This window comes from Streptomyces sp. NPDC006476, assembly GCF_040612015.1.
Classification (GTDB): Bacteria; Actinomycetota; Actinomycetes; order Streptomycetales; family Streptomycetaceae; genus Streptomyces; species Streptomyces griseorubiginosus_B.
The window spans coordinates 1-57,671 of sequence record NZ_JBEXPK010000046.1 but is presented as its reverse complement, the minus strand read 5'-3'; the positions used below and the strand labels follow the sequence as shown (position 1 = coordinate 57,671).

Annotated in this window: 49 protein-coding genes and 2 pseudogenes (1 of these 51 running past the window's edge); 34 read left to right on the top strand and 17 right to left on the bottom strand. The window is 71.5% G+C overall.

The features are described 5' to 3' along the window. The 6 genes and pseudogenes from ABZZ74_RS37170 to ABZZ74_RS37145 form a co-directional block, all read left to right on the top strand. On the top strand, nt 1-5,101 hold the 3' portion of the coding sequence (locus tag ABZZ74_RS37170; RefSeq protein WP_356772655.1) for a ricin-type beta-trefoil lectin domain protein. 2,693 nt of this gene lie to the left of the window's left edge; only the last 5,101 of its 7,794 coding nucleotides appear in the window; the start codon falls outside the window, past its left edge; it ends in the stop codon at nt 5,099-5,101. 10 nt (nt 5,102-5,111) lie between these two features. Further along, on the top strand, nt 5,112-5,483 hold the full coding sequence (locus ABZZ74_RS37165) for a hypothetical protein (RefSeq protein ID WP_356772653.1): 372 nt from the start codon (nt 5,112-5,114) through the stop codon (nt 5,481-5,483). Nucleotides 5,484-5,494: 11 nt separating this feature from the next. Then, entirely contained in the window at nt 5,495-5,914 is a 420-nt protein-coding gene (locus ABZZ74_RS37160) for a hypothetical protein (RefSeq protein ID WP_356772651.1), read from the top strand. A gap of 501 nt (nt 5,915-6,415) precedes the next feature. Continuing rightward, nucleotides 6,416-6,553 (top strand): annotated as a pseudogene (locus ABZZ74_RS37155) (IS5/IS1182 family transposase); the annotation flags it as partial. A gap of 43 nt (nt 6,554-6,596) precedes the next feature. Beyond that, entirely contained in the window at nt 6,597-7,082 is a 486-nt protein-coding gene (locus tag ABZZ74_RS37150; protein ID WP_356772649.1) for a hypothetical protein, read from the top strand. Between the two features lie 1,197 nt (nt 7,083-8,279). Beyond that, nucleotides 8,280-9,020 (top strand): hypothetical protein, encoded by a 741-nt coding sequence (locus ABZZ74_RS37145; RefSeq protein ID WP_356772647.1) that lies wholly within the window; start codon nt 8,280-8,282, stop codon nt 9,018-9,020. A 202-nt stretch (nt 9,021-9,222) separates the two neighbouring features. Here the strand turns inward: ABZZ74_RS37145 and ABZZ74_RS37140 are convergent, their stop codons facing one another. The 9 genes from ABZZ74_RS37140 to ABZZ74_RS37100 all read right to left on the bottom strand — a co-directional run bounded on the left by ABZZ74_RS37140 (nt 9,223) and on the right by ABZZ74_RS37100 (nt 25,825). Beyond that, nucleotides 9,223-9,948: a DUF4142 domain-containing protein gene (locus tag ABZZ74_RS37140; RefSeq protein ID WP_356772645.1), complete on the bottom strand. Its 726-nt coding sequence runs from the start codon at nt 9,946-9,948 to the stop codon at nt 9,223-9,225. 421 nt (nt 9,949-10,369) lie between these two features. Then, nucleotides 10,370-11,761: a TIGR02679 family protein gene (locus ABZZ74_RS37135; RefSeq protein ID WP_356772643.1), complete on the bottom strand. Its 1,392-nt coding sequence runs from the start codon at nt 11,759-11,761 to the stop codon at nt 10,370-10,372. Continuing rightward, complete coding sequence (locus ABZZ74_RS37130) at nt 11,758-15,963, bottom strand: TIGR02680 family protein (RefSeq protein WP_356772641.1); 4,206 nt, start codon at nt 15,961-15,963, stop codon at nt 11,758-11,760. The genes ABZZ74_RS37135 and ABZZ74_RS37130 overlap by 4 nt, the downstream gene beginning before the upstream one ends. Before the next feature lie 5 nt (nt 15,964-15,968). Beyond that, nucleotides 15,969-17,198 carry a TIGR02678 family protein gene (locus ABZZ74_RS37125; RefSeq protein ID WP_356772639.1) on the bottom strand — a complete coding sequence of 410 codons (1,230 nt, stop codon included), beginning with the start codon at nt 17,196-17,198 and terminating at the stop codon, nt 15,969-15,971. Beyond that, complete coding sequence (locus ABZZ74_RS37120) at nt 17,195-18,790, bottom strand: TIGR02677 family protein (RefSeq protein ID WP_356772637.1); 1,596 nt, start codon at nt 18,788-18,790, stop codon at nt 17,195-17,197. Before ABZZ74_RS37120 ends, ABZZ74_RS37125 begins: the two co-directional genes overlap by 4 nt. Before the next feature lie 175 nt (nt 18,791-18,965). Beyond that, on the bottom strand, nt 18,966-20,537 hold the full coding sequence (gene dacB, locus ABZZ74_RS37115) for a D-alanyl-D-alanine carboxypeptidase/D-alanyl-D-alanine-endopeptidase (protein WP_356772635.1): 1,572 nt from the start codon (nt 20,535-20,537) through the stop codon (nt 18,966-18,968). 299 nt (nt 20,538-20,836) lie between these two features. After that, nucleotides 20,837-22,462 (bottom strand): AMP-binding protein, encoded by a 1,626-nt coding sequence (locus tag ABZZ74_RS37110; RefSeq protein ID WP_356772633.1) that lies wholly within the window; start codon nt 22,460-22,462, stop codon nt 20,837-20,839. A gap of 139 nt (nt 22,463-22,601) precedes the next feature. After that, nucleotides 22,602-24,191, bottom strand: coding sequence for an acyl-CoA carboxylase subunit beta (locus ABZZ74_RS37105; RefSeq protein ID WP_356772631.1), 1,590 nt, complete (start codon nt 24,189-24,191; stop codon nt 22,602-22,604). Between the two features lie 839 nt (nt 24,192-25,030). After that, complete coding sequence (locus tag ABZZ74_RS37100; RefSeq protein ID WP_208780749.1) at nt 25,031-25,825, bottom strand: AfsR/SARP family transcriptional regulator; 795 nt, start codon at nt 25,823-25,825, stop codon at nt 25,031-25,033. Nucleotides 25,826-26,122: 297 nt separating this feature from the next. On the opposite strand from ABZZ74_RS37100, the gene ABZZ74_RS37095 reads away from it, so the two are divergent. The 4 genes from ABZZ74_RS37095 to ABZZ74_RS37080 all read left to right on the top strand — a co-directional run bounded on the left by ABZZ74_RS37095 (nt 26,123) and on the right by ABZZ74_RS37080 (nt 30,808). Further along, on the top strand, nt 26,123-26,413 hold the full coding sequence (locus ABZZ74_RS37095) for a hypothetical protein (protein ID WP_356772628.1): 291 nt from the start codon (nt 26,123-26,125) through the stop codon (nt 26,411-26,413). Nucleotides 26,414-26,445: 32 nt separating this feature from the next. Continuing rightward, complete coding sequence (locus tag ABZZ74_RS37090; RefSeq protein WP_356772626.1) at nt 26,446-28,692, top strand: TOMM precursor leader peptide-binding protein; 2,247 nt, start codon at nt 26,446-26,448, stop codon at nt 28,690-28,692. 182 nt (nt 28,693-28,874) lie between these two features. Continuing rightward, nucleotides 28,875-30,080: a histidine kinase gene (locus tag ABZZ74_RS37085; protein WP_356772624.1), complete on the top strand. Its 1,206-nt coding sequence runs from the start codon at nt 28,875-28,877 to the stop codon at nt 30,078-30,080. A gap of 113 nt (nt 30,081-30,193) precedes the next feature. Further along, nucleotides 30,194-30,808 carry a response regulator transcription factor gene (locus tag ABZZ74_RS37080; RefSeq protein ID WP_133048866.1) on the top strand — a complete coding sequence of 205 codons (615 nt, stop codon included), beginning with the start codon at nt 30,194-30,196 and terminating at the stop codon, nt 30,806-30,808. A gap of 43 nt (nt 30,809-30,851) precedes the next feature. On the opposite strand, the gene ABZZ74_RS37075 is transcribed toward ABZZ74_RS37080, so the two are convergent. The 4 genes from ABZZ74_RS37075 to ABZZ74_RS37060 form a co-directional block, all read right to left on the bottom strand. Next, the gene (locus ABZZ74_RS37075) at nt 30,852-32,102 is read right to left on the bottom strand and encodes an acyltransferase domain-containing protein (protein WP_356772622.1); all 1,251 of its coding nucleotides are present in this window, start codon (nt 32,100-32,102) and stop codon (nt 30,852-30,854) included. A 22-nt stretch (nt 32,103-32,124) separates the two neighbouring features. After that, nucleotides 32,125-33,885: a fatty acyl-AMP ligase gene (locus ABZZ74_RS37070; protein ID WP_356772620.1), complete on the bottom strand. Its 1,761-nt coding sequence runs from the start codon at nt 33,883-33,885 to the stop codon at nt 32,125-32,127. Between the two features lie 131 nt (nt 33,886-34,016). After that, entirely contained in the window at nt 34,017-34,235 is a 219-nt protein-coding gene (locus ABZZ74_RS37065; RefSeq protein WP_356772618.1) for an acyl-CoA carboxylase subunit epsilon, read from the bottom strand. Between the two features lie 483 nt (nt 34,236-34,718). Then, complete coding sequence (locus ABZZ74_RS37060; protein WP_356772616.1) at nt 34,719-35,336, bottom strand: hypothetical protein; 618 nt, start codon at nt 35,334-35,336, stop codon at nt 34,719-34,721. A gap of 248 nt (nt 35,337-35,584) precedes the next feature. On the opposite strand from ABZZ74_RS37060, the gene ABZZ74_RS37055 reads away from it, so the two are divergent. The 10 genes from ABZZ74_RS37055 (at nt 35,585) to ABZZ74_RS37010 (ending at nt 42,388) form a co-directional block, all read left to right on the top strand. After that, on the top strand, nt 35,585-35,809 hold the full coding sequence (locus ABZZ74_RS37055) for a hypothetical protein (protein ID WP_356772614.1): 225 nt from the start codon (nt 35,585-35,587) through the stop codon (nt 35,807-35,809). A 55-nt stretch (nt 35,810-35,864) separates the two neighbouring features. Continuing rightward, nucleotides 35,865-37,604 carry an acyl-CoA dehydrogenase gene (locus tag ABZZ74_RS37050; RefSeq protein ID WP_356772612.1) on the top strand — a complete coding sequence of 580 codons (1,740 nt, stop codon included), beginning with the start codon at nt 35,865-35,867 and terminating at the stop codon, nt 37,602-37,604. 13 nt (nt 37,605-37,617) lie between these two features. Further along, a complete protein-coding gene (locus ABZZ74_RS37045; RefSeq protein ID WP_356772610.1) occupies nt 37,618-37,929 on the top strand; it encodes an acyl carrier protein in 312 nt (103 codons plus the stop codon). After that, nucleotides 37,929-38,723 (top strand): 4'-phosphopantetheinyl transferase superfamily protein, encoded by a 795-nt coding sequence (locus ABZZ74_RS37040; RefSeq protein ID WP_356772608.1) that lies wholly within the window; start codon nt 37,929-37,931, stop codon nt 38,721-38,723. The genes ABZZ74_RS37045 and ABZZ74_RS37040 overlap by 1 nt, the downstream gene beginning before the upstream one ends. 85 nt (nt 38,724-38,808) lie before the next feature. After that, nucleotides 38,809-39,567, top strand: coding sequence for an alpha/beta fold hydrolase (locus ABZZ74_RS37035; RefSeq protein WP_356772606.1), 759 nt, complete (start codon nt 38,809-38,811; stop codon nt 39,565-39,567). A 29-nt stretch (nt 39,568-39,596) separates the two neighbouring features. Continuing rightward, the gene (locus ABZZ74_RS37030) at nt 39,597-40,424 is read left to right on the top strand and encodes an AfsR/SARP family transcriptional regulator (protein WP_208781004.1); all 828 of its coding nucleotides are present in this window, start codon (nt 39,597-39,599) and stop codon (nt 40,422-40,424) included. A gap of 86 nt (nt 40,425-40,510) precedes the next feature. Next, complete coding sequence (locus ABZZ74_RS37025) at nt 40,511-40,780, top strand: acyl carrier protein (protein WP_133048856.1); 270 nt, start codon at nt 40,511-40,513, stop codon at nt 40,778-40,780. Next, nucleotides 40,777-41,535 carry an SDR family oxidoreductase gene (locus ABZZ74_RS37020; protein WP_356772603.1) on the top strand — a complete coding sequence of 253 codons (759 nt, stop codon included), beginning with the start codon at nt 40,777-40,779 and terminating at the stop codon, nt 41,533-41,535. Before ABZZ74_RS37025 ends, ABZZ74_RS37020 begins: the two co-directional genes overlap by 4 nt. Next, nucleotides 41,535-41,930: a SchA/CurD-like domain-containing protein gene (locus tag ABZZ74_RS37015; protein WP_356772601.1), complete on the top strand. Its 396-nt coding sequence runs from the start codon at nt 41,535-41,537 to the stop codon at nt 41,928-41,930. The genes ABZZ74_RS37020 and ABZZ74_RS37015 overlap by 1 nt, the downstream gene beginning before the upstream one ends. Next, the gene (locus tag ABZZ74_RS37010) at nt 41,927-42,388 is read left to right on the top strand and encodes a DUF1772 domain-containing protein (RefSeq protein ID WP_356772599.1); all 462 of its coding nucleotides are present in this window, start codon (nt 41,927-41,929) and stop codon (nt 42,386-42,388) included. The genes ABZZ74_RS37015 and ABZZ74_RS37010 overlap by 4 nt, the downstream gene beginning before the upstream one ends. A gap of 60 nt (nt 42,389-42,448) precedes the next feature. Here the strand turns inward: ABZZ74_RS37010 and ABZZ74_RS37005 are convergent, their stop codons facing one another. Continuing rightward, nucleotides 42,449-42,829, bottom strand: coding sequence for a SchA/CurD-like domain-containing protein (locus tag ABZZ74_RS37005; RefSeq protein ID WP_356772597.1), 381 nt, complete (start codon nt 42,827-42,829; stop codon nt 42,449-42,451). Between the two features lie 743 nt (nt 42,830-43,572). Between ABZZ74_RS37005 and ABZZ74_RS37000 the strand changes: the two genes are divergently transcribed. The 14 genes and pseudogenes from ABZZ74_RS37000 to ABZZ74_RS36935 all read left to right on the top strand — a co-directional run bounded on the left by ABZZ74_RS37000 (nt 43,573) and on the right by ABZZ74_RS36935 (nt 53,877). After that, complete coding sequence (locus ABZZ74_RS37000; RefSeq protein ID WP_133048852.1) at nt 43,573-43,908, top strand: TcmI family type II polyketide cyclase; 336 nt, start codon at nt 43,573-43,575, stop codon at nt 43,906-43,908. Continuing rightward, nucleotides 43,905-44,339, top strand: coding sequence for a cupin domain-containing protein (locus ABZZ74_RS36995; protein ID WP_133048851.1), 435 nt, complete (start codon nt 43,905-43,907; stop codon nt 44,337-44,339). Before ABZZ74_RS37000 ends, ABZZ74_RS36995 begins: the two co-directional genes overlap by 4 nt. Beyond that, nucleotides 44,336-45,622, top strand: a complete 1,287-nt coding sequence (locus tag ABZZ74_RS36990) for a beta-ketoacyl-[acyl-carrier-protein] synthase family protein (RefSeq protein ID WP_133048850.1) — start codon at nt 44,336-44,338, stop codon at nt 45,620-45,622. The genes ABZZ74_RS36995 and ABZZ74_RS36990 overlap by 4 nt, the downstream gene beginning before the upstream one ends. Nucleotides 45,623-45,625: 3 nt before the next feature. Further along, a complete protein-coding gene (locus ABZZ74_RS36985) occupies nt 45,626-46,879 on the top strand; it encodes a ketosynthase chain-length factor (RefSeq protein WP_356772594.1) in 1,254 nt (417 codons plus the stop codon). Nucleotides 46,880-46,952: 73 nt separating this feature from the next. After that, nucleotides 46,953-47,417 (top strand): SRPBCC family protein, encoded by a 465-nt coding sequence (locus tag ABZZ74_RS36980; protein ID WP_208781012.1) that lies wholly within the window; start codon nt 46,953-46,955, stop codon nt 47,415-47,417. Nucleotides 47,418-47,431: 14 nt separating this feature from the next. Further along, the gene (locus tag ABZZ74_RS36975) at nt 47,432-47,887 is read left to right on the top strand and encodes an anthrone oxygenase family protein (protein WP_356772592.1); all 456 of its coding nucleotides are present in this window, start codon (nt 47,432-47,434) and stop codon (nt 47,885-47,887) included. A gap of 25 nt (nt 47,888-47,912) precedes the next feature. Further along, nucleotides 47,913-48,668 carry an SDR family NAD(P)-dependent oxidoreductase gene (locus tag ABZZ74_RS36970; RefSeq protein WP_133048847.1) on the top strand — a complete coding sequence of 252 codons (756 nt, stop codon included), beginning with the start codon at nt 47,913-47,915 and terminating at the stop codon, nt 48,666-48,668. Beyond that, nucleotides 48,668-48,982: an antibiotic biosynthesis monooxygenase family protein gene (locus ABZZ74_RS36965; protein ID WP_133048846.1), complete on the top strand. Its 315-nt coding sequence runs from the start codon at nt 48,668-48,670 to the stop codon at nt 48,980-48,982. The genes ABZZ74_RS36970 and ABZZ74_RS36965 overlap by 1 nt, the downstream gene beginning before the upstream one ends. Continuing rightward, nucleotides 48,972-49,283 carry an antibiotic biosynthesis monooxygenase family protein gene (locus tag ABZZ74_RS36960; protein ID WP_356772589.1) on the top strand — a complete coding sequence of 104 codons (312 nt, stop codon included), beginning with the start codon at nt 48,972-48,974 and terminating at the stop codon, nt 49,281-49,283. The genes ABZZ74_RS36965 and ABZZ74_RS36960 overlap by 11 nt, the downstream gene beginning before the upstream one ends. Before the next feature lie 54 nt (nt 49,284-49,337). Beyond that, nucleotides 49,338-49,829 (top strand): annotated as a pseudogene (locus ABZZ74_RS36955) (NAD(P)-binding domain-containing protein); the annotation flags it as partial. After that, nucleotides 49,803-50,231, top strand: coding sequence for an NAD-binding protein (locus tag ABZZ74_RS36950; protein ID WP_356772675.1), 429 nt, complete (start codon nt 49,803-49,805; stop codon nt 50,229-50,231). The pseudogene ABZZ74_RS36955 and the gene ABZZ74_RS36950, both read left to right, overlap by 27 nt. A gap of 24 nt (nt 50,232-50,255) precedes the next feature. Then, nucleotides 50,256-51,926 (top strand): FAD-dependent monooxygenase, encoded by a 1,671-nt coding sequence (locus ABZZ74_RS36945; RefSeq protein ID WP_356772587.1) that lies wholly within the window; start codon nt 50,256-50,258, stop codon nt 51,924-51,926. Continuing rightward, a complete protein-coding gene (locus ABZZ74_RS36940) occupies nt 51,923-52,261 on the top strand; it encodes an antibiotic biosynthesis monooxygenase family protein (protein WP_356772585.1) in 339 nt (112 codons plus the stop codon). Before ABZZ74_RS36945 ends, ABZZ74_RS36940 begins: the two co-directional genes overlap by 4 nt. A gap of 41 nt (nt 52,262-52,302) precedes the next feature. Continuing rightward, nucleotides 52,303-53,877, top strand: a complete 1,575-nt coding sequence (locus tag ABZZ74_RS36935) for a multicopper oxidase domain-containing protein (RefSeq protein ID WP_356772583.1) — start codon at nt 52,303-52,305, stop codon at nt 53,875-53,877. Between the two features lie 106 nt (nt 53,878-53,983). Here the strand turns inward: ABZZ74_RS36935 and asnB are convergent, their stop codons facing one another. The 3 genes from asnB to ABZZ74_RS36920 all read right to left on the bottom strand — a co-directional run. Beyond that, complete coding sequence (gene asnB, locus ABZZ74_RS36930) at nt 53,984-55,840, bottom strand: asparagine synthase (glutamine-hydrolyzing) (RefSeq protein ID WP_356772581.1); 1,857 nt, start codon at nt 55,838-55,840, stop codon at nt 53,984-53,986. Nucleotides 55,841-55,880: 40 nt separating this feature from the next. Further along, nucleotides 55,881-57,500: an FAD-dependent monooxygenase gene (locus ABZZ74_RS36925; protein ID WP_356772579.1), complete on the bottom strand. Its 1,620-nt coding sequence runs from the start codon at nt 57,498-57,500 to the stop codon at nt 55,881-55,883. Nucleotides 57,501-57,589: 89 nt separating this feature from the next. Further along, on the bottom strand, nt 57,590-57,671 hold an 82-nt coding region (locus ABZZ74_RS36920), incomplete at its 5' end, for an adenosylhomocysteinase (RefSeq protein WP_356772673.1).

Here is a 57,671-nt window from a genome sequence, read left to right as displayed (position 1 = left end):
ATCCGGCGGCACGGTGAACGCGTCCACTGTCAACGGACCGTTCACCTTCACCACGACCGCACACGCGGACCGCACCTCATGGACGGCCTGGACCCAGGAGGACCATCCCGGCGAGACCAAGCCGGACAAGGCGACCCTGCCCGACCTCACCGCCCACCGCATCAAGTCCACCCAGACGCACGGCTACGCCCGCCTCAGCGACGGCACCTGGCGACACACGCGCACCGACTCGGTCTACGACGACCAAGGTCGCGTGCAATCGGTGGACGCGCACGGCGACGTCTCCGTGGCCGCACAGGAGAAGTGCACGACGACGGGCTATGCGGCACCCGCGCTGCTGGGCGCCAACACCATGCTGCTCGCCTACCCGGACCGCATCACCACGGTCTCCGGTCCCTGCGGCACCGCCCCGGGCAAGGACACCCTGCTGTCCGACAAGAAGGTCTACTACGACGGCAACGGTTCCGTCACCGACCTCGGCACATACGGCACCATCAGCCACCCGCAGGTCACCGGCACCCAGATAGCGACCGGCTTCGCCGACGACGGCACCGAGAACTGGCGTACCACCAGCGGCATCTCCTACGACGGCGCGGGCCGTGTCACCGACGCCCTCGACGCCACGGGCACCGGCACCCACACCGACTACCTGCCCAAGTGGAACAGCGCGGGCGGCAACACCAACCCCACCCAGATCGTCTCCACCAACCAGCAGAAGTGGAAGGTCACGTCGACCCTGGACGCCCTGCGCGGCGTGCCCCTGGAGAACGTCGACGCCAACAACCGCGTCACCGACATCACTTACGACGCCCTCGGGCGCCGTACTGCCGTGTGGCTGCCCGGACGCGACAAGGGGACGCAGAGCGCGGACATGACGTTCGCCTACTCGGTGAACCCCGGTGCCGTCCCGGCCCCCGGTGGAACGATCACCCAGCCCGGCGATCCGTCATCCGTCACCACCCGCACCCTGCGTGAGGACGGCACCTACTCGACGTCGATCAGCATCTACGACGGCATGCTCCAGCCCCGGCAGACCCAGACGACCGCCGACGGCGACTCGGACTCCGGCCGGATCATCTCCGACACGTTCTACGACTCCCACGGCTGGCCGAGCGCGTCGTACGCCCCGTACTCGGAGCCGGACCACGGCCCGTCGGCCAACCTGTACGCCGCCAACGAGAACGAGATCCCGGCCGAGACGACCACCACGTACGACGGCCAGGGCCGCGCCACCGCCAGCACGCTGTGGCACCAGGCCATCAAGCAGTGGAGCACGTCCACTGCCTACCCCGGCGCCGACGAGACCGACTCCACGCCACCGGCAGGCGGATCGCCAACCGCCGTCTACACCAACGCACTTGGCCAGACGGTCAAGTCCGTGGTGAAGAACACCGCCGCCACGGTCACCCTCAAGGGCGGCAGCATCATCCCGTCCGGCACCTCGTTGACCTCCAACAGCGTGCGCCTGACCATGCAGGCCGACGGCAACCTGGTCCTCTCCGCACTCACGACCGGCAAGACCGTCTGGTCCAGTGCCACGAGCGGAAACCCGGGCGCCTACGCGCAGTTCGGCACCGACGGCAACCTCGCCGTCTACACCGCCTCCGGCACCTCCAAGTGGAGCACCGGTCTCACCGCGACCACCGGCGCCACCCTGCAGATCCGCAACGACTCCACACTCGCGGTAGTCGCCGGCGACGGAAGCACGGCCCTGTGGAAGCAGGGCACGGCAGGCGCGGCCCCGGCAGCCGACGCCACCACCCGCTACACCTACACGCCTGCCGGCCAGGTCGACTCGGTCAGCGACAGCGCGGGCAACACCTGGTCCTACCACTACGACCTGCTCGGCCAGAAGACCTCCCAGACCGACCCCGACACCGGCACGACGACCTTCGACAAGTACGACGCGCTCGGAAACCTGCTCCAGAGCACGGACCCGCGAGGCCAGGTCCTCTCCTACAGCTACGACTGGGACAACCGAGTCACGGCTGAGTACGCGGCCCCCTGGTCCGCCACGCCCGACCCGTCCAAGCGACAGATCTCGCGGGTGTACGACACCCTCGCCAAGGGCTACCCGACCTCCTCCACCCGCTATGTCGGCGGTGCGAGCGGCAGCGCGTACACCGAGGCCGTCACCGGCTACAACACGGCCTACCAGCCTCTGGGTTCGACGCTGACCGTCCCCGCCGCGGACGGTTTCCCGGGCACGGCCGGCAAGGACAGCGGCACGGTCACCTACACCTTGACGTCGACGTACACGCCGAACGTCGGCCTGCTGGCGACGACCCAGTACAAGGCCGACGGCGGCCTGCCGGCCGAGCGGATCGGCTATGGCTACACGCTGCAGGGCGAGTTGGACGGATTCGGCGGTGACATCAGCCCCGCCAACACGCCCTCCTACCTGGACGGAACGGTCCACGACCCCTTCGGCCGGGTCCTGCAGGCCAACTACGGACCGGTCGGCAAGGAACTGGCGACCTTCGCCCAGTACGACGCGACGACCGGCCGCACGACGCAGACCAGCAGCATGGCGCAGACATCGACGACAGCCCTGGACGTCGTCAACTACCGCTACAACCAGGCCGGTGAGCTCACCGCCACCGACGACCTGCAGAACAACACCACCCACGACACGCAGTGCTTCACGTACGACTCCTTCCAACGGCTGACCGCCGCCTGGACGGACACCGCCGGGATCACCGACTCCGGCACCGCGCCGGTGGGGGCGGTCGGCGGCTGCACCTCGGCCTCCGTGCAGACCAGCGCGGCGCCGGTGAAGACGAAGACGGTGGGCGGCCCGGCGCCGTACTGGCAGACGTACGCCTACGACCTGCTCGGCGACCGCACGAGCATGGTCGATCACGATCCGACCGGCAACGCGGCGGCCGACACCACCCAGTCGACGTCGTACCCGGGCGTCGACGCCACGACCGCCGTCGCGCACCCGAACGAGGCGGGCGCCACAACGACCAGCAACCCCGACACGGGTACGGCGACACAGACACCGTCGTACACGGACATAGCCGGCAAGAACGCCGGCAACACGGTCAGCCGCGCGACGAAGACGACGGGACCGATCGCCACCGGCTTCGCTCTCTCCGGCGGTGGCAAGCTGTGCGTCGAGGAGACGGGCTCGGGTGCCAAGGTCGATGTCACCACGTGCAGTTCGTCGGCTACGGCCCAGAAGTGGACGATCGGCACCGACGGCACGGTGAAGGCGGGCGGCTTCTGCCTGGACACCGCCAGCAACGCGACCACCTCCGGAACCGGCGTGGTGGCCGACACCTGCTCCTCCGACGCCACGCAGAAGTGGCGCGTGACGTCGACCGGAACGCTCGTCAACGCGGCCAAGAGCACCCTGTGTCTGACCGACCCGAGCGCCAGCGCCACCAAGGGCACACAACTGACGGCCACGACCTGCGGCGGCAAGGGTCAGACCTGGTCGACGATCACGGCCGGAGCGCTGCCGGCCGGCCAGACGCAGACCTTCACCTACGACGCCGAGGGCCGGACGGCGACGGTCTCGACGCCGACCGGCACGACGGCCCGCACCAGCAAGTACCTGTACGACGCCGACGGCAACCTGCTGGAGCAGACGGCGGCGGTCGGCGGCACGGACAAGACCCGCGTCCTGTATCTCTTCGGTGGCGCCGAGCAGTTGACGCTGGACGTGGCCGCGAAGACGTGCACGGGCCTGCGGTACTACGCGGGCCCGGACGGCACGCGGGTCACCCGTTCCAGCTCCGGTTCCGTCACCTATCAGGTCGCCACGTCCCAGGGCACCGCGACGACGGCCGTCGACGCCTCCACCCTGGCGGCCACCCGGCGCTACTACGACCCGTACGGCAACCCGCGGGGCACGGAGCCGTCGTCGTGGGTGTCGGCGGACGAGAACCACGGCTTCCTCGGCAAACCGGCCGACTCGGTGACCGGGCTGGACCTGCTGGGAGCACGGAACTACGACCCGATGCAGGGTCGCTTCCTCACCCCCGACCCGGTCTTCGAGGCGGGCGATCCCAACCAGATGGGCGGCTACTCCTACGCCGCCGACAACCCGGCGTCGAGCTCCGACCCGTCCGGCCGATGCCCCAAGGACATCTGTCCCGACGGCGGGCAGAACACCGGGAAGACGCCGTACAACCCGCCCGGCGGTGGTGGCCGAAGTGGCAGCACCGACACCTCCAACGGTTCGACGAGCGCCTCGCCGACGCCGACCACCACACCCACACCCCCGATGGGCCCGACGCCCACTTCAACGCAGACCCCGACTCCGACCCTGGGTGAAGTCCCTTGCCAGCCAGCTGACTTCGGCACCAACAGGTGCGAGAGCTATGGCGGCGGCAGAGCCATGATCGCCAGCGTCCTCGCGCCCCCTGCACTGCTCCTAGTCCTCGCGTGCGTGGAAAGCGGCATCGTGGACTGCGTCAGCGGCTTGGCCCTAGGTGCCGCAGACGCCGAGGCGGGCGGGAGCCTGCTTACCGGCACACGCGTCATCCTGGGACTGGGCGGTGCTGCAGCCGAGGCAACAGAAGAATATGCCGACGAGCTGGCAGCCGAGGCCAGCGCGGCCAAGAAAGCCAATGAAGACGCCTCGGCAGCCAGGGGTGCCGCAGCCAAGAAGGCCGATGCCCAGGCCGAAGCTGAGCACGCCAATTCCGAAGCGGCGGCACCGGACACCCCGAGTAAGGGCACGAGCACCTCGACTCCAAAAGACACTTGCAGCTTCTCGCCTGATACTCGGGTCCTGTTGGACAACGGCGAGACCAAACCGATCAGTAACATCAAGCCCGGTGACAAGGTCGAAGCAGCCGATGCCAAGACCGGAAAGCATCAAGGCGCCCGAGCGGTGCAGCACGTGTTGATCAATCACGATCACAATCTGCTGGACCTGACCATCCGGACCAAGGACGGCCACACCGCCACCCTCCACACCACCGACAACCACCTGTTCTGGGACGACACCACACACACCTGGGTCCCTGCTGGCAAGTTGCGCCAAGGCCATGCTCTGAATACCGCAAGCAACGGCCACGTCTACGTGGTCACCAGTCACGTCATGCCAGGCGCTCGTTCACAACGAGTGCCCCAAGCACGTTGCTGAAGTTACCGTCATGGATGGGGCAGGGAACATTCGAGGGCCGAGGCCAAGCGAAGAGGGGCCTTCCACCTATTGGGCGGGAAGGCAGTCCGATGCGGAGAAAGCGCAAGGCAAGTACAAGGGAGGCTTGATCTCGCACACTGAGTCACGGGCCACGCGCGTGGCTGGCGTGCCCCACGTCTACTGGAAGGGGGGTGACGATCCCCTTCTCGGGCGATCGCCCGCCATTCCAGGAGATACGTATCTCATCGAAGGGGCACTGCCGCCCTGTGACTGGTGCCAGGCTCAGATGGAGGAGGCCGCCCTTTCTACCGGCACGAACTGGGTGTACACCTGGTTGGAAGACGGCATTCGGCAGTATTGGTGGCGTGGACCCGCAGGTTAGGAAGTAGAACTATGGTGACTCTCACGATTCGCGACATTGAAATCGATGACGAAGCCCCCATGCTCCTCGTTGGAATGGGTGAGTATTCCAACGAGGAGGGTCTGGATATCATCTTCACGGCAAATCTCCGGAACAATGATTACCAGGAAAATAGCAACTGGCCTGAGGGCGAGTCCTATTGCGTTACTGACACCGAGGGGCTTACTAGCTTCGGAGGGGTCTCCGAAGTTGATCTTAAAACTAACTCTGTACGCATCGTCTTCTCCGAAAAGACGGCTCGTGTCATGAGGCTGCCCGACCGTGAAATCCTGTTCCAATTCGCCCCCGGAGTAGTAGATGCGAACAGGCTTTCCTCTGCCTTGAAAAGAATTTTTACGTGCGGTAGGCCTGAATATCACCCCCGCTTGACCGGCTTTCAGTCGGAAGGGTAAGGAGCTCCATGGCATCGCAGTTGATGCTTCGCGCGGCAGAAGCGCACTGTTCGTCCGGAGGGTAGAGGAATTGCGGGCCTTGTGGTGGGCGGGCCTGATACAAGGGGCGCGCCGCTCAGGGGGCCCGGGTGATGCGTACGAGGTAGTCGACGGACTTCTCATCTTGGAAGACGACGCCCTCGTTGGGCTGGCACCGCCGGTGATCCCGGTGATCTGATCGGCGAAGGCGTGGCGACCGGTCGCGCGTATTTGTTGCCGGGGCTGGTGGTGTCTGCGAGCTGCACGGCGAGTCGTCCAGGTCCACCTGACGCCGAGCGGGGCTTCCTGGTCGAGTGACGCCATGATGGAGCCCTTCTGGGCTCGGCTTCAGCCGAACTACCCGACCGCCGACGGTGGTGCGTCCGCCTGGAGCTCTCGACCGCGCTCTTCGAGCTCATTGAGACCTTCCATAACCGCAGGTAGACATTCTGCTGGAGATGCTCACTCCCGTCGAGAACGAGCGTCGTAGAGCAGACCTTCGCACTGCTGCACTAGTTCAAGCGCCTCGCAATCCGCTGGGAACGACGACTCGAACTCCACGATGCCGTGGTCTCCCTCGCCTGCGCCCTCATCTGCTGGCGGCGGTTGACGTATCGATAACCCCAGGAACCGTGCTCGCGGCAGGACATGCTAAAGATCGGCGGTGACTTTCTACGAAGACTTGAGCCTCTACACCGAGGAGCCGGAAGACACCTTCTGGGAGGGCGAGGGCACACGAGTGGTGACCTTCACCCCCCGCTACACGCGGATCAACGTCGGCTGGCTCGCGGCAGGCCACCCCTTCGCCGTTGGATCACCCCCACCCGGCTTCGTTGAACAACTCGACCGCATCCTGCACGGCCAGTACGTCAACGCCACCCTGGGAACGCACCCGTGCGAACTGTGCGACGCAGACGACGACACGCCTGGTGCGCCCCGCGGCAGCAGCGAGATCCGTGTCCCGGTCTCACTCACCAAGGTCTTCGCCGCTCCATTCCTCATCGGCCACTACGTGCAGGCGCACAGTTATCTCCCGCCGAGGCGCTTCATCGACGCGGTGCTGGCCTGCCACGACACCTGGCGCAACGGACCCTCGCCCCCCTGGCTCCCTGACGACGCACAGCGACTCGACTTCGAAGCCGGCGACTGAGCAATCCGTGCTCGCGTGCTTCGGTTTCATGGCCGCAGCGGCAGCAAGTGATGGCATCGCGCTGACTGATTTCTCGTACCGCCGGCCGCACGGTCGCCACCGTCCAAGGCCCTCTCGTCGGCCCCGCTTCCCGGGGGCAGGTGGCGCGTCTGCCGCACCCACGCGTACCGGAGACACCCCCGGTCGACTACGACCGCATCCGCGACCATGACGCCACGGTCACGATGCGAGGCACCGCTCTCGACCTGGCTGCCGTCCAGGCCGATCTCCCTGCCGACAACTGTCCGACCCCTCCCGCGGCGCAACTCGCATAAGCACAGGTCACCGTCCGGGTCGGCATGGTCGGCAGCCCCGCGGCGGTTCATGCTGCGGGCGTCGCAAGAAGCGGCGAACAGCAGCGAACGTCTCCATGGCCGGGCGGCTGATTCGTTCGCCTCGGCCAGGACCGCTCGCTGTGCCGCGGTCGCCGCGTGCTGTTCGACGGGCCTCGGTTGCCGTCCCCATCTGCCTACATTCGCCCCTGCGCTTTTGCCCTGGCCGGGACCTCCGTATCTGGGCACTCCCGTGCGGTTCCGGGAGTCCCGTCGAAGTGTGCACGCGTGGTGCAGGGAACGAGGTGCCGGGCGGTGAGTTCGGTGACCGCTGACATCGCCCCCCGGGAGGAGCCGCCAGGGGCCGAGGCATCTATCGGTTTCCGGGACGCCTCAGCCGGCCGGCGGGCGTGGACGGTGAGCGCGACCTGGTCCCGGGCCCGACGGAGCGGCACGGGGTTTTCCCCCTGTACACAGTACGAGTGAATCAGCCGTTCTTTCCTGTCGGTGCTGGTGGTGAGCCCTTTACGGTCTTCGAGGGGATCCGGCGGCTGCAGGAGAGGTCCTGCGGGCGGGTGACGGTTGAAAGGCGCACCTGATGTTGGGCTTGGGGAACTCGCCGGACGTGCCCGGGTCCCGGCCGGGCCGCTGCCGTCGGACCAGGGCGGGGGTGTGGGTCGCGGTCGGTGTGGCATGCCTGGTGGGAACGGCGCTGGCTGCCGCCGGGTGGTGGGCTATTGGAAGTATGTCCGCGTGGTTGGCGGGCTTCGGTCCGTCCGTCGGCTGCTGGGTGTTGACGGTGTCCTTGGTGCTCCGTGCGTGCGGGGTGAGCGGCCGGGTACGGACGCGTCTGCTGTTGTTGGCAGCCTCTGCCGGGACCGGGTGCGTGTACCGGGTCGCGGTCAACGTGTTGTCGACCCACCCCCTGGCGTGGGGGCTGGACGTGCGAACGTTGCGCGGTTGGCTGGTGGTCACCGGAGTGACCATGGCGGTCGGCCTGGGGATGGCCGGACTGGTGGTCGCGGCCGACGCCGGGACGGGGCGGCAGATATGGCTGCTGCGCGTGCTGGACGGGATTGTCGCAGCCGGGTCCGTGTTCATGACGGGATGGCTTCTGCTGCGGGGAGCTGGCGAAGGCTGGCATCTGGAGACGGGAGTGGTCGGCGTCCTCTGGGCGGCGGAAGTCGCCTTCCTGGGGTTCTTGGTTGCTCTGCGCCGTCTCGTCCGGAGCGATCAGCAGGCCACGGTGTGGGTGGCAGTCGTCGGACTGGCTCTCACGTTGATCGGCGACACCCTGCGGCTGTGGGGGGCCGGCCAGCATGTCCCCGAGGTGATGTCTTCCCGGCTGGCCGACGCCTGCGTCACCGCAGGGCTGCTGGTGGTCGCGTTCGGCCCTTGGGTGCCCGGCGGTGCGACCATCCTGGGTGCCGGCCGGCCGACGCTGCGGTTGGGGGTGGAGGGCGCCGCCGCATTCATTGTCCTCACCGTCTGTACCGTCACGGTGCTCGGATTCGTGTTGGACCCCCTTGCCGACCCGGTACCGCTTCTGGTCGGCGGGACGGTACTGCTGGGCCTTTGGGCACGCCGGACGCTCCTGCCCAGCCCGAACACCGGAAGGGATGACTGACTTCTCGGATGGCGTGATCACGGCGCAGGCCAGGAGCACTTCTAGGATCCCGGGTGCGGGGGAGGGACGACCGGGCGCAGCGCGTCTCCGGGCCCTCGCGCACCGCGGCCTCCTGGCGTAGCGCCTTTCGGGAAGGTGGGAGGCCGGGGCCGAACCCAACGGCCGCCAGGTCGGCGGAGGTGGCTCGCCCCCGGGCCGCATCTCATCCCACCGTCGGGTTCGGCGACACCTTGCTGTTGGAGGGCGGAGTGAGGACGACCTGGGGCTGGCCTGCGGCCGCGGGTGGTGGAGTCAGGTCCTGGGCCGGGAGGTTGGGGGCGGTGGTTTCCTGGGCGAGGACCTGGGTGAAGTCGACCAGGCCGGTTTTCTCCACGGCGGAGATGTGGTCCAGGACGGTGTTGTTGGCCTGGTTGGCCAGGGCGCGGATCAGTGTGTTCCTCGTGGTGGTGCGGACGGCTGCGATCGTGGTGAGGAACTGGCCGTTCGTCGTGCGGACGGTGGTGGCCATGTCCGTGTCGAACTGCTTGCCGCTCTCGGCGTTCAGGCGGGACTCGAAGCCCTGCTGTTGGGGTGATGGCTGGTTGGGCAGCGTGATGCCCAACTGGGCGGCGGCATTGCGGCAGGCGGCGTCCAACGCGGCGTCCCCGGCGACCAACTGCTCTCCAGCGCTTCTGACCGCCTTCGTCGTTCCCTTCTTCAACGCCTTTTCGCCGACGGGGTACTCCCACAGGCCGGCCGCGCGCACCTTGACCACGAAGTCCCGGTCCGCTGCCGTCAGGGGGCCGGTCGCCGGGTGGGTGACGACCCGCGAGGGTGCGCTGCTGACCTTCTGGACTCCGAGCATGGCGGGGTAGAGGAGGGAACCGAGGGTGAGGCTGACCGCACCACCTATGAAGAGAGTTCCCGCCGCCTTCCGTGAAACGAGCACCGTGTCTCCTGATCCGGTTCATCGGATCCCGCACACACGGCACGTACGGATGTGGGGGGTCCGAAGAACCTCTCTGGCTCGTCATGGGTTGGCAAAGAGATCGAGTGGTCGGTGACGGGCCGGCGGGCCGCAGGGCCGTTCGACCTAACTGCCGCCGGAAAAGGGGCCGTTAGGCCCTAGGGGGCGGTTGCCTCAACGTCGACCATGTAGCGGCGGCCGGGGAGGGCCAGGGCCATTCCCGCACACTTCTGGTGCTTCCCGGCTCGTCGACGACACCAACTGATGAGGAGGCCGCCGCCGTTCGACCGACGAGATACCGCAGTCGGCGACCGCACGGGCGCGCCCCAACTCGTGGGCGTGCGTGTCCGACGGTCGGGACTCGCGGTGAATTCGTTCACCTCAGTTGTGGGCCACTCCCGGCTCAGCGCATCAAGTCGGCCAGGAGGATGTCCAGGACGGTCTCCTCCTCGATCCGCACCCCGAGTTCGGCCAGGGCCAGGGACAGCCCGGGATCCCACGTGGCCTCGGCCGGTGTGCCGGTCAGTGGCGGTGCGAGCGGCGTCGCGGTGACCGCCGTGCGGTAGTCGGCCGCCGTGTAGCGCCAGGGCTGCCAGCGCACCCGCCGCAGCAAGGTCTCGGCGATGCGCACGCCGCCCCAGTCGAAGTCGCCGTGGTAGCGGAGTGTGGAGCCATGGGTGTGGAGGTGGCGGAGCAAGGTGAGGGCGGCGGCCGAGGGCTGGCCCTGAAGGCAGACCAGAGGCGGGCAGACCGGGCCGTGGGCGTCGGCCGCGGTAGCCAGGACGGTCGGGTTCTCGCACACGTACACGACCGCAGGTGCTCTCCGCGGTGGGGTGTGCGTGAGCTGGCGCAGGGTCAGGACGGCCGGTTCGCCGGCGTCGGTCATCCAGTCCAATGCCGGGGTGCCGCGCAGGCCCAAGGTGAGGACCGTGGAGGAGAGGGCGTCCCTGAGGAGGCCGGCCGAGGCCCAGGCCTCGCGGCGCCACTCGGCTCCGCTGCCGTCCGGGAAGTCGGTCAACACCCGCACCGCGGACAGGACAACGGTGGCGAGCGGGGTTCCGTCGTCGAGTGCGTGGGCGTCGCCGAGTACCGTGGCCGCGAAGGCAGGCAAGGAGATGGCCGGATTGGCGGGCAGCTCCTGCAGGACCGTGGTGGTGTTGGTGAGCAACGTCTTCGCTGCCGGTGGGGTGCGGGCGAGACGGCGTACGAGGCCCTCTTGGCGCAACCGGTCGGCCCAGGCGGTCAGTTCGGGCCTCACGTCGGCGAGTGGGGTGTAGGCGTCCTGCCAGGCTTCCGCTTCTCGTCGGCGTACGTCGGCGATTGCAGTGACCGGGCCGGTGAGCGCGGTGATCGCGGGCGCGAGGCCCCCGGGGCTGATGGCGGAGCGGCGTAGTACGGCGTCCACCGCCTCCAGGCGCACCGTCAGCGAGCGTCCGGCGCCCGGGCCGCGGCCCAGCAGGCGTTCGGCGGCTGCGCGTTCGGCGGTGGTGGGAGTGGTCAGCGTGACCGGGCCAGTGAGGGGTTCCTCGCGTTCCATGCGGCGCCGTACGCGCTCGACCAGCCAGGTCAGGCCGGGGTCGCCGAGCAGGCGGGCGAGGCGGTCACCGTCGACGTGGCTGGCCTGTTCGGGATTGCCGTCGACAATGCTGGGCTGTTCGCCGTCGCCGTCGCCGTCGCCGTCGCCGTCGCCGTCGCCGTCGCCGTCGCCATCGGCGCGGCTGAGCGGTCGGGGATCGCCGAGCGAGCGGCGGATGCGGTCGCCGTCGCCGTCGTCGGCCTCCTCGGGATCGTTCACGGCCACAGGGCGTCCTGGCCGGAGACCTGGTCCTCGGCGGGTGCGGCGGGCGTCGAGCCGAGGGGAGTCGGTGCCTGGCCGGACTCCGTGTCCCCGGCGGGCGCGGCCGGCGTCGTGCCGAGGGGCGGTGGCGCCTGGACGGGGACGGTGGCCAGGTGGTGGTCGGGTTCGGTGCCGCGTACGCGCTCACCCCCGTCCCACTCCCACCGCGTCACCAGGACCGCGGCGATCTCGTCGACGCGGGAGAGTTGAGCGATGGCGATGCCCGGAACCTGCGGATAGCAGGCCCATTCGCGTTCGCTGGTCATCACCACGTCCAGGTCGAAGGCGTGCAGCAGGCCCAGGCACTTGGCGCGCGAGTCGTCGTCCACGCCCGCGAAGGCCTCGTCCAGGGTGACCAGACGCGGGGCGTCCGGGGAGGCCGTGGCGTAGTGCGAGGAGGCAGCCGCGAACAGGGGTACGGACACGGCCAGGACGCGTTCGCCACCGGAGGCGGGGCCGGTGGCCGGCACCCAGGTGCCGTGCTGGTGGCGTTCGATGCCGAACTCGTGCCAGGCCCGGTAGTCCAGGGCCGCGGTGAGGACCTCCAGCCAGCTGCCCGCCGTGTCGTCGGACTGCCGGCGGGCGATCTCCGTCTGCAGGAACTCGCCGACCGCCGCCCGGTCCTCGGGAGCCCAGGCGTCCGCGGACTGGCGCAGGCGTTCGCGCGCCTGGGCCAGGCCCGTGGGTGCCTTGCGGGAGGGGCGCCACACCAGGCGCAGCCGCATGCCGGTGGAGGTGGGCCGCTCCTGAAGTTCGGCGTTCATCGCCCGTACTTGGCGTTCGGCGGCGGCGATCAGTTCCTGCAGGGTGCCGGCGACCTCGGTGAGCAGGTGGGTTTCGAGGATCTCGCGTTCGTGTGCGGACAGGATGCGCGCGAGTTCGCTCACCTCGGTGGTGAGGGCGGCGGTCAGTTCGGGAACGCTCCGTCGGTGGCCCTGGTAGACGATGTCGACGACCATGCCGTCCTCGACCATGCGGGCGGTTGCGCTGTGGCCGCCGCGGGAGAGGGCGTCCTGGAGTTTCTTGTACTCCTCGCTGAGCCGTTTCTGGACCCGTTCCCACGCGCCGTCGGAGTCGTCGGTGCCGGACGGGCCCGACAGCTGTGCCTCGATGGCGCGGGCGAGCGCGACGGCGGGGGTGGCCGCCCACGGTCCGTCGTCCAGCGGGGGTACGGCCACCTCGGGCAGGGCGACCGTGAGCAGGCCGGTGGACGCGAACCGCTGCAGGGCGGCGATCGCCTCGGCGCGGGAGGCGGCGGCCTCAGTCACGTCCTTCTCCAACTGCTCGATACGGCCCTCCGCACGGCCGACGCGCCGGCCGGCATCGGCGTGCTCCTCACGGCAGCGGCGCTGGTCGCGCTCACAGGCGGCCAGGGCCGTGGCGGTGGCGGCCAGGCGCTGCTCCAGCTCCGCGACGGCGGCGCCGACGGTGGAGCGCAAGGTGGTGTGGCGTTCGTCGGCGGCGGCCGCCAGGCGCGCCGACTCCTCCGCGCGCAGGGCCAGTTCGGCGACCCGGGCGCCGGCCTGCTCGACGTCCGCGCGTTCGTCGGCCACCGCACGCCCGGCATCGCCGTGCTCGCGCAGGGCCGGCCACAGGGCGGCCAAGACGGCGGTGTAGTCGGCCAGCGCCTGGCGGACGGCGGCCAGCGCGGGCCGGTCGGCGGGCAGGTTCACGGCGGCCGCGGTGTCAGTGAGTTCGGTCGCGGCTCCGGCTTCCTGCCCGGCTGCCGCGGCCAGGTCCGCGGAGCGTTCCTCCTGGCGGGCACGGGCCCGGTGGGCGGCGTCCGCGGCTGCCGCCGCCAGCGCGTGCGCGTGGCGCAGGTCGGCGTCGTCGGGAACGGCGGCCAGTTCGGCGTCCAGGGTACGGCGGCACCGGGCGACCTCGGTCCGTTCGGCCTCCAGTCGCTCCACCTGCCCTGCCAGAGCGCCGAGTTCATCGCGCAGGGCGGCGATCCGGACCCGGCGCGCCTCCTCGCGGGCGCCTTCGCCCACGTACACGGCGGCCTGCTTCGACCAGCTGCCGGTCAGGGCACCGACGCGGTAGCGGCCGTCCATCGAGACCCAGGTGTCGCCGGGCCCGCCCAAGCCCAGGCCCACGGCGGCCAGGAGGTGGGCCACCGTCTGCTCACCCACTGCCGTGGCGCGGGCGTCCCCGTGGTCCACGGCCGGACGCAGCACCGCCTCCAGCGTGCTCCCGGTCAGCGGGGCACCGGGCGACAGCAGGACGTCGTGGCCGTCGGCCTGCAGCACGGTGCCGTCCGGGCGCACCCAGGCGTCGAGCAGGCCGGAGGCTTCCAACGCCGCCTCCAAGCCGGCCCGTTCGGCAGCGGTGACGTGGTCGTGGAAGTCGATCAGACGCCACAGGGGCGCCCCGGGTGTCTGCTCGCGCAGGCCGGGGGTGCGGGTGTGGGGTGGCGTAGGGCCGCGCTGACCGCCGGCTTCCAGGTCGGCCAGCTCCCGTTCGGTCTCGGTGCGCCGCGCCGTCAGTTCGGTCAGCCGCTGCCCGAGGGCGGCCGCCTGGTCGGCCAGGTCCGCGGCCCGGGCGCGATGGGCGTCGGCCGTGTGCACGCGCGCGGGCGAGGGACCCCGCAGGTGCGTGACCCAGTCCTGCAGGCCGTCCAGGAGGCCCACCGGATCCTGCGGCGTCAACTCCTCGCAGGATGCCAGGTGTTCGCGTACGGCGGCGACCAGTGCCCGGCCCGCCCCCTCCGCCGTCACCTCCGCCCGCGCCTGTCGTTCGGCGGTGTGTCCGGCCTCGGTCTGCGCCTCGTCCAGGCGGCGTGCGGCGGCGCGCCGCTCGGCGGCGGCCTGCTCGGTGCGTGAGACCAGCTCCTCGACGTGGTCGAGGGTGCGCCGCCTGCGCGCCACCGACTCCTCCGCCGCGCGGCGCAGTTCGGGCTCCGGTGCGCCCTCGCTGCGCAGCTCACCGTCGAGGCGGGCGGCCGAGGCCGCATCCCGCTCACGGGCGAGGGTGTCGGCCACCTGCTGCTCGGCCGACGCAAGCCGTCGGCCGGCGCTCTCCAGACGGCCCAGGGCACGGGTGTGGGCCTGGGCGGCCTGGCCCCGGTCCGCCTCGGCGCGGGCCACCTCCGAAGCGGTGCGTCGGGCGTCGGCCGCCGCCTGCTCCAGCTCCCGGGCACTGCGCATCTCCGGGCCCTCGCGCAGCGCGGCCTCCTGCGCCTTCAGCCGCGCGGCGGACTCCTCCAACTCCCCGATCCGCTTCGTGATCTCCTCGCGGTCCTGCTCGGCCTGCGACCGCTCGCTCTGGGCCTGCGCGAGGTCGCGGCCCAGCTGTTCGTAACGGGCGTGCTCGTGCCGGGGCAGCCGGGCGCGGCGGCGGGTGGCGACGCGGGCGTAGCGACGGTAGTGGTCCAGGAACGCGGAGGCGGCCCGCTCGGCCTCGGTGGCCGCCCGCAGTTCCTCCTTCTCCTCGTCCAGGGACCGGAACGCCTCGGCCACGTCGGCGATCACCGCCTGGTCCATGGGCGGCAGCGCCTCGGTCAGCGCACGCGACAGGGCCGCCTCGTTGGGCCGCTTCGACAGCTGCGGCTGGCGGAGCTGGATGAGCAGGTCCACCAGGGCGGCGTAGCGCTGCTCGCCCAGCCCGAACAGTGCCTCGTCGACCGCCCTGCGGTAGGCGGTGGCCGTGTCGTAGACCATGCCCCGCCCGATGACCGCGTCCGCGAGCCGGTCGCGTGACAGCGCGGTGCCGGTGGCGTCCAGCAGGTGCAGTTCCGCTCCGACGCGCTGTTCGGTGACGGCGTACCAGTGCCGGGCGATGCCTCTCCCCGCCACCGCCTTCAGTCCGCAGGCCAGGGTGAGGAAGCAGTCCTGTCCGGTGGCCTCGTCATGGCGGCCGAACTCGATCCAGGTGTAGCCCAGCCGCTCGGGGTGCGGGTGCTGCCCGCCCAGCAGCAGGTTCCACTCCATGCGCTTGCCCGGGTCGGCGTCCGGCTCGACCCGGCGCGCGGACAGGTCGCCGTCGAGGAGGAAGGGCAGGGTCAGGGCGAGGACCTTGGACTTGCCGGTGCCGTTGTTGCCGCGCAGCAACAGCCGCCCGTCGCGGAACCAGAACTCCTCGGTGTCGTAGTAGAAGAGGTCGACCAGGCCGATGCGCAACGGCCGCCACCGGCCGGGCGGGGGAGTGGGCAGGGCGGTCACGTCTCTCACGCCTTTCGCTGCGCGGTGCGGGGACCGGGAATCCCCGGCTCTCGTACGACGGTGTCGCCGACCGCGTAGCGGGCCAGCGCCGGCAGTGGCACGACGCCACCGGGTGCGGTGGTGACCAGGCCCAGTGCCGTCAGCTTGGCCAGTGCCAGGTCGACCAGCTCCCCTTCGGCACCGGGCTGCCGAGCGTTCTTGGACCAGAACCCACCGTGTTCCTGCGCCAGTTCCCGCACCCGGCGTTCCAGCTCCACGCGGCCGACCGCGTCGGTCGCGGCCGCCAGGTGCTCGGCGAGCAGCAGGGTGACGTGTCCGTGGGTGCCCTGCTCGGGCATCCGCACGTCGGTCAGGTCATCCAGCGGGTCGACCATGGCGATGCCCTCGGCCCGCACCTCTGCGACGAGGCCCGTCAGTTCGGTGATGCGGGCGGTGATGAAGGCGCGCTGCCGGGTGAGGTAGACAAGCTCCTCGTCGCTCAACTCGGCGTAGTACAGCACCGGATCGTCCAGCAGGCGCCGCGTCAGCCGCTGACGGATGGCGCGGAAGCGCAGTTCGTCGCTGTCCAGGGCGCTCTCGGCGGTCAGCTCGGTCAGCCGCTCCTCGAAACCCTCGGCAGCGATCATCGACGGGCCGCGGCGAGCGGCCAGCAACCCGGCCAGAACGCGGCGCTCGACGTCGTAGAGCACATCGCCCGCCCCGCTGACATAGGCGTCCTCGTCCCCGGCCACCCGCCGCAGCACGCCGTAACGGATGAGCAGCCGTACCACCGCCGCCAGATCCAGCCGCTCGTCGCGCCGCTCCAAAGTGAACTCGATGCCGGCGCCGACCAGATGGGGATCGGCGGCATCGAGCACCACCTGCTCGGCGAGGCGGCCGAGTGCGATCTGCGCCTCGCCCCGCTCCAGTGCGGCCAGCGCCAGGCACAGCAGTACATACCGGCGGCGGGTGAAGTGCACGCGGGTGCGGGTGGCCTCGCGCGCCGGATGCGTCGGGTCGGCCAGAGTGCCGGGGGTGCGGCCGAGGCGCGCCGCCTCCGCATCCACCCTCAGCGGCCAGCCGGTGTTGCGGTCGAACCAGTCGCGCAGGTCGCCGGCATGCCGGCGCACCAGCCGGAACTCATCCGCGTACGGGCCGTGCGCGAGCAGCAACGGCTCCTTGAGCAGGGCGCGGGCGGCCTTGTGGAACTCGGCGGTGCGCCGGCCGTCCAGCACCTCGCCCAGGGGCGTGGTCATCGCTCCCCTCCCATGTACATGTCGTCGGCGCGCACCTGACCGTTCCGGGTGAGATCGGTGATCTCGACCAGGTGGTCGGGGCCGCGGAAGATACCGCCGGGAGTGTGGATCTCGGCCGTCGTGCCGTCCGCCAGGGCGGAGAGCCGGATCTCCATCGTGCCGTCGTTGCTGGTCGCCACCGTGGCCGTCATGCCGGGGCGCCAGGTGGCCAAGGCGTCGCCGAGCAACTGCAGGAACAGGCCGAAGGCGAGCGGATCGAGCTCGCCGAGAGCGGACAGCCTCGTCGTGCCGTCCGTGGCGAGGCGGGCGCGGGCGGCCGTGATCTCCTGAGCCTGCCGGGCGGCGATCTCCGCCAGACGCCGCCGATCCCGCGACCGGTCCTGCACCCGGCGGGTCCTGCCACGCCGCTCGTAGCTGCCGGTGCGGCGCAACTGGGGGCTGATCCGCAGCGGTTCGGCCTCGGCCCAGGGCGTGGAGGCGGGCACCGGGCGGGCGGCTCGCCGCTCCAGGGTGTCCGCGTCGACGGTGAGGTGGCGCGCGGGATACAGGCCGAACGCCGCCCGCCACAGCCGGTGGCGAGCATGGTCGTCGGGGGCCTCGGCGAACCAGCGGGCCAAGGTGCGAAAGTCCGCCGAACGATCAGAGCGCCCCGCCCGCCGCTCGTTCAACTGCCGTACGACCGCGAGGAGTTGCGGAATAGCGCCGAGAGCGCGTCCCCGCAGCAGGCGGGCCTGAGACTCGCGCCCGTCCGCCGACACGAACCAGGCCGCGAGCCCCGACCACTTCGCCACCCACCGCGCGTACGCCTGCGCCTCGGCGCTCTCGGCCTCGTCCGGGGCGGCATCGGCGGCCTCTCGTGCCGCGGCCAGCCGCAGCAGCGCCCCGACCCGGTCCTGGTCCTCCAGCTCACCGATGATCAGAGCGATCCGCCCGCCCAGGGTGATCAGATCCTGGATGAACCGCTCCAGGTACTGGATCAGCCGGTCCTTGTAGGCGAGGAACACCTCGACCTCGACATCGTGCAGATCGATGGTGCGCTGCAGGGAGCCCATGAACGCCCGCGCGTTCTCCGCGAGCGCCTCGAAGCGGCCGGTCAGGGCGGACAACGCCAGATGAGCCTTGGCCGCGTCCGGCTCACCGTCCTCCTGCTCGGCGGCTATCACCAGCAGCGCCCGCAACTGGGTGACGATGTCCTGAAGGGCCACCGCCTGCAGGGCGCCGCGCCGCCCCAGCGCCTCGTCGTAGGCGGACAGCGCGAGTTCTGCGGCCTCGCCGGCCTGGGTGAGCTGATAGATGAAGCGTTTGCGGTAGAAGTCCTCCACCGCGGTGACCCGGGAGGTGTCCGGATCCGCCCGGAGATTGCCCCACTCCACGAGGCTGTCCAGCGCCTTGACCACCGTGTCCAGCTCGGCGGGCCGGTGCTCGGGCGCCAGCACTGCGTGCACGTCCTCGGGCCGCAAGTGCACCGCGAAGCGCTCCTTGGCCGACAGGAACGCGCCCATCACCCGGCGATAGAGGGCGGCATTGGGCACGGTGAGGTGAGCGAAGGGCGCGTACCCGGCCCGTGCCGGTCCGGAAGGCGTCGATGTCATCGTTTCGGCATTGTCCCTGACGGGCCCGCTCGCGGGGGAACCGTGGCCTGGGAGTCACGCAGAGTTATTGCTGGCGGACCGTCGCTAGGCGTGATCGCACGCCCGGGGCCGGTGAAGAGCGGCGATCCCGGGCGTTTTGCGGACCCTCGGCGCAGGTACCGGTTGCCACGCGCCGTCACAGGTGTGCCGAGGCCTCCTCCTGCAGCAGCGCGGAGATCTGGTTGGTGTCGTCGAAGACGCGCATGACCCCCTGAATGTCGGGGGCGGTGGCGGAGTTGACGAGTACGACGAAGATGACCACATGGCCGTCGTCGGTCAGCAGGTAGCCGGCCTGGCTCTGGTCCGCCACGGCGAGCCGGCCGTTGAGCCGGTCCAGGCCGATGACGGTTCCCGGTTTGGCGAAGACCTTGCCTCTGGCCGGGCAGTGAGTGCAGGAGCTCGCGTTCGAGCCATCGACCCCCAGAATGGGAAGCGAAAGCCGGAAGGCGGTCGCATCGGGAGTGCGCAGCCAATAGGCGAGAACCTGGGCGAGGCCGACTGGGGTGGCCTTCTCTGTCGCGTCCCCGCCGCGTCCGTCATCGAGTTGGAACTGCGTCGGGTCGACGTGCGCGACCCGGGTCAGGAAGTCGTGCTCGACCCCGAATCCGCCGGCGAAGCAGTCCTTGCTGCCCCGCAGCCCGGCCATGTTGCACAAGGCCAGGTTGGCGCCGAGGTTGTGACTGACCTTCAGGATCAGCTTGGCGTACTGCCGGTAGGGCGGGGAGACATAGGCGGCCACCCGCGCATCGTGGTCGTAGGAGGCGGGCAGTTTCCGCTCCGGGTTGGGGCCGGTCTGGCGGGCGCTGACGGTGACGCCCGCCCGGCCGAGCGCCTCGATCAGCGCGGTGCGGCCGAAGGCGTTGGGATCCTGGACGGGTGAGGTCCTCAGGACGGGCTGCGTCCCGGCCGCGATCTGACCGGACACGGTGATCTTGGTGCCGTCCGGGGAGGCCTTGACCGTGATGTTCGTCGTACCGCCGGCGGCCACCGTCTTCACCTTGGAGTCGACGCTGTACGGCTTGACCTGCGGGCGCCAGAACAGCTTGGCCGGGTGCCCGGCGGTGGTGGGGGTGGTGAGCAGGTCGATGAGGTTGTCGTTGATGATCAGCGGAGTGGGCTGCGGGTCCAGCGCCGGGGGCGTGAAGATCCTGGGATCGACGACGACGTCGCCCCGGACGCGGGTGATGCCCGCCTCGCGCACCTGCCGTGCGATCTGATTCACTCCGGCGAGCGGATTCTCCGGGGTGAGCGTGGCGCCGGGCAGGTCATTGGCGGACGTGTGGTCGATGTCGGTGTAGTCCACCGAACCGTCGGGCTTGGTCCGCCCGCCCATCGTCAGGTCGCCCTGGGCGACCAGAGCCAGGTTCCCCTTCAGCGTCGAGCCGTGGCGCGTGCCCGCCGCATACACGGGCGTGGTGAATCGGTGGCCGGGGCCCAGGCTGTGCCAAGCGGCCGAGAGGGTGACGAGTTTGGTGTCCGAGCCGGGGACGAAGGACTGCCGCGCGAACTGGGAGTGGATCACCTGCCCGTTCGAGGGGTCGACCTCGTAGACGCCCCATTGCGCACTCTCGTAGCCGGGCTTGTGCATGATCGCCTGGACGGCGGGCGGGAGGTCGCTGACGTGCCCCGTTTCGGGTGCGCGTGCCGGCGCGGCCGCCAGCGCCGCAGGAGCGGTGACGGCCACGCCCGCCAGGGTCACGAGCGTCACGCAGGCTGAGGCCCAGGGCCGCAGCCGGCTACGGAACATCAATTTCATGCACACCGCCGATTCGAGAAGCAGTACAAACCGAAAAAGCAAGGGGGTATACGACAAATTCGGCAGAATCGTACGAGCCAGGGCCCACTCACCTTCCGGGTCCACTCCCCGACGACGGCATGTCGGGCGCAGATCATCCCTTCAGCCGATCACAGCCGAGCCCAGGCCCCCGGGCCACCGCACAGAGTCGGCCGCGTCGTAGAACGTGGTTCCTGCCTCCGGAGTGACTCGGTCGGGCTTGTCGGGCGTCGTCAGATGTCTGTGGATGGGACCGACAGGCTTCCGGAGACGTACGCCTCGCGTAGTGCGTTCTTGCGGATCTTGCCTGAGCCGGTGAGGGGGAAGGCGTCCACGAAGACCCACGTGCGGGGCGTCTTGTGGGGGGCCAGATGGGTGCGGACGTGGTCGAAGAGTTCCTTCTCGGACGACGTGGAGCCCGGTGTGCGGCGGATGAACGCGGCTACCCGTTCGCCCCACACCGGGTCGGGTAGGCCGATGACGGCCGCCTCGGCTACGGCGGGGTGCGCGGCGAGGGTCTGTTCTATCTCTCGAGGGTAGATGTTCTCGCCGCCCCGGATGATCATGTCCTTCAGGCGGCCCTCGATACGGCAGTATCCGCGGTCGTCCATCGAGCCGAGATCGCCGGTGTGCAGCCAGCCGTCGGTGTCGATCGCGGCGGCTGTGTCGGCAGCGGCGTTCAGGTAGCCGGTCATGACGTGGTAGCCGCGGGTGCACAACTCGCCCGTCACGCCCGTCGGTACGACCTCGCCGGCCGCGTCCACGATCTTCACCTCCGTCCGCGGCAACGGCCTGCCGACCGTCTCGGCGCGGTCCTCCGGGGTGTTGTCGAGGCGGGTGATGGTGATGCCCGGGGAGGCCTCGGTCTGGGCGTAGATGACGGACATCGGGACGCCGAAGGCCTGCTCGACCCGACGGACAAGTTCCGGCGGCACGGTGGCACCGCCGGACAGGACGTAGCGCAGGGAGGAGAGGTCCGTGTGGGGGAGGGACGGGTGTTCGAGCATCGCGATGAGCATCGTCGGTACACCGCCCACCACCACGCAGCGTTCGGACTCGGTGAGGTTCAGCATCAGGCCCGGGTCGAAATGCGGCGGCAGGACGTGGGTGCCTAGGGCGATGATCGAAGCGAGGGTCGCGAGTACGCAACCTGCTGTGTGGAACAGGGGCATGGGGTTGAGTTGCGGCTCGCCTGGGCCCAGGCCGAAGGTACGGACGTATGCCAGTCGTGCGTTGTTCGTGATTGCGCGGTGGTTCAGGACCACGCCCTTCGGGACGCCTGTGGTGCCGGAGGTGTATTGGATTTGGGCCGGGGCGGAGGCGTCGACCTGGGGGAGCGTGCGGTCTGTTGAGCCCTCTGCGCAGAAGTCCTTCCAGTCCTCGAAGAGCACGCTTGTGCGGAGGTTCGGCAGGTCCGGTCGGATCTCGTCCAGGGTTTGGGCCATCGGGTTGCCGCGGTACTCCCGGCGCAGGAAGACGCCTGCCGCGCGGGAATGGCCGAGTACGTGCTGCAACTCGGAGGCGCGCAGAGCTGGGTTGACGGTGACGAGCGTGATGTCCGCCAGGGCAGCCGCCAGTTCGAGGATCACCCACTCCGGGATGTTGTTCGCCCACACCGCCACCCGCTCGCCCGGTGAGAAACGTCCGAGCAGCGCTCGCGCCGCCCGCTCGGCCTCGTCGAGCAGGGCGGCGTAGGTCCAGCGACGTCGCTCGGCGACCTCCGGCACGCCCTCCACCAGCGCCGGGGTGTCGGGTGCCGTCTCGGCCGCGTGACGCAGCAGCGCCCCGACGGTTTCGTCCCGCAACTCCTCGCCGGACTCGCCTTTCCAGTACGACATCGATATCGGCTTGGCCACCATGTCAGCCCCCGGGTGCGGCGTGTTGGGTGTGGTCCACCGGCCACGGGGTCAGTATTCAGGAGCCCGGTGGCCGGGGGCCATGCACCCGTGGGGTCATGCAAGTGGTTGGCGTCATCGGACAGACAGGTCAACTGCCGTCCTACATCGGCGGATTGCCGTGCTTCCGTTCCGGCAGGCCCACGTGCTTCGCCCTCAGCATCTCCAGCGAGCGGATCAGGACCGTTCGCGTTTCGCCCGGGTCTATCACGTCGTCCACCAGGCCCCGTTCCGCGGCGTAATAGGGGTGCATCAGCTCGGACTTGTACTCCTTGATCAGGCGGGAGCGAGTGGCGTCCGGGTCGTCCGAGGCGGCTATCTCGCGGCGGAAGACGACGTTCGCCGCGCCCTCCGCTCCCATCACCGCGATCTCGTTTGTCGGCCAGGCGTAGGAAAGGTCGGCGCCGATGGAGCGGGAGTCCATGACTATGTATGCGCCGCCGTAGGCCTTGCGGACTACCAGGGAGATGCGGGGGACCGTGGCGTTGCAGTAGGCGTAGAGGAGTTTCGCGCCGTGGCGGATGATGCCGTTGTGTTCTTGGTCCACGCCGGGGAGGAAGCCCGGTACGTCGACCAGGGTGACCAGCGGAATGTTGAACGCATCGCAGAACTGGACGAAGCGAGCCGCCTTTTCCGAGCCTTGGATGTCCAGGACGCCTGCGAGGGCGGTGGGTTGGTTGGCAATCAGGCCTACGACGTGGCCATCCAGGCGGGCCAGGGCGCAGACGATGTTCTGGGCCCAGCCCTCGTGTACCTCGAAGTAGTCGCCGTCGTCGACGATCTCCTCGATCACCGTCCGCATGTCGTATGCCCGTTGGGGGTCTGCCGGTACCAGGGACGTCAGGGCGTCCGTGGGGCGGTCGGCGGGGTCGCCTGTGCGGGAGACCGGGGGGAGTTCGCGGTTGTTCTGGGGGAGGAAGCTGAGCAAGTGGCGTACGTCGGCCAGGCATTCGGCCTCGTCGTCGTAGGCGAAGCCGGAGACGCCGGAGAGCGAGGAGTGGACGTCCGCGCCGCCCAGGCCGTCGTGCGTGATCTTCTCGCCGGTCACTGCTTGGACCACGTCTGGGCCGGTGATGAACATCTGGGACGTGCCGCGCACCATGAAGACGAAGTCGGTGAGGGCGGGGGAGTAGGCCGCGCCGCCCGCGCAGGGGCCCAGGATGACGCTGATCTGCGGGATGACGCCGGACGAGCGCGTATTGCGGCGGAAGATGCCGCCGTAGCCGGCCAGTGCTGTTACGCCCTCCTGGATTCGGGCGCCTGCGCCGTCGCTGAGGCCGACCACAGGCGCGCCCGCCGCCTCCGCCAGGTCCATCACCTTGTGGATCTTCTGAGCGTGCGCCTCGCCCAGGGCGCCGCCGAAGACGCGGAAGTCGTGGGCGTACGCGAAGACCGTGCGGCCGTGGACCAGGCCCCAGCCGATCACCACGCCATCGCCGTGCGGCTTGCGTTCCTCCAGGCCGAAGCCGGTGGCACGGTGCCGGCGCAGGGGCTCGATCTCGGTGAACGTGCCCTCGTCGAAGAGGAGTTGGAGCCGCTCGGGCGCGGTGAGCTTGCCCTTGGCGTGCTGGCGCCGGGTGGCCTCGGGGTCGGGGCCGCGGCTCAGCTCCTCCTTCAGCCGTTTCAACTCGTCGGTGGAGCGCCGTAGATCGGGGGCCGGGGCGAGGGTGAGCAGTTCGTCGAAGGTCGTCATTGCCGCAACGTAGGGCGGCGGCCTCGAAGGGTACGGTACGTCCCCTGGAGCGCCGCTCGAGAGCGCGGCCTTCGGCGGAGTCAGCCCGTCGGCCCGTCGGCCCGTCGGCCGGGTGGTCCCATGGGACTGGCGAACCGTTGACTTCCGCCCCTTCGGCGCGTCCGGTGGGCGTTGCGCTGCCGGTCGCCCGCGTTGGTGCCGGTCGGCCGTCGTCGGTCCCTTGATCGCAGCCAGTCGGCGCGCGGCCGATTCTCGCGCGGCCGGGATGCGCGGACCCCGGAGGCCGGAGGTCGGGTGGCGTTCGTCGATCTGCCGGTGAGGGTTCTTCCAAGGCTGCTCCGTCGGCGCCCGCTGACCGAGGTCGTCAGGGACTGGCCGACCGTCGCCCTTGCGGGTTCCGCCGGTGGTCGTCGCGCAGCTCGGGGCCATCGGCCAGGCCTTCGTCGAGGTTGAGGCGGCAGGCTCTGCCCAGGCCGCTCGGTCAGGGTCCGTGACCGCTCGGTCGTGGTTCGCCGGCGCCCGGACAGCACGCCTTGCCCACGCCTGCCGGTCGGTGCTTGTCGACGCTCGCTTGTGGTTCGCCGGCGCCCGGACAGCACGGCTTGCCCATGCCTGCCGGTCGGTGCTCGTGGACGCTCGGTCGTGGTTCGCCGGCGCCCGGACAGCACGCCTTGCCCACGCCAACCAGTCCATGCTCGTCGACGCTCGGTCGTGGTCCGCCGGCGCCCGGGTGGCACGCCCCTGCCCACGCCAACCGGTCCATGCTCGTCGACGCTCGGTCGTGGTCCGCCGGAGCGGGCGGCAGGCCCGCCCAGGCCCCGGCCCGTCTCCCTCGCCGCTCACTCCGCCGTCGCCGGATGCAGTGCATGATCCGGGTCGCCCGACAGGACTGCCTGGTGGAGGTCCTGGAGGGCTGCTGACGGTTCCAGGCCCAGTTCGTGGACCAGGGAGCCGCGCAGGCGCTGGTAGGCCTCCAGGGCTCGCCAGCTGCCGCCCGCGCGGTGCAGGGCGCGCATCAGCTGGGCGCAGAAGCCCTCGTGGAGGGGGTGGCGGGCGGCCAGGACGCGCAGTTCGGGGACCACCTCGGCGTGCCGGCCGAGCCTGAGGTCCGCCTCGATGCGGCGTTCCAGGGCGGTCGTGTGCTCCTCGTTGAGGCGCAAAACCTCCAGCTCCAGGACCGAGCCGGCCGGTACGTCGACCAGGGCCGGGCCCTGCCACAGGGCGAGCGCGCGGCGCAGCAGGTCGGAGGCCGTGCGGTAGTCGCCGAGTTCGAAGGCCGTCCGGCCGTCCTCCGAGCAGCGCTCGAACTCGTGGGCGTCCACCTGGCCGGGCTGCACCCGCAGGAGGTAGCCGCCGAGCCGGGTGACCAGAACGTCCTTCGCGTCGAGCAGCGGGTCGTCGGCGAGCGCGGCCGCGATCTTGCGTCGCAGCTGCAGGATGTACGTCTGCAGGGTGGTGGAGGCGCTCCGGGGGACGTTCTCGCCCCAGATCTCCTCCATCAGCGTCGGGACGCCGACCACGCGGTCGGCGTGCAGGGCGAGCAGCGCCAGCAGTTGACGGGGCTTGGCGGCGGTGGGCACCACCGGGATCCCGCGCTCGTGCGCGGCGAGCGACCCCAGGACCTTGATCTCCATGTGTGTCTCTCCCCCTTGGGTGCGGCCGCCTGGCGATCCCCGTGGCGACCCTTACGGAGTCAGGTCATCGAGACTGGCATCCGCACCCCCGCGCGCCCCAGTGAGTCACGCATGCGCTCAATCATGAAAATGTCATGGGTGCCCTGTGAACGTGGCACTGCACGCCGGGGGCCGCCCCACCCCAGACTCTCGAAGCAGACGCCGACGGACGTTCGAAGCGGCGCAAAACGTTCGCACCGACTCGGGTCCGTCCACGGTTCAAACATTCACTCGTTCGTTCATCACAGGGGGTAACACATGAACGTCGTAGCAGCTCGTGAAGAGCTTTCCCACGAAGAAGTCCTCCGGTTCGCCGAGCTCGCCGCCCGTACCGGTCTCGAACCCCAGCTCGCCGGCCGCTTCGAGGCCGATCCCGCCGCCGTTCTGCGGGAGTTCGGTCTGTCGGAGGGAGAGGCGCGGTACGTGAGTGGTGGGAGCCGGTCCGTCGAGAGCCTCAGCGGGGCCGGGGTGACGGTCTCCTCGGCGAGCTGGTGCGTCTGCTGGTCCCCCACCGGGCCGTCCCCGCTCGCCGTCGGCGAGGCTGAGTGAGCGGGAGCGACACCCCCGCTCCGGAGCCCTTCGTGGCGTTCAAGCGCCATGTGCGGGCCGAGACGGTACCGGGGGAGGCCGTGTTCCTGTGGTCCGACAAGGACGTGACGGCGGTGCGGGGAGCGGGAGTCGAGGCCCTGGCCGCCCTGCTGGACGGCAGCCGCACCCTGCCGCAGCTGCTGCGGGAGGCCGCGGCGGCGATGCCCGTGGACGAGGCCGGGCGGCTGGTACGGCGCCTGGCGGAGGCCAACCTGGTCGGATACCGGCCCGACGGCCGGCGCGCGGAGGAGGCCGGCGCCGAGGGTCGGTCCGCGGAGGCCTACTGGGACCGTGCCGGTCTCGAAGGCGCCGCGGCCCAGGAGCGGGTCAGGGGCACACCGGTGGCGCTCATCACCGTGGGGGAGGTGGACGGTGAGGAGGCGCACGCCGCCTGCCGGGCGGCCGGGCTCGGCACCGTGCCAGTCGATCCCAACTCCGACTTCCATTCCGACTCCAACTCGGACGCCCCCCTCACGCTCGTCCTGTGCGACGACTACCTGCACCCTGCCCTCCGTCCCCTGGCCGCGCGTCTGCGCGGCCAGGGGCGGCCCTGGCTGCTGGCCAAGCCGTTCGGGGCCGAGCCCTGGACCGGGCCGGTGTTCGCGCCCGCCGAGGACGCTCCGTGCTGGGGCTGTCTGGCCCACCGGCTGCGCGCCCACCGGCGGGCCGAGTGGGAGGTGCGCCGGGTCCTCGGGGCCAACGCCGGTGCGGACCGGCCGGCGCCGTCGTTGGCCGCCGTACGCGCCCTGGGGCTGCACAGCGTGGCCCTGGAGGCGTCCAAGTGGCTTGCGGGGGTGCGGTGTCCGGAGCAGCGGGCGGTGTGCACGCTGGACAGCCTCACCCTGCGCAGCACCCACCACCCGGTGACCCGGCGTCCGCAGTGCCCGGACTGTGGTGACCCGGGGCTGGTGGCCGAGCGGACCCGGCGGCCGGTGGTCCTGGTCTCCAGACCCAAGGCGGCAGGGAGCGGGAGCAACGACCGTGCCCTGTCCGCCGAGCAGATGCTGGAGCGGCACCGTCACCTCGTCGGTCAGCTCACCGGGGTGGTGACCGACATCCGTCCGCTGCCCGGACTCCCTGAGGGGCTGCACGCCTACGACTCCGGGCACAACCTCGCCCTGGGCGGTCACTCGGCCGCCGAACTGCTCCGGGTGCTGCGGGCCCGCAGCGGGGGCAAGGGCGTGACCGCGGCCGAGGCGCGGGCCAGTGCGCTGTGCGAGGCGGTGGAGCGCTTCAGCGCCTCCCGGCAGGGGGATGAACTGACGGTCCGTGACACGCTCACCGGGCTGGGGGAGCAGGCCGTCCATCCGAACACCTACCGGCTCTTCCATGAGCGGCAGTACGGCGACCGGGAGCGCTGGAACGCCACGCACGGGCCCTTCCACCGGGTGGGCCGGCCCTTCGACGCCGGCGAGGCTACCGAGTGGACGCCCGTGTGGTCGCTCACCGGGCGGACGCATCGGCTGCTGCCCACCTCCACGCTGTACTTCGACGCCTCGCCGTGCGGCGCGGCCGACGGGCTGTGGGCCGACTCCAACGGCAACGCGGCCGGTTGCAGCCTGGAGGACGCCGTACTGCAGGGCTTCCTGGAGTTGGTGGAGCGGGACGCGGTGGCCGTGTGGTGGTACAACCGGCTGCGGGTGCCGGCCCTCGACCTGGACGCCTTCGACGAGCCGTGGCTGGCCGGACTGCGGGACGCCTTCGGCCGGGCGGGCCGTACGGTGGCGGCACTCGACCTCACCACCGACCTCGGCGTACCGGTCGTGGCCGTCGTGTCCAGACCCGCGCCTGACAGGGACCCCGATTTCGTCTGCGGCTTCGGCGCGCACCTCGATCCACGGCTCGCGCTGCGCCGGGCCCTGACCGAGGCGGCCCAACTCCTGCCGTGGCCACAGCCGATGCCCGGGGGCACGCTGCTCGCCCAGCCGCAACTCGATCCGGATCCGGGCCAGTCGGGCAGGCGGCCCGGTGACTGGACGGGTTTCCCCCGGCACGGGGATCTGCTCGACGACGTGGGGGAGATCTGCGCGCTGGCCTCCCGGCACGGTCTGGATCTCATGGTGCTCGACCAGACCCGGCCGGATGTGGGGATTCCGGTCGTGAAGGTTGTGGTGCCCGGACTACGCCCGTTCTACGCCAGATTCGGGCCCGGCCGCCTCTATGAAGTGCCGGTGCGTCTCGGCCACCGGGCACGTCCCGTCTTGTTCGAGGAACTGAACCCCGTCCCACTCCCCGTATGACTAGCTGCACCTATCACATATCCCTCTTGCCGTGCCGTTACGGCCTATAGTTCAGTCACAGATCTTCCCGAATCCCACACGCGGATTCGGTGCGGACGGGCAGCATCCGGGATCCCTTTCGGGCAACCGGATGCTTCCCTCCGTATGCCGTTCGGTGAGGATCCGGATAGGGGGAGTTTGTGATGCGGAGCCCTGTCTCAGGGGCGAGACGGCAGTCGGGCCGGTTCGAGGTCCCGGCGCCGCGACTGGCACAGGGGATCAGCATCACGGTCATCTCGGGCTTCGGCGTCATCACCATGCTGAACGTCCTGGACGCGGTCTCCAACTACGTGGGCCTTGGCATCTGTCTGTGCCTCGTACTGAGCCTCTACGCCCTGCAGTTCATGGTGACCTCGGCCGGCGCCCGCCAGTGGTCGGCCCGCCGCCGGGGGACCGCGCTCGTCGTCCAGGCACTGCTGACCTTCGTCCCCATGGTGTGGATCGGGGTCGCCTGGGGCAGCATGGCCGGACCACTTGGCGGATCGATTCTGCTGTTGCTTCCCGCACGGTTCGCCTGGCCGCTCTACGGCACGGTCACCCTCACCATCCTCGGCTGGTCGCTCTCCGCGCGCGTACCCGCCCTGGAAGTCGGCTACTTCGCCATCTCCACCGCGCTGACCGGCCTCGTCATCTACGGACTGACCCGGCTGACCGACCTGGTCCGCGAAGTCCACGCCACCCGCGCCGAGATGGCCCGCATGGCGGTGACGCAGGAGCGGCTGCGGTTCGCCCGCGACCTGCACGACCTGCTGGGCTACAGCCTCTCCACGATCACGCTGAAGACCGAGCTGATCCACCGTCTCGTCCCCGTCAACCCCGAGCGGGCGCGCGAGGAGGTGGCCTCCGTCCTCGGCGTCTCCCGCCAGGCGCTCGCCGACGTACGGCTGGTGGCCAGCGGTTACCGCGACATGTCGCTGGAGGCCGAGGCGGCCTCGGTGGCCGAGGTGATGGCCGCGGCCGACGTCCGGGTCGAGGCCGACGTCGACTGCGGCCGGCTGCACCCGCTCGTGGACACCGTGCTGGCCACTGCCCTTCGGGAGGGTGTCACGAATATCCTCAGGCACAGCAAGGTCCAGTCATGTGCCATCACGGCTGCCGTGGAGGGGGAGACGGTACGGCTGACGCTGGTCAACGACGGTGTGGTGCCGCAGGAGACGCCCCGGGACGGAGGCGGCGGCAGCGGCAGCGGTCTGGGCAACCTGTGCACCAGGCTCACCCAGATCGGTGGCACGCTGACGGCGGAGACCACGCGGGACGGGCGGTTCCGGCTCGTCGCCGAGGCGCCCGTCCGGCCGGTCACCGTCGACGCCCCCGACAGCGGCGGGAAGCCGAGCGCGTCCGTCGCGTGACACGCGTGGGACGTGACGCGCGTGAGAAGGGCACGGCGAGCGGTACGAGCACGGGCACGGCGCGGGCCAGGCACGGCACGGGCATGCTCACGGGGGAACAGGGGGAAGTACGAATGCTGTCGGTGAGAATCCTGCTGGCCGAGGACGTCCATATGATCCGCGGCGCGTTGGTGGCGCTGCTGGAGTTGGAGCGAGACCTGGAGGTGGTCGCCTCCATCGACCGGGGCGATCTCATCGTCAAGACGGCGCTGGAGGTGCGGCCCGACGTGGCCGTCATCGACATCGACCTCCCCGGCACGGACGGGCTCACCGCGGCGGCCGAGCTGCGGGCGAAGCTGCCGGAGTGCCGCAGTCTGATCCTCACGAGCCTGGGGCGGCCGGGGACCCTGCGGCGGGCGATGGCCGCGCAGGTCTCGGGCTTCCTGCTGAAGGACTCGCCGCCGGACCGTCTGGCGCAGGCGGTGCGGACGGTGGCGCAGGGCGGGCGGGTCGTCGATCCCGAACTGGCGCTCAGTGCGTGGGAGGCGCCGGAGAACCCGTTGTCGCCCCGGGAGACGCAGGTGCTGCGCCTGGCCGCGCGGGGAGCGGACGCGGCCGAGATCGCGGTGGAGCTGTATTTGACCCCGGGGACCGTGCGGAATTACCTGACGGCGATCGTGGACAAATTGCACGCGCGGAATCGTGTGGACGCGATTCGCATTGCCGAGGAAGCCGGCTGGGTTCCGTAGGATTCGGTTGAATCACAAACCAATTGAGTGAACCGGCAACCAATTAGAACCCTTCATCCATGTCGTCCGCCAAAGGGCCCGCATTCAGCGCCGACAGGATTCCTGCCAAATCGACCGCGTTGCTCTGCGGCCCCCGGCACACGGGCAGACAGCGGGGACCGTTCGGGCCGCCCATGCGGCGCAGGAACGGGGTGAGGATCGGTTTGGGGCCGATCTCCACCACGTGGGTGGGGCGTTGTTCGGTCAGCAGGGCGCGGGCCGCGTCGGCGAAGCGGACCGGGGCGGTGATCTGGGTGCCCCAGTACGGGGCGTCCAGAGGGCCGTCGTAGTCACGGCCGTAGACCGTGGAGTAGTACGGCAGCGCGGGCGCCGATGTCGGCATGCGGCGGGCCAGGGCCTCCAGGCGGGGGGTCACCGGGGCCATCAGCGGTGAGTGGAAGGCGTGGGTCACCTTCAGGAAGGTGCTGGCGATGCCGATGTCCGCGAGGCGTCGACGGGCCCGTTCCAGGCCCGCGATGTCGCCGGAAAGCACCGTGGCGCGGGCCGCGTTGATGGCGCCGATGGACACCCCGGGTTCCTGGGTGGCCGCCTCCGCCGCCTCGAACGGGTCGGCACAGGTCGCCATCATGCCGCCGCCGGCCGGCAGGTGCTGCATGAACGAGCCCCGGGACGCGACCAGTTCGGCCGCCGTCGCCAGCGGCAGCGCACCGCTGACCGTGGCCGCCGCGAACTCCCCGACCCCGTGCCCCAGTACGGCCACCGGCCGCACGCCCTCCTCCAGCAGGGTCGCCGCCAGCGCGTACCCGACGGCGAACAGGGCGGGCTGGGCGAGCGCGGTCTGGTCGATCAGCGGGTCCCGGCCTAGCATCAACTCCACCATGGAACGGCCCAGATGGGGCTCCAGTGCCTCGTCGGCCTCGGTGAGGTGGTGGCGGTAGGCCGTGCAGTGCGCGTACAGCCCCGCCGTCATCCCCGGATGCTGGCAGCCCTGCCCGGTGAACACGAACGCGGTGCGGATACGGCCCTCGGAGCGGGCCACGCGGTCCCGTCCGGCCAGCCGCCGGGCGAGATTGCGGATCGTGATGTACGGCCACACCTCCACGGGGTGGTCCGGCAGCGGCCCGAACGCGTCCTCCGCGTCGCCGAACAGGCCCAGCAGGGCCACGGAGTCCAGACCGCACTCGATCAGCGGCATGTCCTCGCGCACTTCCCGGCGGACGCGCTCACCGATCCGCTCCGTGAGCCACTCGACATAGCCCTGCTCGTCCGGCCGATCCCGCCCCGGTCCACTCACCTTCTGCTCCTCTCGGATGCGTTCACCGACTGCGTGCCGTGCGTGCCGCGCGCGGCCGCCGGGCCACCGGCAGCAACTCCCCGTCCAGCCGCTGGTGCAGGGGCTTGATGCCGCCGTTGAGGAACAGCCTCCGGGTGGCCGCCCGCTCCACCTTCCCGCTGGTCGTGCGGCGGATCGTGCCCGGCCGCACCAGCAGCACGCCGTCCACGCTGACCTCGAACTCCTCGGCCAGGCACCGCTCCACGTCACCGACGAGACCGTCCAGATCGAGGTCGTAGCGCTGCTGGGTGCGCAACTCCTGCACCATCACCACCCGTTCGCGCTCGCCGGGGACGGAGAAGGCGGTGCCGGTGCCGAACAGGACGCTGATCCGTTGGACGGCGTGCTCCAGGTCCTGCGGGTACAGATTGCGGCCGGCCACCACGATCATGTCCTTGAGCCGGCCCGTCACATGGAGCAGGCCGTCGCAGAGCGCGCCCAGATCACCGGTGCGCAGATGGCCGCCCTCGCCGTCCGCGGTGACCGCCTCGAACACCGCCGCGGTCGCGGTCCGGTCGCGCCAGTAGCCCCCCGCCACCCCGCCGCCCCGGACCCAGATCTCGCCGATCTCGCCGTCCCCCAGCACCCGCAGCGACTCCGGGTCGACGATGCGCACCTCGCCGCCGCGCGGGCGGCCGCAGGCCACCAGCGTCCGCGTCGGCCGGTCCCCCCGCGGGTCGCGCAGCGCATGCCGCTCCAGCGCCTCACCGTCCACGGCCCGCGTCACCGGGCCCGCACCGGTGCGCCCGCCGGAGACCAGCAGGGTCGCCTCGGCCAGCCCGTAGCAGGGCAGCAGCGCGTCGGCGCGGAACCCGGCCGGGGCGAAGCGCTCGGTGAAGGCTCGGCCGGTCGCGGCGGAGACCGGCTCACCGCCCGAGACCGCGGCCCGCCAGCCGGTGAGGTCCAGCCCCGCGAGCTGCTCGTCGGTCACCCGGCGCGTGCACAGCTCATAGGCGAAGTCCGGGGCGCCGCTGACCGCGACGCCGTACCGGCCGATCGCCTCCAGCCAGCGCGCCGGGCGCTTGAGGAACGCCGCTGGTGACAGCAGGACCGAGGTGCCGCCCAGCGACAGCGGGAACAGCAACTGGCCGACCAGGCCCATGTCGTGATGGAACGGCAGCCAGCCCCCGACGCGCTCGCCGGGCTCGCCGCCCACGGCCTCCTCGATCGCCTTGAGGTTCGCCAGCAGGTTGCCGTGGGTGACCACCACGCCGCGCGGGGCGCCCGTGGAGCCGGAGGTGAACTGGAGATAGGCGACCGTGGCCGGGGACAGCTCGGGCATCCGCCAGGAGGCGCGCACCGGTACCGCGTCGGCGGCCAGGCACGGCACCGAGCCGTACCCGCAGGCTGCCAGCAGCCTGGAGACGTCGGGGGCCAGCGCCGCGTCCGTGAAGGTCGCGCAGGGTGCGACGGCCTTGACGATGCCCGCCACCCGCTCCGCGTGGTGGCGGCCGCCGCCGGTCGGCGGGGCCGGGACGGCGATCGCGCCGGCGTACAGACAGGCCAGGAACGACACGGTGAACTGGCGGCGCGAGGTGTGCATCAGCAGCACCCGCTCGCCGGCCGCGCCCCGCGCCTGCAGCCAGCCCGCCAGTTCCCGCGCGGCCGCGTCCAGGGCGCCGTAGGAGACCCGGGCCGGACGGCCGCGCTCCTCGCTCTCGGGCAGCAGGAGCAGCGCCTCGCGCTCGGGCGTCGATGCCGCTCTGTCGAGTATCAGGTCCGTGAAGGTGCGGTGGTGGGTCATAGGGGTCCCCCTGGCAGATCTTCCGTCCGGGCACCCGACCCGTCATTCGGGCACCCGGACCCATCCTGAAATCGAACGTAATGTGCGGCTCATAGAGGGACGCTCGACCCGGACTGGTCCGCGGGGCACGCTCAGCGGCGCGACCAGCCGACCGGCGGACGTGGGCGGGGGCGCCCGCCGCCCCAGCCGGCCTTGCGCGCGGGCTCGTCGAACACCCCGTCCGCGCCGTCCGGTTCGCCCTCCTGACCTGCGGCCGCGCGGAGTCTGGCGAGCAGGACGGCGGTCACCGCGGCGAGCTCCTCGGCGGTGGGGTGTCCACGCACGATGGCGAGAGAGAAGGGAGCGTCCATGCTCCGCAGCTTGTCGCCGCCCCCTCGAGACCTGCTCGGGAAACGGCGGGGAGGGGCGGCGCGGGCGAGGAGGGGGGCGGGCGAGGAGGGGGGTCGGGCGAAGCCCGGCTTGCCGTCGGCGGCTGCGGCGGAGTCAGGTGAGCCAGCCGGGGCGGTTGAGGCGGCTGGGTCGCTTGAGGTGCCGGGGTGACGGGGTCGGTTGAGGTGGCGAGGTGGGCGGAGTTGGTTGTGGCGGCGGGGGGCCGAGTTGGTCAAGGCTGCGGGGGTAGGGCGGAGTTGCTCGAGACGCCGGGAGGTGGCGGAGTTGGTCGAGGTGGCCAGGGCGGAGTCGGTTGAGACGGCGGGTGGGCCGAGTTGGTCGAGGCGGCCGGGGGGGCATGTCCTCCGAGCCGACTGAGGCGGTTGGGTGGGGCGGGGCTCTGGGATCGGCGAGGATGGCGGAGCAGTCGAGGCGCCGCCGCCAGCCGGTGAGGTGATGTCCCGTCAGCTTGCCGGCAGGGGCCTGGCGTGTAGTTCCGTGATGTGGGCCGTGACCGTCAGCTTGGTGCGGCGGTCCAGGTAGGCGGACGTGGTCAGGACGCGGTCGCAGGACTCGGTGTCCCGCCACCACAGCACCCCGGTGTAGACGCGTGGGTCGACCACTGAGCGGAGCAGGTCGCTGCCGCCGTAGCCCTCGGCGGTCACGCACGAGCCCACCAGCGCCCCGAAGTCCATCTCGAAACGGGCCGGTTCGCTCTCCACCACGGCCTCCACCAGCACCAGCCGCCCCGCCTCGGCGATCGGTACCGCGGCGGGCATCTGGCCCACGCTGACCGCCAGTTGGTGCCCGACGTCGGCCAGCGCGGTCAGGGAGGCGAGGTGAGGCAGGTAGCTCTCGTCGTGGGTGGCGCGCAGCAGCGCGTCCATGTCCTGCCATCGCTCAAGGCGTACGTAGTCACCGTCCCGGTTCAGCAGCCGCAGGGTGAGGCCGGCCTCGAAGCCCTTCAGACCCTCGCGGTGCCGGGCGTGGGCACGTAGACCGGCCTCCACCACCTCCGCTCGGTCGACCGCGGTGAACCGCTGTACCGCGCTCACCCGGCGGCTCACCAGACCCTGGGGCATCGGCCCGACCCACCTCTCTCCCCGCATCCGCGTCCGCCCGCGCGTCACGCGGGCACGCGCCACCAGTCGACCACGGATCGCTCGAATTTCCCTTGAACGCCGAACAAGCAACCTTTGAAAGCCGAACAGGCACCGCCGCCACGAGGGTTCCTCGAGGACCCGACGAGCGCGCGCGGGGACCGTCCTCGTCCGGACAACCGAGCCTGGACAACCGAGCCCGGACAACCGAACCGAAGGAAGGGACGTCCATGACCATCACCGACGAGGTCGACCGGATCCCCGGCGACATCGGACGCGCGCTCGCCCGCACCGCGGTCGACCGCATGCTCCGACCGGTCTGGTACGCGCTGGTCGCCTACGGCGGCATGTGGCTGGGCGGCGTGGACTTCGACCAGGACGGCACACCCGTGCCGCGCCTGGCCCTCGTCCACGACGCTCCGGAGCCTGCCCGGGAGGACTTGAGGGCCTCTTGAGTCACGCCGGTTAGGGATGGGGCCGAGCGGCAACCGATCGAGGACGGAGACAGCCATGACCACGGTGGTGAACAGGGCGGAAGCCGCCGAGCGGGCCGTGCAGGAACGTATAGCGCGGCTCGAGCACCAACTCGGCGATCTCGACGACCCTGGCAACCCGCTGGGCGCGGACCACTTCCTCGCCGCCGACGGCCGGCAGCGGCTGCTGCCGGCCGCCGAGCGGCTCCTCGACGAGTTCGGTCTCAACGCCGAGTTCGTACCGGGCGAACTGGGCGGCCGGCTGGACCGGCTGGACGTGCTCGCCCGGGTGCTGCGGGCGGTCTTCCGCCGGGACGCGGCACTCGGCCTCGGCTACGGGATGACCTCGTACCTGGCGGCGGTCACCGTGTGGGCGGACGGCACCGGACAGCAGCGGCGGCAGACCGCCGAACTGCTGCTGTCCGGCGGCCGGATGGCCTGCGCCTACCCCGAACCCGTCCCCGGCAACGACTTCCTGCACAACCGGCTCACCGCGCGCCGCGACGGCGGCGGCTATCTGCTCTACGGCCGCAAGGAGGCCCTCAACAACGCGGTCCGCGTCGACTCCCTCGTGGTGTTCGCGCACACGCCCGAGGCCGGCGAGGACGCCCAGACGGCGTTCCTGCTCCCGGGCCCGGCAGCCGCCGGTCCCGGTGTCACGCTGCTGCCCCGCCGCCGTACCAGCGGCATCCGCGGCTGTGTCGTCCAGGGCCTGGAGTTCACCGGCCACCGCCTGGACGCGGATCGGCTGCTCGGACCCGAGGGCGGCGGCGGCCCCATCGCCGAACGCGCCTTCCCCATCACCCGCGCCACCGGCACCTCCATGGCGCTGGGCTGCGCCGACACCGCGCTGCGCACCACCGTCGCCTTCGCCCGCGCGCACCGCTCGCGCAGCCGCGCCTCCCTCAGCAGCGCCCGCACCCGCTCCGCGCTGGTGGACGCCTTCACCGACCTGCTCGTCTGCGACTGCCTGGCGCTCGTCGCCACCCGGGCCGTGCATCTGCTGCCCCGCGAGAGCCGCACCCTGAGCGCCGTCGTGAAGTACCTGCTGCCCACCATCCTCACCGAGATGGTCTACGACCTGTCCATCGTCCTGGGCTCCGAGGCGTACGCCACTACCGGCAGCTACGGCCTGTTCCAGAAGGCCGCCCGGGACCTGCCGATGATCGGGCTGGGCAGCGCCGGAACCGCCGCCAGCCGGTCGGCCATCGTCGAACACCTGCTGCGCGTCCCCGAGTTGGGGGAGTCGGCGCAAGCACTCGACGCGGGGTCCGGCGCCCGGCTGTTCGACCCGCACGGCCCCGACCTGCCGCCCGTACGGCCCGAGCAGCTGGCCCTGGCCGCCGACGGGGATCCCCTGCTCGGCTCGCTGCCGGAGACGGTACGGCTGGCCCGCGCCGCGAGCGGCGAGTTCGCCGGGGCGCTGGGCACGGCCGCCGACGCCCTCGCCACCGAACTGCGGCTGCTGCGCGAGGACTGCGCCCGCCTCGCCGCCCGCCCGGCAGGCCGCGCCCTCAGCCCCCGCGCCTACGCGCTCGCCGACCGCTACGCCCTGATCGCCGCCGGCGCCGCCTGCCTCGGCGTATGGCGGCACGGCAGCGGACTGCTCGCCGAACCGGCCTGGGCCGCCATGGCGCTGGCCCGGATCGTCGGCCGGCTGGACCGCACCGCCGTACACACCCCCGAGTCCGGAACCGAACACCTGCTGACCGAAGTCCTCGACCGGTTCGACGACGCCCGCAGCTACGACCTGTACGCGACCCCGATAGGCCGATGAGGAGAGGCATCCCATGAACCACACAGCCGGCACCGAAGAGAACCAGGCCGGTCATGACGGCGACGTGAGTGGCACAGCACTGGCCGTGCTGGTCGAGGAGGTGGCACGGATACTCGACCGGCCGCCCGCCCGGCTCGGCCCCGACCTGCACCTCCAGCACGACCTGGGCTTCGACTCGGTGATGCTGCTGCAGCTCAAGGGCCGCCTCGAGACGCGCTTCGAGCCGCTGCGCGAGGCCGCCCTGCCCGACATGCTGCTCGGCGTGCAGACCCTCGCCGCCCTGGCCGGCCGGCTGGAGCGCCTGACCGGACTGCCGGTGGCGTGATGCGGCCGCTGTGCAACCGCGGCCCCGCGGACTCCTGGCTGCCCGTCCGACGCGAACTCGACTCCTCCGGTACGGCGGTCGTGTACGCGGCGGTCGCCGACTGGCTGCCCGACGACCTCGCGCGGCCCGACCTGGTCGCCGCCCTCGGCCGCGACCACCGGCGGCTGCGGGAGATGACCCACGTGCCCAACCGGTCCCGCTTCGTCACCTCCCGGCTGCTGCTGAAGTCCGCCGCCGCGGCCGTGCTCGGCACCTCGCCCGACGAACTGGAGCTGGCCTACAAGCCCGGCGGACGGCCCCATCTGCGCGGGGTCGACCAGCTCGACGTCAGCCTCAGCCACACCGAGGAACTGCTCGTCGTCGGACTCACCCGCAACGGCCGCATCGGCGTCGACATGGAGAACGCCGACCGCCGCATGCTGGGCCTGGGCACCGAACGGCAGGTGTGCACCCCGTACGAGCTCGAAGCCCTGGAGAGCGTCCCCGAGGACCGGCGCAACCGGGAGTTGGTACGGCTGTGGACGCTCAAGGAGGCCTACAGCAAGGCCATCGGACAGGGCCTCAGATTCCGCTTCACCGAGTTCGGATTCACGCCCGAGGACCAGCAGGTACAGATGCTGCGCCCCGACGGCACCCCCGGCGCCGGCTGGGAGTGGAGCTTCCACAGCTGGCTCGCCGAGGACACCTACACCCTCAGCGCGGCCGTGTACGACCCCGGGTTCTCCGGCCGCCGGGAGGCCGCGCCGGGCCGGCCGCTGTTGCCCGCGTTGGCCGATCCCCGTCGCTCCGGTTGAGCGAGCGTTGAGCCGCCTTCCAGGTGGTGCGGTGACCCTCGGAGCCCGCACCCGCCGAGCGGTGCGGGACCGAAGGGGGGTCTTGGTGCATCGATATCTCGCGGTGCGGCCGAAGGCCGGCGCCACCGGCACGCGGCTGCTGTGCTTCCACCACGCCGGCGCGGGCGCCCTGTCCTTCGCCGGCTGGCTCAATCGGGTCGGCGCCGGGGTGTCGGTGCTGCCGGTACGGCTGCCGGGGCGGGAGACGCGGGTGCGCGAGCCGCGGATCACCGACCCCGGGCAGCTGGTCGAGGAGCTGCAACACGACCTCGGGCCGCTGCTGGAGGAGCCGTACGCCTTCTACGGGCACAGCATGGGCGCGCTCGTCGCCTACCGGTTCGCCCAGGCCCGTCTCGCGGCCGGACTGCGGCCGCCCCGGCTGCTGCTGGTCGGCGCGTGCAGCGCCCCCCAGCTGCCGTCGGCCCTGCTGGACCGGGCCGACCTGGACGGGCTGGACGACGAGCGGCTGATGGCGGCGATGACGGACGAGGAGAGCATGCCCGAGGCGCTGCTGCGGCGGCCCGACCGGCTGCGCACCACCCTCGACACCCTCCGGGCCGACCTGCGGCTGGCCCAGGGGCTGCGGAAGGCGCCGATCGTCCGACTGCCGTGCCCTGTCGAGGCGTTCGCCGGCACGGACGACCGCATGGTGACGATCCCTCAGGTCCGGGCCTGGGAGCACTGCACGAGCGCGGGCTTCCGGCTGCGGACGGTCCCCGGAGCGCACTTCTTCGTCCGCGGACGCGAGGTGCCGCGAGCCGTCGGGCAGGCGCTGGACTCCGCGGCGCCCGTGACGACCGGCTGACCCACATCGTTCCCGAAGGAGTTTCGCGGATGGACATCAGCGTCCTCGGCCCGTTCCGGGCCACACTCGCCGGCGTGCCGGTGCACCTCACGGCCGTCAAGCCACGCAAGGTCTTCGCGCTGCTCGCCCTCCAGGCGGACGAGGTCGTCTCGGTCGCCTCCCTGGTGGAGGAGGTGTGGGGGGAGAGCCCGCCCCGCAGCGTGCAGACCACCCTGCAGACGTACATACTCCAGATCCGCCACGTCATCGGCGCGGCTCTCGGCGAGGAGGAGGCCGAGCTCCCGCACGGGGCCAAGAGCGTGCTGGTCACCGAACCCGGCGGATACCGGCTGGACACCCAGGGCGGACTCATCGACGCCTGCGAGTACGACGCGCTGTCCTCCGTCGGGCACCGGGCCCTGCAGCGCGGGGACTGGGCCGAGGCCTCCTCGTACTTCGGCCGGGCGCTGGCCCTGTGGCACGGCAGGGCGCTGGCCGACGTGCAGTGCGGGCCGCTGCTGGAGGTGGAGGCCACCCGGCTCGACGAGTCGCGGATGAGCGTTCTTCACGGCCGAATCGAGGCGGACCTGAGGCTGGGCCGCCACCATGAGCTCGTCGGCGAGCTGTCCGGGCTCGCCGCCCGGCATCCCCTGCACGAGGGTCTGCACGAGCAGTTGATGCTCGCGCTGTACCGCGCGGGCCGGCGCAGTGACGCGCTGGAGGTGTACCGGCACCTGCGGACCGCGCTCAACCAGAGCCTCGGCCTCGACCCCTCGCCCGGCATCGAGCATCTGCACCGCGCGGTGCTCGACTCCTCCCCGCACCTCGACCCGGTGGGCGCGTCCGCGAACGGCGTCCCGCTGCTGGCGAGTCCATGACCGGCCTGTCTGTCCTGCCTCCCACAACCCCACGTCCCAACACCCCGAGTCCGCACACCCCGACCGAAGGACCGAAAGGAACCATCGTGAGCGACATCACCCTGGCCGAACTCGGCGAGCTGCTGCTCGAATGCGTCGGCGCCCCGGAGGAGGGCATGGCGTTCGAGGGCGAGGACGCCCTGGACACCCCCTTCCTGGAGTTCGGCTACGACTCCCTCGCCCTGCTGCAGGTCACCAGCGTGATCAACCGCAAGTACGGCATCGTGCTCGACGACGACGCCGTCGGCGAGGCCGAGACCCCGCGCCTGCTGCTCCAGCTGATCGCGGCGGCACCGCGCGCCGGGGCGATCCGGTGACCACCGGCACCGAAGTGTCCATCCAACTCCCGCCGGGACGGCGGGTGTTGGTCACCGGGGGTACCCGGGGGATCGGGCGGGCGACCGTGCTCGCCTTCGCCCGTGCCGGTGCCCGGCTCGTCGTCGCCCACCGCGGGGACGGCGAGGCGGGGGACCGGCTGCGGGGTGAACTCGACGCGCTCGGCGCCGAGTTCACCCTCGTCGCGGCCGATCTGACCGGCTCGGCGGGGGCCGCGCGGCTGGCCGACGTGGTGCGGGAGCGGCTGGGCGGCCTGGACGTCCTGGTCAACAACCTGGGCGTCGACGGGCACGTCCCGTTCGAGAAGCTCACCGAGGACGAGTGGCACCGGGTGCTCGACCACAACACCACCTCGGCGTACCTCGTCACCCAGTCCGTGCTCGACCTGCTCGGCGACGGCGCGTCCGTCGTCACCATCGGCGCGTCCGTCGCCCTGCGCGGCCGGCCCCTCGGCGTGCACTACAGCGCCTCCAAGGCGGCCCTGGTCGGCTTCACCCGCGCCCTCGCCAAGGAGCTCGGCGGCCGGGGCATCCGGGTCAACCTGGTCGCCCCGGGCGTCACCGAGACCGAGCCCGGCGGCGGACTGCCGCCCGGGCTCGTCGCCCGCCTCACCGCGTTGACGGCACTCGGCAGGCTCGGCCGGCCCGAGGACGTCGCCGGGGCAGTGCTCTACCTGGCCGGCGACTCGGCCGCGTACGTCACCGGCACCACCATCGAAGTAGACGGAGGAATCTGATGCCCTACGCCGCCATCACCTACCGGGTCAAGCCCGGCCACGAGGAGGAGATCGCCGAGATCTTCGCCGGTTTCCAGCGGGTGGACACCCCCGACTTCACCGGCGACGACGGCGACGCCGCCGGGCGGCTGCTCGGCACCGGCGTGTTCATCAAGGACGACGTCCTCGTCCGGGTCATCCACTACGAGGGCGACTTCGCGGCCATCGGCCGGCACATGGCCGCGCAGAAGGGCGTGCACATCCTGGAGACCAAGCTCGCGCCGTACCTGTCCGTGCAGCGAGAGACGGACACCACGACGCCCGAGGGCTTCGCGGCGCACTTCCGTGAGGCCACCATGCGGCCCATCGCGCAGCTGACCGTGGAGAGCCACCCCGCGGGGGCCGGCACGTCATGACCGGGCTCGAAGGCGTTCTCGGGGTCGCCGCGCTGCTCGGTGGCGGCGTCACCGCGGGCGTGCTGTTCGCCGTCGCGCTGAGCGTGCTGCCGGCGCTGTTCGCGATGGAGACCGGCACCTATGTGTACGCGCACAAGCTGCTCGGGCGGAACTGGGACCCCACGATGCCGGTGATCGTGCTGAGCAGCACCCTCGTCAACGCGGTGCTGGCCGTGGTCGCCGGTGGGGCGGCCCGGCCGCTGTTCGCGGTCGCGGCGGTGCTGCTGCTGGGCGTCTCGGGTGTCTCGCACCTGTGCAACGTGCCCATCAACCGGCGGGTCAAGGCGATCGACGACCCGTCCGTCATCCCCGCCGACTGGGAGGACCCGCGACCGCTGTGGCGCCGCTGGCACCTGCTGCGCACGACCCTGGCGGTGGTGGCGCTCGCCGTCACGGCGGCGGGAGTCACGGCGCTCTGACAGCGCCCCATGGTGCGGCGGCCGTACGTGTGCCCGTACGGCCGCCGCACCATGTCCGTGTCAGGCCGCGCTCGGGATGTCCCGCACAGAGATCTGCGCGACCGTGTTCAGCAGGCTGCGCTTGAAGGTGGCGACGAAGCCCTCCACCGTGTCGGTGTCCCGGGGCTTGCTCAGGTACGGCTTCAGCTTGGCCTCGACCTCGCGCACCCCGGGCTGTGACGCCATGTGCCGGGCCACGGCCTCCAGGTCGCCGGTGTACTCGATGACCCGTACCAGCGTGTCGTCGCGCAGGAAGACGGCGGTGGCCAGGATCGTGCCGGCCGCCTCCCCCCGCTCGTCCTGAACCCGACTGCTCCGCACCCGCTTGAAGTCCCCGAATATCGCGGCGAGTTCGGCCTCGTACCCGGGCCTGATGTCATACGTGATGGCTGCGAACGGCATACCAGTCCCTCACTAGATCGGGGTTGTCCCCGCCACGACACCCCACCCCACACGAGAACGACTCGAACCGAGCGGGGCGTGACGGGCCCGCTGACTGGTCCGTGTGCGGACACGATCCAGGGACGGGACGCCGGCCACGCCGCTTGCCGTTTGCCGCACGGTGTCGGGCGCCATGCCGGGCATGTGCACGCCGGGTGATGCCGTAGCTTGGGCGGTCACCGAACGTTCCCTCCTGCCCGCGCGGGGAGCGGCAGGGAGTCGGGGTCGGGGTGCGGGTGGTCTGTGGGCGCGGCGACCACACGCCCCGCCCACCGCCCCGTACGGCTGTCCGCGCCGCCCATGCCACGCTGCCCGGGCCCCCGCACCGCGCGGTGGTCCGTGTTCCCGCGCCTGGCGCCCGCACTGTGCGGTGGTCCGTGTTCCCGCGCCTCGCCCCCGCACCGTGCGGTGGTCCCTGCTCCCGCGCCTCGCCCCCGCACCGCACCGCGGTCCGCGCTCCCGCGCATCGCTCGTCGCACGGTGTGACGGGACGTCTTTGCCGCGGGGGCGCTTCGGTGCTCGGCCAGGTCGGCCCGTTCGTGTTCCCGTTGCTGTCCCCGTCCGCCGGACCGCCGGGGGCGTGTCCGAACTGGCCGGCGCTGCAGGGTGATTCAAGTGGGTCTGTAGTCCGCGGTGGGACGTTCCCCGTCGACCGCCCCGCCGAGGGCCGGTGTTCATCGGGCAACCGGACCAGGAGGTACTCCGTGCACCGCACCCTGATCGTCGCCAAGCTCCGTCCGGACAAGACGGACGACATCGCGAAGATCTTCGACGAGTCGGACGGCACCGAGCTCCCGCACATGATCGGTGTCAGCCGCCGCACCCTGTTCAAGTTCCACGGTCTCTACTTCCACCTGGTCGAGGCCGACGAGGACATCAGCGCGAACCTCTACCGCGCCCGCAGCCACCCGCTCTACGACGACATCAACACCCGGCTCGCGCAGTGCGTGGAGCCCTACGACCCGGACTGGAAGGAGCCCAAGGACGCCATGGCCGAGCCCTTCTACGTCTGGACCAAGGACGGAGGACGGATCCAGTGACCACCGCCATCAGCCGCACCGTGAAGGTGTCGTCGCACGAGGTCGAGGCCAACACCAAGCGCGGAGGCGACCTCCGCGTCACCCTCAGCCCCAAGACCGTGGGCTGCACCTCGGGTTTCGGCGGCGTCATGACCCTCGAGCCCGGTGACTGGGTCACCGAGCACTACCACCCGTACTCCGAGGAGTTCCTGCACGTCATCGACGGCACCCTGGAGATGCGCCTGGACGGGCAGCAGGTGAGCCTCACCGCCGGCGACTCGCTGCTCGTGCCGATCGGCGTCCGTCACCGTCTCGTCAACACCGGTGACATCACGGCCCGTTGTTCCTTCCACCTGTCGCCCCTCGCGCCGCGCCCCGAACTCGGCCACGTCGACACCGAGCAGGCGCAGCGCCCGGAGCAGTCCAACCCGGACGTGGGTGGGACGCCGTGACCCGTCGGGCCGTCATCACCGGGGTCGGCGCGGTCGCGCCGGGCGGCGTGGGCCGGGAGGCGTTCTGGCGCACGCTGTCCGAGGGCCGTACCGCCACCCGGCTGATCTCGCTCTTCGACGCGGGTGCCTTCCGTTCGCGGGTCGCCGCCGAGGTGGACTTCGACCCGGCCGCCGCCGGCCTGACCCCCCGGCAGATCCGCCGGATGGACCGCGCCGCGCAGTTCGCCGTGGTCAGCGCCCGCGAGGCGGTCGCCGACAGCGGCATCGAACTCGCCGCCCTGGCCCCCGAACGCGTCGCCGTCTCCATCGGCAGCGCCGTCGGCTGCACCATGGGCCTGGAGGAGGAGTACGTCACCCTCTCCGACAGCGGCCGCAAGTGGCTCGTCGACCACGAGTACGGCGTACCGCACCTGTACGGCTACATGATTCCCTCCACCCTGGCGGCCGAGGTCGCCTGGGAGGTGGGCGCCGAGGGCCCGGTCGCGCTGGTCTCCACCGGCTGCACCTCGGGCCTGGACTCCATCGGCCACGCCGTGCAGCTGATCGAGGAGGGCTCCGCCGACATCGCCGTGGCCGGTGCCACCGACGCCCCCATCTCACCCATCACGTCCGCCTGCTTCGACGCCATCAAGGCGACGACGCCCAACAACGACGACCCGGAGCACGCCTCACGCCCCTTCGACGGCGACCGGGACGGCTTCGTGCTCGCCGAGGGCTCCGCGGTGCTGGTGATCGAGGAGCGCGAGGCCGCCCTCGCCCGGGGCGCTCGGATCTACGCCGAGATCGTCGGCTTCGCCGGGCGCAGTAACGCCTACCACATGACCGGACTCAAGCCGGACGGCCGGGAGATGGCCGAGGCGATCACCGTCGCCCTCGACCAGGCCAGGCTCGACCCGACCGCCGTCGACTACGTCAACGCGCACGGCTCGGGCACCAAGCAGAACGACCGGCACGAGACCGCCGCGTTCAAGCGGTCGCTCGGCGACCACGCCTACGACATCCCGGTCAGCTCCATCAAGTCCATGGTCGGCCACTCGCTGGGCGCCATCGGCTCCATCGAGGTCGCCGCCTGCGCGCTCGCCCTGGACCGCCAGGTGGTGCCGCCGACCGCCAACCTCAAGACCAAGGACCCGCTGTGCGACCTGGACTACGTCCCGGTCACCGCTCGCGAGCACGCCATGGACGTCGTGCTCAGCGTCGGCAGCGGATTCGGCGGCTTCCAGACCGCGATGCTGCTGGCCCGTCCGGGCACCGCGGCGGCCGCGGCCGGAAGGAGTGACTGAGCGATGACCGCGTCCACCTCCACCGCGACAACTTCCACCGCGTCCACCTCAACCGCGTCCCCCGTGATCACCGGCCTCGGCATCGTCGCGCCGACCGGCATCGGCGTCGAGGCGCACTGGGCCTCGGTGCTGGCCGGCAAGTCGGGCATCGGCCGCATCGAACGCTTCGACCCGACGAACTACCCGGTGCGATACGCCGGTCAGGTCCCCGGTTTCGACACCGAGGCGGGCGTGCCCAGCCGGCTGATCTCCCAGACCGACCACTGGACCCACCTCGCCTTCGCCGCCGGGGAGGCGGCGCTCGCGGACTCCGGCGCCGACATCGAGGCGATCCCCGAGTACGAGAAGGCGGTGGTCACCTCCTCGTCCTCCGGCGGCACGGAGTTCGGGCAGAAGGAGATGACCGCGCTCTACCAGCACGACCCCACCTGGGTCGGCGCCTACCAGTCGATCGCCTGGTTCTACGCGGCCACCACTGGCCAGCTCTCCATCCGGCACAAGATGCGCGGCCCCTGCGGGGTGCTCGCCTGCGAGCAGGCCGGCGGTCTGGACGCCCTCGGACAGGCGCGCCGGCTCACCCGCAAGGGCGCCCGGCTCGTCGTCACCGGCGGCACCGACGCCTCCCTGTGCCCCTACGGGCTCAGTGCCCAGCTGACCACCGGCAAGCTCTCCCGGGTCCCCGACCCGGAGCGCGCCTATCTGCCCTTCGACGCCGAGGCGTCCGGGTATCTGCCCGGGGAGGGCGGGGCGATCCTCGTCATGGAGAGCGCCGAGGCCGCCGCCGAGCGCGGCACCGGCTACGGCCGGATCCTCGGCTACGCGGCCGGCTTCGACCCGGCGCCGGAGTCGGGACGGCCGCGCGTGCTGCGCCGTACCGCCGAGGCCGCCCTGCGCGACGCGGGCCTCGCCCCCGCCGACATCGACGTGGTCTTCGCCGACGCCGCCGGACTCGCCGCCGACGACCGCGACGAGGCCGAGGCCATCGCCGGCGTCTTCGGCCCGCGGGGGGTCCCGGTCACCGCGCCCAAGACGCTGACGGGACGGCTCTACGGCGGCGGCGCCCCGCTGGACGTGGCCACCGCCCTGCTGAGCCTGCGCCACGGCGTCGTCCCGCACACCGCCGGCGTCGGCGAACCGGCCCCCGGCCTGGAGATCGACCTGGTCACCGACCGGCCGCGGGAACTCCCGCTGCGCCACGCGCTGGTGCTGGCCCGCGGCCACGGCGGCTTCACCTCGGCCCTCGTCCTGGGCCGCTGACACCGGCCCTCGTCCTGGGCCGCTGACACCGGCCCTCGACCTGGGCCGCCGACACGGAAGGAACGTACGCATCATGGCCGGACACACCGACAACCACATCGTCATCGACGCACCGCTGGAACTGGTGTGGGAGATGACCAACGACGTGCCCAACTGGCCGGATCTGTTCAGCGAGTACGCCTCCGCCGAGATCCTGGAGCGCGACGGCGACACGGTCGTCTTCCGCCTCACCATGCACCCCGACGAGGACGGCCAGGTCTGGAGCTGGGTGTCGAAGCGCACCAGCTTCCGCGAGACCCGCACCGTGCGCGCCGAGCGCGTGGAGACCGGGCCGTTCGAGTTCATGACCATCTTCTGGGAGTACACCGAGGAGCCCGGCGGCGGGGTGCGGATGCGCTGGGTGCAGGACTTCCACATGAAGCCCGCCGCGCCGGTGGACGACGAGCAGATGACCGCCCATCTCAACCGCAACACCCTGGTGCAGATGGACCTCATCAAGCAGAAGGTCGAAGCCGCGGCGCACGCCGTGGCCCGGTGAGGGAGCGGCCTCTCGTGCTCACCGTCCTCGCCCCGCTGCTCCTGCTGCTCAACGGCCTCGCGGCCGGAGTGATGCTCGGCACCCAGCTCGGCGGCTTCCCCTACATGGCCTCGCTGCCGGTCGACCGCTACGTGTACGCCCACGCCTTCCTCGGACAGCGCTACGACCCCACCATGCCCATCTGCCTGCTCGGCACGGTCGTCCTGGACGTGGTCCTCGCCGCGGGCGCGCCCGACCCTGCCGCGCAGGCGCTGTTCGCCGTGGCCGCGCTGCTCACAGCGACCACCCCGGTCATCGCGATCGTCAAGAACGCGCCGGTCAACCGCTGGATGCGCACGCTCGACCCGGACAACCTGCCCGCCGACTTCCAGGACCCGCGCCCCGAGTGGGGCGCCTGGAACAGCCGGCGCAGCTGGATCACCATCGCCGCCCTCGCCGTCAACTGCACGGCGCTCGGCTTTCTGCTCTGACTCTCCATGTGAAAGGGAACACCCCATGGACCTCGAACTGCGAGGCAAGAAGGCCCTGGTCACCGGCGGCACCCGCGGTGTCGGCCGGGGCGTCGTGCTGGCCCTCGCCCGGGCCGGCGTCGACGTCATCACCTGCTACCAGCACCCCAGCGAGTTCGTCAGCAGCCTGGAGGAGGAGCTGAAGGAGACCGGCGGCAACCACCATGTGCTGCGCGCCGACCTCTCGCGGCCGGAGGAGATCGCCGGCCTGCTCACCCGGGTCCGCGAACTGCACGGTGACCGCCTCGACCTGCTCGTCAACAACGCGGGCGCCATCAGCCACATCCCGTACGCCGACCTGTCCCTGGAGGAGTGGCAGCGGATCATCGCCACCAACCTCACCGGCGCCCACCTGGTCATCCAGTACGCGCTGCCGCTGCTCGGCGAGGGCTCCTCGGTGATCTCCATCGGCTCCCGCGCCGTCGACGCCGGCATACCGCTGCGCTCGCACTACACCGCGACCAAGGCCGCCCTCGTCGGTCTGAACCGCTCGCTGGCCAAGGAGTTCGGCGGCAAGGGCATCCGCTTCAACGTCGTCGCCCTCGGCGTCATCGAGACCGAGAACTTCCACGCCATGCCCCAGGACCAGAAGAACCTGATGACCGAGCGGTACGGCGCCAAGACCGCCCTCGGCCGGCTCGGCAAGCCCGACGAGGTGGCCGGCGCCGTCCTGTGGCTGGCCAGCGACCTGTCCCGGTACGTCACCGGCAACACCATCGGCGTCGACGGGGGGATCTCCTGATGGCCTTCCGAGTGATGCTGCGCCTGGAGATCGAGCCCGGCAAGGACGCGGAGTTCGAGCAGGCGTGGCTGGCCGGCACCGACGCGGTCACCGGCCACCCCGCCAACCTCGGCCAGTCGCTGGCCCGCGAGCCGGACGGCACGTACGTCATCATCAGCGACTGGGTCGACGAGCCGCGCTTCCGCGAGTTCGAGGACAGCCCCGGCCACCTCGAACACCGCGCCACCCTGCACCCGTTCCGCAAGGGCGGCTCCTTCCACGTCATGGAGGTCCAGCACGCCATCCGGGGCAGGGCGGCCGCCGATGCCCGGTGAGGTGCGGGTGCTGGTGTACCAGGCGGCCGTCGACGCCGACCAGCTGGACGCGGTCCGCACCGCCTACCACCAGGTGAGCAGGCGGCTTTCGAAGGTGCCCGGGATGCTCGGCAACGAACTGCTGCGCAGCCCGCTGGACCCCACCGCGCTGGCCGTGATGAGCCGCTGGGAGTCGCTGGACGCCTTCCGCGCCTGGGAGGCGGGCGCCGAGCACCGCGAGGACACCGCACCGCTGCGGCCCTACCGCGACACCCGCACCGCCGCCCCGTTCGCCGTCTACGAGGTCGACGCCGCCTACTGAGCGCCCGCCCGCGCACGGCACGCACGGCACCGCACCGCGCACCACACCGAGAAGAGAAGAGAACCCACCATGACCACCAAACCCCAGCTGGCCTTCATCGGCCTGGGCAACATGGGCGGGGGCATGGCCCGGCGGCTGCTGGACACCGGGCACGCGCTCACCGTCTACAACCGGACCGCGAGCAAGGCCGCCCCGCTCGTCGAGGCCGGCGCCAGGCTCGCCGACGCCCCCGAGCGCGCGGCGGCCGGACACGACGTGGTCCTGCTCAGCCTCAGCGACGAGAAGGCCGTCGAGGAGGTCCTGTTCGGCCGGGTCGTGCCGGTCCTCAGGCCCGGCGCCGTCGTCGTCGACACCTCCACCGTCTCGCCCGGCTACGCCCGGCAGGCCGCCGACCGGCTCGCCGCGGCCGGCCTGCGCCGCGTGGAGGCCTGCGTCGTCGGCAACCCGCTGCAGGCCCGCAAGGGCGAACTGCGCGTGTACGTCGCCGGGGACCCGGCCGACCTGTACCAGGCCCGGCCCGTGCTGGAGGCCATCGGCAGCGAGGTCGTGCATGTCGGCGCGCCCGGCACCGCCGCCAGCCTGAAACTCATCCTCAACCTGCTGCTCGGCGCCCAGGTCGCCTCCCTCTCCGAGGCCGTGGCCTACGGCACCGCCGCCGGCCTGGACCGCGAACAGCTGATCAGCGTGGTCTCGGCGAGCGGGTTCAGCTCGATGGTGATGCGGTTTCGCGCTGATCTGATGCTCAAGCAGGCCTACGAACCCGCCTTCTTCCGCTCCCAGTTGATGGAGAAGGACATCCGGCTCGCCCTGGAGGCCGCCGCCCAGCACGGCACCGCGATGCCGGTCCTTGCCGAGGTGCGCGAGCGGTTCGCCGCGGTGGTGGCGGCGGGCGACGGCGACAAGGACGCCTCCGTGCTCGTGGAGCACAGGCCGCAGCAGCAGCCGTAGCAGCAGTCGAAGGGATGTGACGCAGTGAGCGGTACAGGCCGGAGCGCGCTCCGGAACACGGATGTCCTGGTGGCCGGCTCCGGGCCGGCCGGGCTGGCGACGGCTCTGTTCCTCGCCCGACAAGGAGTGGACTGCTACCTGCTGGGCGGCCGGCGGGAGCGGCTCCGGCCGCCGCGCATCCTCGGCGTCCACCCCCGGGCCATGGAACTGCTGCGCTCCCTCGGGGTGGAGCGGGAGGTACGGGACCTGCCGTCGGCGCGGGCCCTGAAGGACAACTCCGGCATCATCGCCGTGGAGTCGCTGGCCGGACACGAACTGGGCGCCCTGGACGCCAAGTACGTCGTCGACGTCAACACCGACCTGGGCAGCCTGTCGCCCACCAGCTGGTGCCTGTGCGAGGAGGGCGAGCTCGAACAGGCCCTGCGGGAGCGGGCCGAACGCCTGGGCGTACGGATGCGGCCCGACGCCGAACTGGTCTCCTTCGAACGGGACGGCTGGGGCGACGACGGGATCTCGGCGGTGGTCCGCGACCGGGACACCGGTGACGAACACCGGATCAGGGCCTGCTGTCTGGTCGACGCGGGCGGCACCGGCGGCACCGTGCGCGAGCAGCTGGACATCGGCTTCGACGGCCGCACCCTCGGCCACTTCGTCACCGTCCGCTTCACCGCCGACCTCACCGGCGAGCTGCGGGGCCGCCGGTTCATCATGGCCCATGTCGACAACCCCGACGTACGCGGCTCGTTGATGCCGCTGGACAACCGCGCCGACTGGCTGCTGCACCTGCGCCACGACCCGGAGCAGGAGCCCGCCGCCCGGTTCACCGAGGAGCGCTGCGCCGACCTGGTGCGGGCGGCCACCGGCCTGGCGGACCTCGAACCGCGCATCGAGAGCGTCAGCACCTGGACCGGGGAGGCGAGGGTCGCCGACCGGTTCCGCGAGGGCCAGGTGTTCCTCGTCGGGGACGCGGCCCATGTGATGCCGCCCAGCGGCGGCTTCGACGCCGGCACCGGCATCATCGACGCCCACAACCTCGCCTGGAAGCTCGTCGCCGTACTGGACGGCTGGGCCCACCCCGACCTCCTCGACTCCTACGACGAGGAGCGGCGCCCGGTGTGCGCGGCCACCGTCGAACAGGCGGTGCTGCGGGCCGAGGACCGCGCCCGGCTGCTGGCCGCCTACCCCGACCCGGCCGACCCCGAGCTGGTCCAGGACCCGCTGGTGTGGCTCGCCGCCCGCTACCGCTCGATGGCGGTGATGCCCTGGGACGAGGGCATCCTGCCCGGCTACGGGCCCTGGGCCGCCGAGAACGACGGCCGGCCCGGCAGCCGCGCCCCGCATCTGCGGCTGCGCCACGGCGGGTCCGAGATCTCCGTGCACGACCTGTTCGGCCGCTCGATGGTGCTGCTCACCGGCCCCGACAACCGCCCCTGGAAGGAGGCCGCCCGCTCGGTATCGGCCGAACTGGGCACCCCCGTCCAGGTCTACGGCGTCGGCACCGACCTGGAGGACCTCGACGACCGCTGGCCCGAGCTGTACGGCGTCACCGCGCAGGGCGCCGTCCTGGTCCGGCCCGACGGAGTGGTCGCCTGGCGCTGCACCGAGGCGCCGATCTTCACCCGCACCGTGCTGCGCGCCATGACCAAGCGGCTGCTCCGGCTGGACGGGCCGCCCGCCGAGAAGGAGACCCGGTGACCGACACCCCCGAGCCGCTGCGGGTGATCCTCCGCATGGAGGTCCACCCCGAGATGACCGCCGACTTCGAACGGACCTGGCTGTCCATCGGGCGGAGCATCGCCCAGGAACCCGCCAACCGCGGCCAGACCCTCGTCAGGTCCACCGAGGAGGAGGCGGTGTACTACGTCATCACCGACTGGGCCGACGAGCCCGCCTTCCGCGCCTTCGAGGTCAGCCACCGCCACACCCTGCACCGGCAGCGGCTCAAGCCCTACCGGCGCAGCGGCGACATGGCCGTCACCGAGGTCGTGCACCGGCTCGAGCCGGCGTCGAGCAGCGCTCAGCCGGTCTGACCGAGGGTGGGGTCACCGAGACCCGACCCGAGGACCTCTCCATGACGCCAGCACTCCGCCTCCCGCGCCGACGGTTCGTCCTCGGCGCGGGAGGCGTCGCCGTGGCCGCGGGCGCCGGCTGGGGCGCCACGTTCCTGACCGCGTACCAGAGCCGCAAACGCAGCAACGTGGGACAGCTGTCCTTCCGCAACCGCCTCCGCGTCCCCGGCCTCCTCGACCCGAGGCCGTCCGCCGACGGCAGCCGGCACTACGAGCTCACCCTCGCCGCCGGCACCAGCCACCTCCTGCCCGGGAAGCGCACCCCCACCTGGGGCGCCAACGGCCCCTACCTCGCGCCCACGGTGCGGGCCCGGCGCGGCGACCGCGTCGCCGTCACCGTGCGCAACCGCCTCCCCGAGGCCACCACCCTGCACTGGCACGGCGTGCTGCTGCCCGCCGCGATGGACGGCGGCCCGCACCAGATGATCGACCCCGGCGCCGACTGGCACCCCTCCTGGACGGTCCACCAGCCCGCCGCCACCCTCTGGTACCACCCGCACCCGCACGGCTCGACCGGCACCCACGTCTACCGCGGCGTCGCCGGCCTGATCATCCTCGACGACGAGCACTCCCGGCGCGCCCAACTCCCCGCCGAATACGGCGTGGACGACGTCCCCCTGGTCATCCAGGACAAGAACTTCCACGCCGACGGCACCCTCGACCTCACCGAGACCAAACTCGCCGAGTCCGTCGCCGGTGTCGACAACCTGGGCGTCCTCGGCGACACCATCCTCGTCAACGGCACCTACGACCCGTACTTCACCATCACCACCCGCCGGGTGCGGCTGCGGCTGCTCAACGGCTCCAACGCCCGCGTGTACTGGCTCGGCCTCACCGACGGACGCACCTTTCACCAGGTCGCCACCGACGCCGGACTCCTCGCCCGGCCCCGCGCCCTGGACCGGCTGCTGCTCGCCCCCGGCGAACGCGCCGAGATCGTCCTGGAGTTCAAGCCCGGCGAGGAGACCGTGCTGCGCAGCTTCGAGCCCGCGCTCGACCTCGGCTTCCCCACCGAACGCTTCATGGGCGGCGACGACACCTTCGACATCATCGCCCTGCGCGCCGCCCGCCGGCTGCGCCCCTCACCCCCGCTGCCCACCCGCCTCGACGGCGCGGCGGCCCCCGTCGAGGCACCGGCCGGCGCCCGGCGCAGGCACTTCGAGTTCACCGGCCTGCAGATCAACCACAGGACGATGGAGATGACCCGCGTCGACGAGGTCGTGCCGGCCGGCGCCACCGAGATCTGGGAGATCGAACGCGGCGACGAGTGGGTGCACGTCTTCCACGTCCACGGCGCCGTCTTCCACCTCCTCGACATCAACGGCAAACAGCCGCCGGCCTACACCCGCGGCCCCAAGGACACCGTCTACCTGCACGAGTTCGGCACCCACCGGCTCGCCGTACGGTTCGACACCCTCACCGACCCGATGACGCCGTACATGTACCACTGCCACGTCCTGCGCCACGAGGACCAGGGAATGATGGGCCAGTTCACCGTCGTACGGCCCGGCACCGAGGCGAGCGCGCCGCGCACCCTGTACGGCAACGGGCACGGGGACGCCATGCACCACCACTGACCACCGCTGAGCCCCGTCGGGTTGAGGGACCCGGAGGGAGCGGGGTGCGGAAAGACGAGGGCTCCGGGACGACACCGTCCCGGAGCCCTCGTCCGTCACCCGCCGCTCACAGCACCAGCCGGATCCCGTACCGGCGCAGCCACGTGTTCAGCTGCAGCGGCAGCTCCACGTTGGCGCGCCGGGCCCAGCGGTTCAGCCCCTCCGGGTCCTTCAGCGTCGCCCGCACCGCGGCCACGTCCAGCAACGGCAGCACCGGAGCCTGCGGATCGTCCAGCAGGGCGTGCATCTCCGCACGCAGCGCCTGCTCGTAGCCCGGGTCGAGGGTGACCGGGTACGGCGTCTTGCGCCGCTCGATCACACTCTGCGGCAGCACATGCCGTACGGCGGCCCGCAGCAGGCTCTTCTCCCGGCCGTCGAAGTTCTGCAGCTCCCAGGGCAGGTTGTAGGCGTACTGCACCAGCCGGTGGTCGCAGTACGGCATCCGCACCTCCAGGCCCACCGCCTTGAACAGCCGCTCGGTGTGCCCGTTCTGGTTCTCCATGAAGTTGGTCAGATGCACCCAGCACAGCTCCCGCATGTGCCGCTCCTGCTCCGACATGCCCGGCAGATGCGGGGCCTCGCCGACCGACTCGCGGTAGCGCTGGGCCGCGTAGTCCAGCGGGGCCAGGTCCTTCAGCAGCGACTCGTCGAACAGACCACAGCCCAGGCCCTTGGCGTCGTCGCGCACCACCCCGCGCGCCACCCACGGGAAGGTGTCCATCCGCGACTCCACCGGGTCCCGGTTCCAGGCCACCCCGTGGAAGAGCGAGTCGGCGGCCTCACCGGTGAGCACCACCTTCGTGTCGTGCTCGCCCACCGCGCGGGCCAGCAGATACAGCGAGGTGTTCATGTCGCCCAGCGGCGTCGGGTAGTCCTTGGCGCGCAGCACCTGCCAGCGCGCCACCTCGTCGCTGAGCTCCGCCGGGTCCAGGACCACCCCGGTGTGGTCGGTGTCCAGGTGCCGCACCACGTCGGCCGCGTACGGGGCGTCCGGGGACTGCCGGGTGTCGGTGGCCCTGAAGTTCTCCGAGTGCCGGGCGAAGTCCACGGTGAACGTCCGGATCCGCCGCCCGGTCCGCGCCAGCTCCTGGCCGGCGAGCCCCACCACGCCACTGGAGTCCAGACCGCCCGACAGCAGCGAACCCACCGGCGCCTCGGTGCGCAGGTTGCGCTCGATGCTCTCCTCCAGCAGCCCGCGGATGGTGTCCACGGTGGTGTCGAGGTCGTCGGTGTGCTCGGCCGCGTCCACCCCCCAGTACCGCGTGCGCCGCGGGCCGCCCGCGCTCACCACCAGGTGGTGCCCGGCGCGCAGCCGGTGCATCCCGCGGAACGGCGCCACGTGCGGCGTACCGGAGTAGGTGAAGATCTCCTGCAGCCCCTCCGCGTCCACCTCCGGCTGCACCTGCGGATGCGCCAGGATCGCCTTCGCCTCCGAGCCGAACACCAGCCCGGTCGCGGTCGGGTAGTACAGCAGTGGTTCCACACCGAGCCGGTCGCGCACCAGGAACAGCTCCTCGCGGCGCGCGTCCCACACCACACCGGCGAAGGTGCCCTCCAGCCGCTGCGCGGCCCCGGCCCCCCACTCCAGATAGGCGTGCAGCAGCGTCTCGGTGTCGCCGCCGTACCGGAAGCGGTGGCCGCGCCGGGACAACGTGCCGCGCAGCTCCGCGTGGTTGAGGATCGAGCCGCTGTGCGCGGCCACCGCCACGACCCGTCCGTCGTGCTCCAGGGCGACCGGCTGCCGCCCGCCGCCCGCCAGGTCGAACACCGCGAGATGCCGGTGGCCCAGGGCGGCGCGCGGACTGGTCCACACGCCCTCGCCGTCGGGGCCGCGCAGGGCCATCGTCGCCGCCATGGCCAGGACGGTGCCGCGTTCCCGGGTCAGATCCCGGGACCAGTCCACCCAGCCGGTGATTCCAGACATGCTCTCTCCCTCGTCGTGTCGCGGAGTGCGGCGGGGCCGGTCACCGCGCCAGCAGCGCCTTGAGTACGTCGTCGAGTACGGCCCCGGGCTCGTCCCGCGCAGCGGGGGAGCGCCAGGCCACCACCCCGTCGGGGCGCACCAGCACCGCGCCGTCCGCGCCCGCGCCGTACGCCTCGGCCCAGCCGCCCGACGGGTCGCGCAGTCCGTCACCGATCCGCAGCACGTCGAGCGTGACGCCCGCGCGGTCCGCCGCGGCCCGGGCGGCGTCCGCCCAGGACCCGGCCTCCGGCCCGGCGAGCAGCACCGGCGCCCGGGTGAACAGGTCCAGCGTGGAGACTTCCCGACCGTCCTGGAGCAGCACGACGTGCGGGGCGCGCGTGCCGGGCAGCCCCCGCGGGGCGCCGTTCCACACACCGTCCGGCACGCTGTCACCGGGCGTCGGCAGCACCGCGCCGGACCGGTACTGCCAGCCGAACCAGATCTCGGTGTCGGCGTGGATCGCCGGGTTCGCGGGCGCGGGCTCCTTCGCCGCGAGCCGCGGACGGTCCTGGGACCGCAGCACCGCCTGCTCGACGGTGGCCGCGCACACCGGCCGACGCTCGGCGTCGTAGCTGTCGAGCAGCCCGGCGCCGGCCTCGCCGCGCAGCACCGCCGCCAGTTTCCACGCCAGGTTGTGCGCGTCCTGCACACCGGTGTTGGAGCCGAACGCCCCACTGGGCGGCATCACATGGGCGGCGTCGCCCACCAGGAACACCCGGCCCGCACCGAAGGCGGTCGCGGTCCGCCCGGCGGCCTCCCAGGGGATCGCGCCGAGGACCTTCACCTCCAGCTCCGGCACTCCGGCCGCGGCCCGCACCAGCTCCCGGCACCGCTCGTCGGTGAAGGAGGCGACGTCCTCGGTGGCCGGGTCGAACACCACGTGCAGCAGCCAGCGCCGCGCGTTGTCCAGCGGCATCAGCGCACCGCGCACCACGTCGTTGAACGTGTAGCACATGATGAACCGGCGCTCGCCCAGCTCCTCGGCGAGGTCCGCCTCGAAGTGGATGTTGAGGAAGTGCCCTGTGGTGCCCGGCCCCTCCACCCCGATACAGAGCGCCTCCCGTACCGGACTCGCCGGCCCGTCCGCGCCGACCAGATAGTCGGCGGTCACGGTCCGCACCTCACCGCTCTCCCGGTCCCGCAGCCGGGCCGTGACTCCGTCCGTGCCCTGCTCGAAGGACTTCAGCTCGGTGAAGTACGAGAACCGGGCGCCGAGTTCCTCCGCGCGCCGCCGGACCACCGGTTCGAACTCGTCCTGGTGGCACAGGCACCAGCCGCTCGGCGACAGGGCGCTGAGATCGGTGCGTACGTCCATGAAGTACTGCTCGTGCAGAGCGCCCAGCTGGTGCCCGGCCAGCGACTGGGCCGCGAGCACCCCGGTGTTGCGGGCGAGGGCACGGGCCGACTCGGTGGCCCGCACCTCTTCCTCCAGCCCGACCGAGCGCATCAGCTCCATCGCCCGCGGGTTGATGCCCCGCGCACGTGGGTGCGGCGAGATGCCCCGGTGACGCTCCACCACCAGACAGGGCACCTCGTGCCAGGACAGGAACAGGGCGGTGCACAGGCCGGCCAGTCCCGCGCCAGCCACCAGCACCGGAACGTGCTGCTGCTTGTCGGACACGTGCTTCCTCCTCCGAACGGACCTGCGGCTCAGGGTGGGCGCCTCGGGTCGGGGCACGATGGAGGAAGGCTGGACCCGGTACGGGCCGGTCAGTAGCGGTAGTGGTCGGGCTTGTAGGGGCCGTCGACGTCGACGCCGATGTAGGCGGCCTGCTCCGGGCGCAGCTGGGTC

Coding starts and splice junctions, on each gene's coding strand:
- ABZZ74_RS37165 (WP_356772653.1), top strand. CDS start 5,112: ATGGATGGGGCAGGGAACATTCGAGGGCCGAGGCCAAGCGAAGAGGGG.
- ABZZ74_RS37160 (WP_356772651.1), top strand. CDS start 5,495: ATGGTGACTCTCACGATTCGCGACATTGAAATCGATGACGAAGCCCCC.
- ABZZ74_RS37125 (WP_356772639.1), bottom strand. CDS start 17,198: ATGACCACGCCCCTGGGCGAGGTGCTGGACGGCCGGCGCACCGCCGAG.
- ABZZ74_RS37120 (WP_356772637.1), bottom strand. CDS start 18,790: ATGACATCGACGCCTTCCGGACCGGCACGGGCCGGGTACGCGCCCTTC.
- ABZZ74_RS37110 (WP_356772633.1), bottom strand. CDS start 22,462: ATGGTGGCCAAGCCGATATCGATGTCGTACTGGAAAGGCGAGTCCGGC.
- ABZZ74_RS37105 (WP_356772631.1), bottom strand. CDS start 24,191: ATGACGACCTTCGACGAACTGCTCACCCTCGCCCCGGCCCCCGATCTA.
- ABZZ74_RS37100 (WP_208780749.1), bottom strand. CDS start 25,825: ATGGAGATCAAGGTCCTGGGGTCGCTCGCCGCGCACGAGCGCGGGATC.
- ABZZ74_RS37095 (WP_356772628.1), top strand. CDS start 26,123: ATGAACGTCGTAGCAGCTCGTGAAGAGCTTTCCCACGAAGAAGTCCTC.
- ABZZ74_RS37085 (WP_356772624.1), top strand. CDS start 28,875: ATGCGGAGCCCTGTCTCAGGGGCGAGACGGCAGTCGGGCCGGTTCGAG.
- ABZZ74_RS37080 (WP_133048866.1), top strand. CDS start 30,194: ATGCTGTCGGTGAGAATCCTGCTGGCCGAGGACGTCCATATGATCCGC.
- ABZZ74_RS37070 (WP_356772620.1), bottom strand. CDS start 33,885: ATGACCCACCACCGCACCTTCACGGACCTGATACTCGACAGAGCGGCA.
- ABZZ74_RS37065 (WP_356772618.1), bottom strand. CDS start 34,235: ATGGACGCTCCCTTCTCTCTCGCCATCGTGCGTGGACACCCCACCGCC.
- ABZZ74_RS37060 (WP_356772616.1), bottom strand. CDS start 35,336: ATGCCCCAGGGTCTGGTGAGCCGCCGGGTGAGCGCGGTACAGCGGTTC.
- ABZZ74_RS37055 (WP_356772614.1), top strand. CDS start 35,585: ATGACCATCACCGACGAGGTCGACCGGATCCCCGGCGACATCGGACGC.
- ABZZ74_RS37050 (WP_356772612.1), top strand. CDS start 35,865: ATGACCACGGTGGTGAACAGGGCGGAAGCCGCCGAGCGGGCCGTGCAG.
- ABZZ74_RS37045 (WP_356772610.1), top strand. CDS start 37,618: ATGAACCACACAGCCGGCACCGAAGAGAACCAGGCCGGTCATGACGGC.
- ABZZ74_RS37040 (WP_356772608.1), top strand. CDS start 37,929: ATGCGGCCGCTGTGCAACCGCGGCCCCGCGGACTCCTGGCTGCCCGTC.
- ABZZ74_RS37030 (WP_208781004.1), top strand. CDS start 39,597: ATGGACATCAGCGTCCTCGGCCCGTTCCGGGCCACACTCGCCGGCGTG.
- ABZZ74_RS37015 (WP_356772601.1), top strand. CDS start 41,535: ATGCCCTACGCCGCCATCACCTACCGGGTCAAGCCCGGCCACGAGGAG.
- ABZZ74_RS37010 (WP_356772599.1), top strand. CDS start 41,927: ATGACCGGGCTCGAAGGCGTTCTCGGGGTCGCCGCGCTGCTCGGTGGC.
- ABZZ74_RS37005 (WP_356772597.1), bottom strand. CDS start 42,829: ATGCCGTTCGCAGCCATCACGTATGACATCAGGCCCGGGTACGAGGCC.
- ABZZ74_RS36985 (WP_356772594.1), top strand. CDS start 45,626: ATGACCGCGTCCACCTCCACCGCGACAACTTCCACCGCGTCCACCTCA.
- ABZZ74_RS36980 (WP_208781012.1), top strand. CDS start 46,953: ATGGCCGGACACACCGACAACCACATCGTCATCGACGCACCGCTGGAA.
- ABZZ74_RS36970 (WP_133048847.1), top strand. CDS start 47,913: ATGGACCTCGAACTGCGAGGCAAGAAGGCCCTGGTCACCGGCGGCACC.
- ABZZ74_RS36965 (WP_133048846.1), top strand. CDS start 48,668: ATGGCCTTCCGAGTGATGCTGCGCCTGGAGATCGAGCCCGGCAAGGAC.
- ABZZ74_RS36960 (WP_356772589.1), top strand. CDS start 48,972: ATGCCCGGTGAGGTGCGGGTGCTGGTGTACCAGGCGGCCGTCGACGCC.
- ABZZ74_RS36935 (WP_356772583.1), top strand. CDS start 52,303: ATGACGCCAGCACTCCGCCTCCCGCGCCGACGGTTCGTCCTCGGCGCG.
- asnB (WP_356772581.1), bottom strand. CDS start 55,840: ATGTCTGGAATCACCGGCTGGGTGGACTGGTCCCGGGATCTGACCCGG.